Origin of the sequence: Citreicella sp. C3M06 (assembly GCF_018860705.1) — a bacterium.
Taxonomy (GTDB): Bacteria; Pseudomonadota; Alphaproteobacteria; order Rhodobacterales; family Rhodobacteraceae; genus Salipiger.
Genome location: NZ_JAHKQA010000041.1, coordinates 109967 through 164888, shown reverse-complemented (window position 1 = coordinate 164888; position 54922 = coordinate 109967). Strand labels below are relative to the sequence as shown.

Here is a 54922-nt window from a genome sequence, read left to right as displayed (position 1 = left end):
AGGGCGCGACAGCGCGCCGCCCTCAAGCAGCCGCGGAATCAGGCTGAGCGGGATATTGTCGATCGCCTCGAAGCCGAAATCCTCTAGCGCGTTGATCGCGGTGGACCGTCCGGCGCCTGACGGGCCGGTGACAAGGACCACTCTCTGGGTCCGCGCCTGTTGGTCCGTCTGCAAGAGGTCTTCCCTTCGTCCGCCGCGGAGATACTGTATGAGCGCTGCCGGGAAAGTGGGGGTGAGCGCGCGGCTTAGCAAGGGGATTCTGCGCCCGTGCAGCATGATTTCGCGGCGGTGCGGCAAGCGTGCAGTTTCGGTTTCATCCAGATCGAGAACCGCCGCCAGCCGCACCCGCCCGGCCATTGCAGCGCCAAGCAGCCCCAGCCCGCGCGCCTCGATCAGCCCGTTCAGCGCCTCGGGGCAGGACAGCCAGAGCGCCTCGCCCTCAGGCGTGACAATCACCTGATCATCCGCCACCAGCACCGCGCCGCGCGCCAGCAATTCCAAGGCAAGGCCGGATTTTCCACGCCCGGATGCGCCGCGGATCAGCAGCCCCATCCCGTCCACCGCGACGGCGGTGGCATGGATCACAGAGGCACCTTCGGGGATCATGCCCTAGATCGGGAGGCCCACGACGAAGCGCGCGCCAAGCGGTTCAGAGGTGACGTCGGCCTCGGTGGGGCGGATGTTTTCGGCCCAGATCACGCCGCCATGCGCCTCGACGATCTGCTTGGAAATCGCAAGGCCAAGACCCGAGTTGTTGCCAAAATCGTTCTCGGGGCGTTGCGAGTAAAAGCGTTTGAAGATCTTTTGCAGCGCCTCTTCGGGGATGCCGGGGCCGGTATCCTCGACCACCACAAGCACGCGATTGTCGCGGCGTCTGGCCCAGACGCGGATGGCGTCGCCATCTTCGCAAAAGCTGACGGCGTTGCTGATCAGGTTGACGAACACCTGCGCCAACCGGGGTTCAAGCCCGTTGATCATGATCGGACGGGGAGGCAGGTCGGTGATGAATTCCACCCCTTTGCGGCGCGCATCTTCACCCAGAAACTGGGCGAGATTTCCGAGCATCTCCAGCAGGTTGAATTCCTGCTCTTCTTCCTTGACCAGTTCGGAATCCAGCCGCGAAGCATTGGAAATGTCGCTGACCAGCCGGTCGAGGCGACGCACGTCATGTTCGATGACGTCCAGCAGCTTGGCACGATGTTCGTCTTTCTTGACGATGCGCAGGCTGCCGATGGCAGAGCGCAGGCTTGCCAGCGGGTTCTTGATTTCATGTGCAACATCAGCGGCGAACTGCTCGTTGCTGTCGATGCGGTCATAGAGCGCCGAGACCATGCCGCGCAGCGAACCGGACAGGCGGCCGATTTCGTCGGGGCGGGCGGTCAGGTCGGGAATGCGGATGCGGCGCGAAGTGCCCCCCTTGCCCTTGTGGTTGCGCTCGCGCCCGATTTCGGCGGCATCGGCCAGATCGGAGATCGGGTTGGCAATGGTCGAGGCGAGCACAAGGCTCAGCCCGATCGACACCAGCGTGGCGATGACGAACATCTGAAGCACCCGCTCGCGTTCGGCGCTGACGGTGGCGTCGATTTCGGCCGCGGTCGAGACCAGCGCCACGGTGCCAACGATGGCATCGCCCTGCCGGATCGGCGAGAAGGCGGTGAATAGCGTCTTGCCGGTGGCATCCTTGCCCGGAAGAACCCGTGTCAGCGTCAGATCGCCGCTTTCAATCATCCGCCGCAGCTTGTCCTCGGTGGCAAGATTCGGCGCATCCTCGAAATAGGCGAACATGCCCGCGATGCCGCGCCAGACCGTATCGAGGAAATCCGAAATCAGCGTCGGGCGATTATCGCCGCGCGGGTCCGATGGCATCAGCTCGGGCAGGGTGCCGATGGTTTCGCCGACAAGGAAGTTGCCAGCGTCGAAGACGAGCAGATCGACCCCCCGGCGCAGGTCGAGCCCGGCGAGAATGCCGGGCACGTCGACCTCGGGAGCGGTGCCGATCGATAGCGGCGCTCCGTCCGGCAGCCGGGTTTCGATGACGTCGGCGATCAGCTCGACCTCGGAGCCAAGCGCATTGCCACGTTGCAGGACCAGCGTATCGCGTGACGAGTTCAGCCAGAGAATCCCGGCCACCAGCACGTTCAGCGCGATCAGGTTGAACGTGATGATCTTGCGGGTCAGCGGCGAACGGTTGAGCGAAAACAGACTTCTGCGCGCACGGCTGGCGCGAAGTTCCTTTTCGATGGTGTTGTCGGGGACAACCCAGTCATCCCCCAGCACCACATCTGCGTCAGTCCGATCGCCCGAGCCTTCGTCGCGCATCAATATTCCTTCGGCCAGCGCCATGCCTCACTCTTCGTTGTAGCGGTAACCGATTCCGTAAAGGGTTTCGATTGCGGAAAACTCGGCATCCACGGTGCGCATCTTCTTGCGCAGGCGCTTGATGTGGCTGTCGATGGTGCGGTCGTCGACATAGACCTGATCGTCATAGGCTACGTCCATCAGCTGATCGCGGGATTTCACGAAGCCGGGGCGCTGCGCCAGCGCCTGAAGCAGCAGGAATTCCGTCACGGTCAGCGACACGTCGCCGCCTTTCCAACTGACCGCATGGCGCAGCGGATCCATGGTCAGCGAGCCGCGTGTCATCAGCTTGGTCTCCTCGGTGTCGCCCACGACGTCACCGGCCACCGCTTCCTGACGGCGCAGCAGCGCACGAATGCGTTCGACCAGAAGCCGCTGGCTGAACGGTTTCTTGACGTAATCATCCGCGCCCATGCGCAGGCCGAGCACCTCGTCGATCTCGTCATCCTTCGAGGTCAGGAAGATCACCGGCATCTTGGATTTCTGTCGCACCCGCTGAAGCAGGTCCATGCCATCCATGCGGGGCATCTTGATGTCGAAGACCGCCATGTCCGGCATCTGCTTGCTGAATGCGTCGAGCGCGGCCTGCCCGTCATTGTAGGTTTCGACTTCGAATCCCTCGGCTTCCAGAGTCATCGACACGGATGTCAGGATATTCCTGTCATCGTCCACGAGCGCAATTTTTGACATTGGCTACTTCCTTTAACTGCTCATCACGCCTGATTTTTCTCGCACTATGCGGTGCTTGCGGGCCTTCGACAATATTTAACAGCGAATCAGGCAGGGGTCGGTCTGTATCTCAGCCGAAATTCCCCAATAAATGACTAAAATGTCTCAGAGCGGCTGTCTCTGGTAGCGAAGGCGCGAAATTGCTAACGCTAAACGAAACTTGATTGCGCTAACTTTGACCTGTGTCCTATTCCCTGCCGTTTTCAGCGTGCTAAAGCGGTCTGGCCGGTGGTGGAGGCCGCTGGTGGACGGTGGCTCATTGCCGTTCTGAACAACAGACTGCGGCGCTCGCCGCAGCTACAGGAGCTTGGCAGATGACATTTGGACGGGTGAACCCGGCATTCCGGCTGGAAGATCAAGGGATCGAAGGGCTGGGCAATGTCTACTACAACCTTACCGAGCCGGCGCTGATCGAGGCCGCCCTCAAGAAGGGCGAGGGGACTCTCGGCAAGGGCGGCGCGTTCTACGTCACCACCGGCAAGTACACCGGCCGGTCGCCGCAGGACAAACACGTGGTCAAAAGCCCGTCGACGGTCGACAACATCTGGTGGGAAAACAATCGGGAAATGTCGGAAGAGGGGTTCGACAACCTGTACGCCGATATGCTCGAGCACATGAAGGGCAAGGACTACTACGTTCAGGATCTGGTCGGCGGCGCCGATCCGGCCTATTCGATCAAGGTCCGCATGGTGACCGAACTGGCATGGCACGGGCTGTTCATCCGCCACATGCTGCGCCGCCCCGACCGGGACGCGCTGGATGATTTCCTTGCCGAATACACCATCGTCAACTGCCCGACGTTCAAGGCGGATCCCGAAAAGCACAATTGCCGCACCGATACGGTGATCGCGCTGAACCTCGACAAGAAGATGGTTCTGATCGGCGGCACCGAATACGCTGGCGAGAACAAGAAATCCGTGTTCACGCTGCTGAATTACATCCTGCCGCTCAAGGGCATCATGGCGATGCATTGCTCGGCCAACCACGCGCCCAACAACCCGGTCGACACTGCCGTGTTCTTTGGCCTGTCGGGCACTGGCAAGACCACTCTGTCGGCCGATCCCGAGCGCGTGCTGATCGGCGATGACGAACATGGCTGGTCGGATCGCGGCACCTTCAATTTCGAAGGCGGCTGCTATGCCAAGACCATCAGCCTGTCGCCCAAGGCCGAGCCGGAAATCTATGCCACCACGTCGAAATTCGGCACCGTGATCGAGAACATGATCTTCGATCCGGAGACCTTCGAGCTCGATTTCGAGGACGACAGCCTGACGGCCAACATGCGCTGCGCCTATCCGCTGGAGTATATCTCCAACGCGTCCGCTACGGCACTTGGCGGGCATCCCAAGAACATCATCATGCTGACCTGCGATGCCTTCGGCGTGCTGCCGCCCATCGCGCGGCTGACCCCGGCGCAGGCGATGTACCACTTCCTGTCGGGCTTCACCTCCAAGGTGGCGGGCACCGAGCGCGGCGTCACCGAGCCTCAGCCGACCTTCTCGACCTGCTTCGGCGCTCCCTTCATGCCGCTGCGCCCCGAGGTCTATGGCAACCTGCTGCGCGACAAGATCGCCAAGCATGGCGCGACCTGCTGGCTGGTGAACACCGGCTGGACCGGCGGCGCCTATGGCACCGGCCACCGCATGCCGATCAAGGCCACCCGTGCGCTGCTGCATTCGGCGCTGAACGGCTCGCTGTCGAAGGCAGAGTTCCGCAAGGACCCGAACTTTGGCTTCGAAGTGCCGGTCGACGTGGAAGGCGTGCCCGAGCTGCTGCTCGATCCGCGCCGCACCTGGTCCGACAAGGGTGCCTTCGATGCGCAGGCCGCGAAGCTGGTGAAGATGTTCGCTGACAACTTCGAGCAATACGTGCCCTACATCGACGAAGACGTGAAGGCCGCCGCAATCGGCTGAACCTCCCCGGCTTGAAAACGATCGGAAACGCCCGCCCGACAAGGCGGGCGTTTTCCTTTTTGGCCCGGGTGCGCTAAGGCTGCAGCGTAGCCCGTGCCCCGGAGGTGCCCATGTTCGCCCGTGCTTGTTTGCTCATGTTTGTTGCCGCGCCCGCATTGGCCGCCCCGGCCGGCTCTTATGCCAATGATCCCGTGGTGTTGATCGACTATGGGGTAATCTGTCAGGTCACCTCGAACGGCAGCCGCCCCGCGCCCGAGACCCTGATGGGCGAAATCAACCTGATCGACCAGACCCGCGATATGGATCTGACCACGCGCGTTGTGCCCGCCAAGGCTGGCATCAGCTTTGGCGTCAAGTTCGCTGGCGCGCCGGGGGTAGGGGGGCAGCCCGTGACCGTGGTGGTCGAGCACCCGCCGATGGGCGAGGCTGGCATCACCCGCGAAAGCTGGGCGGCCGAGCTGACCGAGGGCAGCAGCCTCAACCTCTTCACCTTCGAATTTCCCTACGAGATGGTCCCCGGCGACTGGTCGATGTCGCTCGAGGCGGATGGCACCCGCCTGATGGAGCAGCATTTCGAAGTGGTGAGCGAGCTTGCAGCGCCTGCGGTGCTGTCGGTCTGTTACGGTCAGGATTTTCTGTCCTAGTTGCGTTCACCTCCTGTTCCCTATATGTTTTCCACATATCCACAGGCGGCTCTTGCGTAGAATCACGAGGCATCCACAACTTATTGCGTTGTCCACAAATATTTCGCTTTACAGCAATAGGGCCACACAGGCACGATATGTGGTAAGGAGTTGGTAACCAATCCCAGCCCCTAGAGCAGCAAGCAAGCCATGGGGCGCTGCCACGTCCATGGCTGCAAGAGAACAAAAGAGGTGGCGCATGGCACTGTCCGAAGACTACCTGGGTGATGAACTTCATCCCATCGACATCGTCGAGACCCTCGCCGAATACCATGACTGGGATTTCGACCGCGTGGCCGAAGACCAGATCGCCATGGCGGTCGAAGGTCAGTGGCGCACCTATTCCATCACCCTCGCATGGTCGCCCTTTGACGAGACGCTGCGGATGATCTGTTCTTTCGAAATGGAACCGCCGCAGCAGGCGATGCCGGTTCTGTACGAAGGGCTGAACCTTGCCAATGATCAATGCTGGGCCGGGGCATTCAGCTATTGGGCCGAGCCAAAGCTGATGGTCTACCGCTACGGCCTCGTGCTGTCGGGCGGGCAGGTCGCCAGCCCCGATCAGATCGACACGATGATCAGCACGGCTGTGACAGCATCGGAACGCTATTACCCGGCGTTCCAGCTGATCTGCTGGGCTGGCAAATCCGCCCCTGAGGCGATCAAGATCGCCATTGCTGAAGCCTACGGGCGGGCCTGATCTGCGGGCTGGACCGCTCGCCTGAATGGTGAAAAGCTCCTCTCTGAGGCAACTCTGGGAGGAGACCATGAACTATCTGACATCCGCTGTGGCGCTGGTGCTGGTGCTGGCAAGTGCAGCCCCGGCGCTGGCGCAGCAAGGCGATAGCGCTTGCACCGCGCTGCGCGATACGGTGATCGACGGCGCGCAGATTGGCTCGGCGCGGGTGATGCCCGCGCAGGGCGCTGCGCCCGCCTATTGCGAGATCCGCGCCACCGCCCGCCCAGCCATTTCCATCGAGATCCGCCTGCCGATGACCGGCTGGAACGGCGGCTATTACCAAGCCGGCTGCGGTGGCTTCTGCGGCATTCTGGGGCGTGCCGATGCGGGCGCGTCCTGGGTCAATGCCATGCGCCCGGGGCTGGAGCGCGGCTACGCCACCGCCACCTCTGACAGCGGTCACCTTGGCCTGTCGGTCACCGATGGCAGCTGGGCGATGGGCAACCCGGGGGCCGAACGCGACTGGGGCTGGCGTTCGATCGGCGAGACGCACCGCGTCGCGCAGGCGCTGATCGGCGCCTTCTACGACGGCGCAGCCGAGCGCGCGATCTTTCAGGGCTGTTCCACCGGCGGACGCATGGCGCAGGTCGCGGCGCAGCGTTATCCCGAGATGTTCGACGGCATCATCTCGGGCGCGCCCGCGATGGATTACACCGGGCTTGTCGGCGTCAAGATGCCGATGTTGATACAGGCCAACACCGACGCGGATGGCAATCAGATCCTCGGGCCGGGCGAGGCCACGCTGATCGGCGATGCGGTGTTGGCACAATGCGACGGCGTCGACGGCGCGACGGATGGGCTGATCGCCGACCCGCGCGCCTGCAAGATCGACCTCTCGGCGCTCGCCTGTACCGGCGATGACAGCGCGGAATGCCTGTCGGGCGACGAAATGGCCACCTTGGCGAAATGGCGCGAGGGACCGCGTAGCGCCGACGGCACCCAGCTTTACCCCGGCGGCATCCCCGAAGGATCGGAGCCGTTCTGGTGGCTTTGGCTCACCGGCAACGGGCAGGGCGGGGGCCAGCTGGTCAACGCCTTCGCAGGCGATTTCGGGCGCTACATGGCCTATCCGCTCGACCCCGGCCCGGACTGGACGCCGCTTGATTTCGATCCCGAAACCGATCCGGCGCGGATGGCGGCGCTGGCCGAGGTCTATAACGGCGACAATCCAGACCTGTCGGCGTTTCGCGATGCGGGCGGCAAGATGATCGTCTGGCACGGCTGGGCGGACAGCATCGTCACGCCTTACAAGACGGTGGACTGGTACGAAAAGGCCGCTGCGCAGGCGGGCGGCGAGGCGGCGCTGAAAGACACGGTTGCGCTGTTCATGCTGCCGGGGCTTGATCATTGCGGCATCCTGCCGGGGCCGGGCGGCATCAATGCCGATGCGCTCGATCCGATGACCCCGCTCGAGGCGTGGCTTGACGGCGGCGCGGCCCCGATGTCGATCATGGCCGAGTGATCCGCCGGCGAGGCCGCGCCCATGCATGGCCTCGCCGCTTGCAACCCGGCGCCCTCCGCGACAGATTGGCCGCGAACATCAGGAGACGTGACGACATGAAAGACGGAGAGATCGCACGCAGGGGGCTCGTGCTTCTCGGATGCGGCAAGATGGGCTCGGCGATGCTTGAGGGCTGGCTGGCGCGCGGGCTTCCCGCGTCTTCTGTGTTCGTGAACGAGCCGTACCCGTCGGACTGGCTCAAGGCACAGCGCGTGGTGCTGAACAAGGATCTGCCGCAGGATCCCGCCATCGTGTTGATCGCGGTCAAGCCGCAGATGATGGCCGAGGCGCTGCCCTCGCTGATCCCCTATGGCAACGGCACGACGCTGTTCCTGTCGGTGGCTGCCGGGGTGACCATCGCCAATTACGAAAAATCGCTGGGCGAGGAAACGCCGGTGATCCGCGCCATGCCCAACACCCCTGCTGCCGTGGGGCAGGGCATCACCGCGATCATCGGCAATGCCAGCGCCAGCGCCGCCCAGATGGATCAGGCCGAAGAGCTGCTCAGCGCCGTCGGCGAGGTTGTGCGGCTAGAGGACGAGGCGCAGATGGACGCGGTGACCGGGGTCAGCGGCTCTGGCCCGGCCTATGTGTTCCACATGATCGAATGCCTCGCCGCGGCTGGCGAGGCCGAAGGGCTGGCCCCCGAGCTGGCCTTGCAACTGGCGCGGGCAACCGTTGCCGGGGCTGGGGCGCTTGCCATGCAATCGGGCATCGCACCGGGCGAGCTGCGCAGAAACGTAACGTCGCCCAACGGCACGACGCAGGCCGGGCTCGAGGTCTTGATGAACGACGACAGCGGCCTGCCGCCGCTGGTCCGGGCCACGGTGGCGGCTGCGGCAAACCGCTCGCGGGAGCTTGCGAATGGCTGAGATCACCTACGACGATTTTGCCAAGGTCGATATTCGCGTCGGCCGGGTGATCCGGGCCGAACCCTTCCCCGAGGCGCGCAAACCTGCGATCAAGCTCTGGATCGATTTCGGCCCCGAGATTGGCGAAAAGAAATCCTCGGCGCAGATCACCGCGCATTACACGCCCGAAGCGTTGGCCGGGCGGCAGGTCATGGCGGTGACCAATTTCCCAGCTCGTCAGATCGGGCCGTTCATGTCGGAATGCCTTGTGCTGGGGGTCATGGATGACGCGGGCGCCGTGGTGCTGGCTGGCCCCGAACAGGAGGTCCCGCTTGGGGCGCGGCTGCATTGAGCCCGCGCATCTTGATCGGGCGCAACCTGCCGCCAAGCGTCGTGGCGCAGGCGCGCAGCCTGTTCGATGTCGAGTATCGCGATCGCCCCGATCCGCTTGATGCGGGTGAACTTCGCGCCGCGCTGACCGACTACGACGGCGCGCTGGTGACGCTGGGGGACAGGTTCGATGCCAAGGTCTTTGCCGATGCCGGCGTGCCACGGGCAAAGATCCTTGCGAATTTCGGCATGGGGTTCAACCATATCGACACAGAGATCGCCCGCAGCGTCGGCATCACCGTGACAAACACCCCCGGCGCGGTGACCGACGCCACCGCCGACATCGCCCTGACGCTGATGCTGATGAGCTGCCGACGCGCCGCCGAGGGCGAGCGCCTCGTGCGTTCCGGGCAATGGCAGGGCTGGCACCCGGTGCAAATGCTGGGTCTGCACATGTCGGGCAAGACCGTCGGCATTCTCGGGATGGGTCGCATCGGTCAGGCCATCGCGAAACGCTGCCATTTCGGCTTCGGGATGCAGGTCTTTTACACCTCGCGCAGCGAAAAGACGCTAGATTTTCCGGCGGACTATTGCGCCGATGCGGTGGCGCTTGCGGCAGAGGTCGATGTGCTGGTGGTGTCGCTGGCGGCCAGCCCCGCGACCCATCACGCCGTCAGTGCCGAGGTCATCGGGGCGATGAAACCCACCGCCTATCTGGTGAACGTCGCGCGGGGCGACATCGTTGACGAGGCGGCGCTGACCGGGGCGCTAAAATCGCAGCGCATCGCTGGGGCGGGGTTGGATGTGTATGAAAACGAACCCGAGGTGCCCGAGGCGCTGCGCGCCTTGGACAACGTGACCCTGCTGCCGCACCTTGGCACCTCGGCGCTGGAAGTGCGCGAAGACATGGGCCGCATGGCGGTGGAAAACCTGCGCGCCTTCTTTGCGGGCGAGCCGGTGCCGAACCCGGTCTAGTCTTCGATCCGGCGGGCCTCGTCGATCAGCATCAGGGGGATCCCGCCCTGAATCGGATAGGCAAGGCCCGCACCCCGGCTGATCAGCTCGGAGCGCGCGGCACTGTATTCCAGCGTGTCCTGAGTCACCGGGCAGACCAGAATTTCAAGCATCCGGCGGTCGAATTCCACTGGGCGCTCGGGGCGCTCGGTCGGCTGGGTGTCGGTCATTGCAGCTTGTCCTCTGTGCCACCGCCCCGCAGGGCGAATTCGATCAATGTAACCAGCGTCTCGCGGCGTGTGCTGAGTGAGGGCGCCTCCAGCAGCGCCTGCTTGTCTTCGGGGGCAAGGTCGAGCAGCATCGACAGCGAATTCACCAGAAGCTCGTCATCGGCATCCTTGAGCGAGCCCCAGTCGGCATCCAGCCCGCGCAGGTGAAAGAAACGATCCAGCGTCGCAAGAAACGCATCCCGGTCGAACCCGGCATCATGTTCGGTGCCGGCCTTGTCCCGCTCGAACCCATCCCAGTTGACCTTGCAGCGGCGATAGGGGCTGAAGCCGTCGATCTCTTCAAGAATGCGGAACCGCGACAGTCCGAAAAGCGTGACCATGTAGCGCCCGTCTTCGGTTTCCGAAAACTGGGTGACCCGCCCGGCGCAGCCAATGCGGTGCAGCCCGGTGCCGCCGTCTTTCTCGGCCATCTTGTCCGGCTGGATCATGCCGATCAGCCGGGTATCGGTCTTGAGCGCATCGTCGAGCATCGCGAGGTACCGCGGCTCGAAGATATGCAGGGGCAGCCGGGCGCGCGGCAGCAGCAGCGCACCGGGCAGGGGGAAAACCGGGATGATATCCGGCAGATCAAATCGTCTGGACATGAGATGCCAGCTAGCTCGCGCCGCGCGTCAGGCAAATATCATCGAGCTGAGTTTGCGCCGACCGTTCAGTACCACCGGATCGTTCGGTTTCAGCGCATCGAAAATGGTGAAGAGCTGGGTCTTGGCAGCGCCGTCGTTCCACTCGCGCTCGCGGCGGAAGATTTCGAGCAGCTGGTCCACCGCGCCCTGTGCATCGCCCTTGGCATACAGCGCCTGAGCAAGGTCGAACCGGGCCTGATGGTTGGCCGGGTCGGCCTCGACCGCGGCGCTCAGCTCGGCGACGGGGCCGGCGTTTGCGGCCTGCTTTGCCAGTTCAAGCATGGCATGTGCGGCGTCAAGTTCGGGCGCCTTGCTGATCTCGACAGGGGCGCCGTTGAGGATCGCCTCGGCCTGGTCGAGATCCCCCATCTCGATATGCGCCCGCACGAAACCGGCATAGGCGCGCGCGTTCACCGGATCTTCTTCGAGGATCGCGGCAAAGGTCTGCGCCGCATCGGTTGCCGCGCCCTGCTCGAGCATTTCCTCGGCGGCCTCGACGGCAGCATCAAGCCCGCCAGAGGCATCGCCGCCCGACGCTTCGATCACCCGCGCGACAAAGGCCTTCAGTTCGCTTTCGGGAACCGCGCCCTGAAATGCGTCGATCGGCTGGCCTTTGTAAAAGGCATAGACCGTGGGAATCGACTGGATGCGCAGCTGCGAGGCGATCATCTGGCTTTCGTCGACATTGACCTTGGCCATGACGACGGCGCCCTTGGCTTCGGTCACGGCCTTTTCCAGCGCCGGTCCCAGCGTCTTGCACGGGCCGCACCACGGTGCCCAGAAATCGACGATGACCGGCACCTGCTGGCTGCGGTCGACGACCTCGGCCATGAAATCGGCCTCGGTCACGTCCTTGATCAGGTCCTGTGCAGGCGCTGCTGCCTGTCCACCAAGTTCGAGCATATCACATTCCTCCGCTGCTGGCGGTCATATCCGAATGACAGATGGCGCATGAACGGCTGGGTTGCAAGGGTGCTAGGCGGCGTCGCGGCGCCGTATCTGGGCCCAGATCGGCAGGTGATCCGACGCAAGACGGGCGAGATGCCCGGTTTCGACCCCCATCGCTTCGACGGTTAACCCCGCGCCATGGGCAAGCCCGTCCAGCGCGGCGACGGGGCGGCGGGCGTGATAGCTGCGCCCCGGCAGGCACAGGGTGAACACGTTTTCCCACGGCTCGTAGCCGCGCACGTCGGACCATTCGTTGAAATCCCCGGCGATCAGCGCGTTGGGCTCGCACCCCCGGAGATAGTCGCGGATCTTGGTCATCTGAAGCAACCGATAGCGCCGCATCAGCCCCAGATGGGTGCCGACAAGGGTCATGCCGCCGACCTCGACCAGCACCGCGCCGCGCGGCTCCAGCCCCGGAAGGGCAAGCCGCTTGCTGCGCTTGCAGACCAGCCCCTTGCGCAGCAGCACCGCGTTGCCATGCCAGCCGATGCTGACGTCATTCACCGCAAGATCGGCGATCTGATAATCGGTCTCTTGCGAAATCAGGAACCGTGGCAGCGCGGTGGGGCGGGGGCCGAGCCGCAGATCGGCCTCCTGCAGCAGTGCCACATCTGCGTCGATGCCGTTCAGAACCGACAGAATGCGTGCCGGATCGCGCCGCCGGTCGGTGCCAAGCGCCTTGCGGATATTGTAACTTACGATCTTCACGCGCCCTCCTAGAGCACCGGTGCCAGCAGTCGCGCCAGCCGCGCCCCGGCCCGCAGCCACAGCGGCTGCCCATCGATCGGGGTTGTCAGTTCTGTTGCGTGGGTGAAATCCGTTTCAAGCATTTGCGCCATCGCGCCCGCGAAGGGCATGTCGAACACCGTCACCATCGTTTCGAAATTCAGCCGGAACGAGCGGTTGTCGAGGTTCGCCGTCCCGACCCCGGCCAGATGATCATCTACCAGAAACAGTTTCTGATGCATGAATCCGGGCTGATAGCGCAGGATCTTGACCCCGGCCAGCCGCAGCTCGTCGAAATAGGAAAAAGCCGCCAGCCATGTCAGCCAGTGATCGCGCCCCTCGGGCAGCAGGATGCGCACATCGCACCCCCGCAGCGCCGCCGATTTCAGCGTGGCCAGCACCTCGCCATCGGGCACGAGATAAGGCGTGGCGATCCAGACCCGGTCCTGCGCCAATGTGATCGCGGTGACGAAATACAGCGACCCGGTGTCCAGCTCGTCAACCGGCCCCATCGGCACCACCACTACATCGGCGCCGTGCGCTTCGGGTTCGGGCATCCAGAACAGCCGCGTTCCCAGCGCCTCGTTGGTCGCCCAGTGCCAGTCTTCGACGTAAGACAGCTGCAGCTGCGCCACGGCGGGGCCTCGCAGATGCAGGTGGGTATCGCGCCACAGCCCGAATTTTTCGTTCAGCCCGCGATAGGTGTCGGACATGTTGAGCCCGCCGGTGAAGCCTTCGATGCCATCCACGATCACCGTCTTGCGGTGGTTGCGAAAGTTCAGTTGCAGCCGCGAGGTCGGCCCGGTGGCGCCCTTGGGGTCGACCACCACGATCCCGGCCTCCTTGAGTCGCTTGATGTAGCCTTTGTCCAGTCCGTAGCTGCCGACCCCGTCATAGATCAGCCGCACATCGACGCCGCGCGCCGCGGCGGCGATCAGCCGTTCGGCCAGCGCCGCGCCGGTGCTATCGGCGACCAGCGTGTAATATTGCACGAGCACATAGCTTTGCGCCCGGTCAATGGCGTCGTGGATGGCGGCAAAGGTCTCGTCGCCATCGACCAGCAGGCGCAGCTTGTTGCAACCGGTCACCGGCATCTCGGCCAGCCGTTCAAAGGCCTCCTGACCGGGGTGGCGCTCGGCTGGCGCGACCTCGCAGGCGTAGCCGGCGAATTTCTTCATGACCTGATGGCTGATGCGGCGACGTTTCTTGTAGCCGTGCAGCTTGTCATGGCCAAAGAACAGATAGGCCGGGATGGCAAACCATGGCGCGGCCAGCAGAAAGGTCACCCATGCGGCAGAGCCTTGCGGCGTGCGCGCATTGGCCAGCACGCGCCAGATGGCGACGGCCACCGCAAGCGGCAACAGGATGGCCGCGGCAAGAGACCAGAGAATATCCAGATTGGCGAACATGCACAGAGCTTTCCTTGGGGCATCTCTCAACGAGAGGCGGGCGCGTGGGGTTCCGGGTCACGATCTGCGTCTGGGCAGTGTGACAGCCTGAGCGCCGAAGGCCAGTGCTTGCGCAATGCCCTTTGGTCCCTGCAAATGTGCGGCCCTGTGCGCGCTACAGATCGAAGGTCGCGAACACCGGTGCGTGGTCGGACGGTTTCTCCCAGCCCCGCGCCGCGCGCAGGACGCGGCTGCCATGCGCCGCTGCGGAAATATCCGGCGTTGCCCAGACGTGATCGAGCCGCCGCCCCTTGTCGGCCGCGTCCCAGTCGCGGGCACGATAGGACCACCACGAATACAGCTGCCCCGAGGGGATATCCTGCCGGGTGATGTCGACCCACGCCCCGGCGTTCTGGGTTTCGCCCAGTGCCTCGACCTCGATGGTGGTGTGCGACACCACCTTCAACAGCGCCTTGTGCGACCAGACGTCATCCTCGCGCGGGGCGATGTTCAGATCGCCGACAAGGATCGCCTTGCGCGGCGCTTCGGCGTGGAACCAGTCGCGCATCTCCGACAGGTAATCCAGCTTCTGCCCGAATTTCTCGTTGACCTCGCGGTCGGCCACGTCGCCCCCGGCGGGCACGTAGAAGTTATGCACCGTCACGCCGTTTTCCAGTTCGGCGGCGACATGGCGGGCATGGCCAAGCCCCGCGAAATCCCGGCTGCCAGCATCGCGCAGGGGCAGTTTCGACAGGATCGCCACGCCGTTGTAGCCCTTTTGCCCCCGCGCCACGATATGGGCATAGCCAAGCGCCCGGAACGTCTCGAGCGGGATCTTGTCGACCGGGCTTTTGCATTCCTGCAGGCACAGCACATCCGGCGCCTCTTGTTCGAGCAACTGGCAAACCAGCGGTTCGCGCAGGCGGACAGAGTTGATGTTCCATGTGGCGAGGGTGAAGGGCATGGCGGTCTCCTGTGTGGGGGCCGTGATCGCACCCGGAGGGCTGGGGTGCAAGCCTCAGAGCGCCAGTACCAGCATCAGGATCGACAGCGTCAGCACCCCGATGCCCGCCAGTTCGCGCCGCGTCACCCGCTCGTGGAAGAACAGCACCGAGGCGGCGAGCGAAAAGATCAGCTCGACCTGACCAAGCGCCTGCACATAGGCGGCGGTCTGCAAGGTGAAGGCGGTGAACCACGAGATACTGCCCAGCATCGAGCTTAGCCCCAGCCATACCGCCACCCGGCGCGCCGACCAGACGGCGGCGATCTGCCCCGGCTCGCGCCAACGCAGCCATAGCGCCATGGCGATGACCTGAGACAGCACGACGCAGACATAGGTCACGGCGGCGCGCATCACCGGGTCTTCGGAGCCGATCTGCAACGAGGCCGCACGATAGCCCACCGCCGAGAAGGCAAAGAACAACCCCGAGGCCAGCCCCAGCGCCACCGCCCGACTGGCCATGCGGCGCAGCAGCGATCCCGGCCCCGGCGTATCCGACAGCAGCAGCACGCCGAGCAAGCCGATCAGGATTGCGCCCCAGCCTGCCAGCGAAATCGTCTCGTGCAGCAGCACAAGGCCCAGCAGGGCGGTCTGGATCACCTCGGTCTTCTTGAAAGTGATGCCAACCGCGAAATTGCGCTGCTGAAACAGCGCCACGACGCAGATCGTTGCAAGGATCTGCCCCAGCGCGCCAACCCAAGCATAGGCCCAGAACGCCGGGGGCAACTGTGGCCACGGCTGCCCGCTATGCAGCATCCACGCGCCAAGGAATAGCAGCGCGGGCGGCAGCGCATAGGCAAAGCGCGCAAAGGTCGAGCCGGTCGCGCTGAGCGCACCCATGCTGAGCACCTTGTGCAGCATGAAGCGCAAGGTCTGGAAGAAGGCGGCAAAGAGGGTGACGGTGATCCACAGCTCCATATGCGCAGCCTTAGAATCCTTTGCGGGGAAATGACCAGTGCGAATGCAGGCAAAAGAAAAGCCGACGCCAAATGGGGATACGTGGCGCCGGCTTCGGTACAAAATGAACTGCTATAGGCGCCCACTCACTTGCGCCGGTAAATAACTCGCTAAAACAACAGAGATCCGGGGGAGATTATGACGGGACATCGCGACCTCCCTCGGATGACGTTCTATAATCTCGCACAAGTTCGCCGACAGGGAAATTCGCAGGATTACCTGCGTAGATTTGCCTATGCCGCCGGTTATATGCGCCGAAGCGGCGCCAGCGCGACCACCGGGCCGGTTGCGCGCCCCTGCGGAGAGCCGCCCGCGGGCTCGTCGGTGATCGCCAGCGTGGCGCCCGCCATCAGCGCGCGCAGATCGTCGGGGATCGGCATGGCCGCGGCGCCAGAGCGCGGCATCACGCCCAGCGACACCGGCGCGGCCTCGCCCGCGATCAGCCACAGTTCGAAATCGCGCCCCTGCTGCGGGGCGTCGCCGCCGACCGAGACACGCATTTCGCCGCGCTGCTCATCATAAAGCGCCGCAAGACGCACCTGCCCGTCGCTCGACACAAGATCCGAGATCCACAGCGGCCCTTGCTGGCGTTGCATCGGCGCGCCAAACCACAGCACCGCGCCAAGCAGCAGCGTCGAGAGCCCGCCGGCAAAGCCGAACCACGCCCATGCTGGGCGCTTTGGCGGGGCGAACAGGCGGTCTTCCAGCGCCTCCCACGCAAGGGCAGGGGGCGCTTCGGGGGGGATCTCGGCCAGCATCGGATCGAGCCGCAGCTCCCAGCGGGCGATTTCGGCGGCAAAGGCGCTGTCGCTGCGCATCCGTGCCTCGATGGCGCTGCGTTCGGCGCGATCCATCGCGCCCAGCACGTATTCGCCCGCAAGCGCGATATCGTCGTCAGACAGCATCATGCGACCGGCGCGAGGCAATCGCGCAATTGCAAGAGGCCCCGGCGCAGCCATGTGCGCATGGTGTTCAGCGGCACATCATAGCGCTGCGACAGATCAAGATAGGTTTCGCCCTCGACATAGGCGAGGCGGATCGCCTCGGCGCGTTCGGGCACCAGCCGGCCAAGGCAGTCGTCTATGCGCCGCCCGTCGTCGCTGGTGATCGCCTGCGCTTCGGGGCCGGGCGCCGGATCGGCCAGTTCGCGTGCAGAGTCCAGCCCGTCATAGCGCGCCTTGCGCTGGCGCAGCCGGTCGATGGCGTGATTGCGCGCCACCGCGTTCAGCCATGCCGACGGGTTGCCGACCGTCGTAGCGAAGCGGTCCGCCCCGTGCCAGATCTTGACGAAGATTTCCTGAAGCGCGTCCTCGGCCTCGCGCCGGTCGCGCAGCAGGCGCAGGCAGATGCCGAACAGCTTCGGCGCGCAGGCATCATGGAGCGCACGAAACGCCGCGCGGTCGCGCAGGGCGATGCGCGCCAGCAAATGCGACAGCTCTTCGGAGGGGAGGTTGGGCAAGGCTCTCTGGCTGTTAACAGGGCGCGAAGAAAGCTGAAACTATTTCCGCGCGAATGTCGTCTCTATGACCGTGACCATGGCAGAGCGAGGCAGACGTGACAACCGGGCGTATCAGAACAGCGATCATTGGCAGCGGCATTTCGGGACTGACAAGCGCGTGGTTGCTTGCCCCACATCAGGACGTGACAATCTTTGAGGCTTCCTCTCGCCCTGGCGGCCATGCCCGCACCCGGCAGGTGGATGGCATCGCCGTCGACACCGGTTTTATCGTGTGCAACCGGCGCACCTATCCGCTGTTCATCCCGCTGCTGGAACATCTGGGCGTCGAGCTGGCGGACAGTGACATGAGCTTTGCCGCCAGCTTTCAGGGCGGCAAGCTGGAATATGGCACCACGAAAGCGCTGGATATGTTCGCGCAAAAGCGCCGCCTGCTTGACCCGGCGCATTGGCGGATGATCCGCGACACGCTGCGGTTCTTCAAGCAGGCGCACGGCTCGGTGCGCAGCGGCGAAAGCATCGGCGCGCTGCTGGAGCGGCTGGGGCTGGGGGACACGTTTCGCGACCGCTTCCTGATGCCGATCTCGGGCGCGATCTGGTCGACCCCCACGCGCGAGATGGCGGATTTCCCCGCCGCCGCCTTCATCGACTTCTTCGAGAACCACGGCCTGCTGAGCGTTGACGATCAGCCGCAATGGCTGACGGTGCGCGGCGGCTCGGCCCGCTATGTCGAGGCTTTGCTGGCCGCCACCGATGCAAGGCTGCGATTGTCCTGCCCGGTGGGGTCTGTCCTGCGCGAGGCGGGGGCCATCACCGTCGCCAGCGCCGCCGGCAAGGAGCGCTTTGACCGGGTGGTGTTTGCGACCCACGCCCCGCAGGCGCTGGCCATTCTGGAGGGCACCGATGCGCAGGAACGCGACATCCTGTCGGGTTTCCGCACCGAGCCGAACCGCATGGTGCTGCATTCCGACATATCTTTTTTGCCGAAGACCCGTAAAATATGGTCATCTTGGAATTACGTCACCGATGCCGCGCCGGGCCCGTCGGACCGGCCCATCAGTCTGAGCTACTGGATGAACCGCTTGCAGCCGCTGGGAGCCGATAAGCCTCTGATCGTGACACTGAACCCGGAGCGCGAGCCGGCGCAGATTCATGACGAGGCGATCCTGTATCACCCGCAGTTCGATGCCGTCAGCGCACAGGCGCAGGCACGCCTGCCGCAGATCCAGGGCCGCGGGGGCGTGCATTTCGCCGGCGCATGGACCCGTTACGGCTTTCACGAAGACGGCGTGCTGTCGGCGCTGCGCGTGGCGCAGGACATGGGGCTCGACTGGCCGCTCGGCCCCGACCCTTGGGCCGAAGAGCGCATCGCGCCCGCCCCGATCCTGGAGGCGGCGGAATGACCGACCTGTGGAACGGCGCGCTGATCGACGGGCGGATCTGGCATGCCCGCTCTGGCGACATCCGCCGCGAATTCCGCTACAAGGCCCAGTATCTTGCGCTGCCTTTGCAGGCCTTCGAAGACCAGCGCCTGCCGATCCAGCCCGACAGGCGCGGCTTGTGGACGGTGCGTCGGCGCGATCATGGTGCGCGCGATGGCTCTTCGCTGGTGGCGTTCATCCGCGCCCAGCTGGCCCCCATCGGGCTGGCGCAGTGCGACGTCACTCTTGTGACCCTGCCGCGCAGTCCGTGTTACGGCTTCAACCCGGTCAGCTTCTGGCTGGCCCGCGACGCGGCCGGGCTGCGCGCGGTTCTGGCCGAAGTGTCCAACACCTTTGGCGAGCATCATTTCTATTTGTGCCATCACGATGACAACCGCCCCATCGCCCGATCCGACCGGATCACCGGGCGCAAGGTCTTTCATGTCTCGCCGTTTCTGCCGCGCGAGGGGGCCTATGTGTTCCGCTTCGATCCCGGCCCTGACAGGTTCGGGGCCTGGGTCGACTGGATCGGCGAGAACGGCGAGATTCGCCTGAAAACCGCGCTGTCCGGTTCCGCCCGCCCGCTGACGGCCCCGCGCCTGTCGCGCGCCGCATGGCGGCACGCCTTTCAATCGCAAAGAGTGATGGCGCTGATCCTCTGGCAGGCGGCAAAGCTTGTCCTGCGCGGGGTCCAAATTAGATCAAAACCTGCGCAGCTGACAGAGCGTCGCTCGGAGGCCACGGAGGAGGTGGAACGCAATGTTTGAACGCAAGATGAAAAGCAAGCTTCTGGGCTGTCTCGAAAAGGTCCGCTACGGGCGGCTTGCCCTGACCTTGCCGGACGGCATCACCCATGTCTTCGAAGGCCCCGAGCCGGGTCCGCAGGCTGAAATGATCGTCAATGACTGGCGCGCGGTGATCGCCACCGCCGCCAAGGGCGATATCGGCCTGACCGAAGCCTACCGTGACGGCTGGTGCGACAGCCCCGACCTTGCGGCCTTCCTTGCCTTCGGGCTGCGCAACGAAGACACCGTCGAGCCGTACCTCTATGGGAACCCGTTGCAATCGCTGGTGATCCGGGCGCTGTACCTGTTCGACGCCAACACCCGGCGCGGATCAAAGCGCAACATTCAGGCGCATTACGATCTTGGCAATGATTTCTACAAGCTGTGGCTTGACGAGACGATGACCTATTCCTCGGCGCTCTACGCTCCCGAGGATGCGCAGGCCGCCGATCCGCTGATTTCCGCGCAGCATCGCAAGTATGATCGCATCATCGACGGGCTTGGCGCGCGATCGGGCCGGGTGCTGGAGATCGGCTGCGGCTGGGGCGGTTTTGCCGAGCGCGCGCTGGGGCGCGGCGATTTCGCTCCCAAGGGGCTGACGCTGAGCCATGAACAGGCGGCCTTTGCCAAAGCCCGCCTCGGGCAGGGGGCCGAGATTGCGCTTCAGGATTACCGCGACGAGCGGGGCCGCTACGATCACGTGGTGTCGATCGAGATGTTCGAGGCGGTGGGCGAGCGTTACTGGCCGACCTATTTCGGCAAGCTGCGCGAGGTGTTGTCGGACAAGGGTCACGCGATGATCCAGACCATCACCGTAGGCGACAATTATTTCGATCGCTACCGTCAGGGCGGCGACATGATCCGCAGCTTTGTGTTTCCGGGCGGGATGCTGCCGTCCCCGACGGCGTTCGAGGCGCAGGCGCAGCGCTCTGGCCTGCGGGTCGAGGATGCGCATGCCTTTGGCGCCGATTACGCCACCACCCTGCGCGACTGGCTGCGACGGTTCGAATCGCGGCTGAGCGAGGTCCGGGCGCTGGGCTTTGACGAGGGCTTCATCCGGGTCTGGCGCTTTTATCTTGCGGCCTGCATCGCCGCCTTCGATGCCGGGCGCACCAATGTCTATCAATACCGGCTGTCCCATGCCTGAGGCAGAACGCATCTGGATCGTCGGCGCATCGACCGGCATCGGTGCGCAGCTGGCGCGGGCCTATGCCCGGCGCGGGGCACGGCTGGTGCTGTCGGCGCGTTCCGAGGAACCACTGCAACAGCTCGCTGCGGAAATCGGCGGCGCCGAGGTGGTGACGGTGGATACCGCCGATCAGACCAGCCTTGATGCCGCTTCGGCGCAGATCGCGGCGGTGGGCAAGCTGGATCGCGCCATCAGCCTCGCCGCGCTTTACGATCCGGGCAAGGTGCTGGACATCGACCCCGACGCCGCCGCCAAGCTGGTCACGGTGAACCTGACCGGCGCGTTCCTGTTCGCCCGCGCCGCCGAGCCGCTGTTGCGCGATGGCGGCCAGCTGGCGATCACCGGGTCGGTCGCGGGCTATGTCGGGCTGCCGCAGGGGCAGATGTATTCCGCATCGAAAGCGGGCGTCATCAATCTGTGTGAGACGCTGCGCAACGAGCTAGCGCCGAGGGTCGATGTGCGGATGGTCTCTCCGGGGTTTGTTGATACGCGGCTAACGCAAAAGAACAGCTTCCAGATGCCCGGCCTGATGCAGCCCGAAGACGCCGCCGCGTGCATCGTCAAGGGGTTGGACAGGCGCGGATTCGAGGTGCATTTCCCGCGCCGCCTGACCTTGCCGCTGAAACTGCTGCGCCGGCTGCCCTATGCGCTGTCCTTGCCTCTGATGAAACGGCTGGTGTCGTGACCCGCCTGCTGGCGCCGCTGACCTTGCTGCTGAGCGCAAGCTTTGCCCTGTCGCCGATGATGAGCGGTGGGTTTGCCGGGTTCCGCTCGACCCAGTTTCCCGTGGTGCAGGCCCATGCCGCCGTGCAGCCGGTGGGCTGGGCGTTTGCGATCTGGGGGCCGGTGTTCCTTGGGCTGCTGCTCAGCGCTGGCTGGGGGCTTCTGAGGCATCGGCGCGACCCACACTGGCAGGCGATGCGCGCGCCGCTGATCGCCAGTCTCGGGATTGGAACGGTGTGGATCTGGGCGGCGAATTTCCAGCCGCTGCTGGCATCGGTGCTGATCCTGTTCATGGCGGCCTCGGCAATCGAGGCCTTGCTGCGCGCGCCCCGGTCCCGCGTCGCGCTGTGGCCGGTGGGGCTTTATGCCGGATGGGTGACATCGGTGGCCTGCGTCGCGGTGGGCGTGGTGTTGGGCGGCTACGGCGTGCTGGGCTCGCAAGGCGCGGCGCTGCTGTTGCTGTCGGCGCTGGGCGGGCTTGCGGCCGTGGTGCTCTGGCAGCGGCCGGGCGGGCTTGCCTTTGCGGGCGGGGTGGCTTGGGCCTACGCCGGGGTGATTGTCGCCAATCTTGATCCGCTCAACCCGGCGGTTCTGATGGTCTGCACCGCCGCGCTGTTGCTGCTGGCGGCGGTGCCGGTGCTGCGGCGGGTTCAGCCGTGAATCCAGCGCGTGATCGACACCCCGGCCCAGGCCGACACGCCGGTCAGCGCCGCGCCCCAGAGGCAATCGGTGATCACCTGAGACCAGCTCCAGCCCTTGAGCGTGGCGAGGTTGGTGAATTCGTAGGTGCCATAGCACATCAGCCCCAGCAACGCGCCGCCAAGCAGTGCTTGCACCGGGCGGCTTTCGGCCAGTGCCGGAACCGACACGAACCACAGCAGACCGACGATGTAGAACAGGTAGAACGCCGCCGCCGGACCAAGCCGCAGCGGATCGGCCATCATCTCGCCGACGTGGCGTTCGAAAATCGGCTTGATGATGGTGCTGATGCCGACCACGTCGATCGCCAGAAAGATCACCAGTGTACTGCCGTAAAGGGTAAGAAGTTGCATGTCGTGCCTCCGTTATCTGGAAAAGAGACGGGCGAGGCGCCGGTAAAGTTGCACCCTGCCGATGATTATTCCCATAGCGTAAGGCGCGCGCCATGAAGATGCGCCGTAAATCCGACCTGCCGACCAAGATCTGCGCCTGTTGCAACCGCCCCTTTGCATGGCGGCGCAAATGGGCACGCGACTGGGACAGCGTGCGCTTTTGCTCTGAACGCTGCCGCCGCGAGGCGCGGACATGAGCTGCCTGCGCCTTGTTCTTGGCGATCAGCTGACGCGCGAGCTGTCCAGCCTGCGCGGCTATGAGGACGGCGACGTGGTGCTGATGGTCGAGGTCGCGGACGAGACCACCTATGTCCGGCACCACCCGCAGAAGATCGCGCTGATCCTGTCGGCGATGCGGCATTTCGCCGAAGACCTGCGGGAGCGCGGGCTGACGGTGGATTACGTGCGGCTGAACGATGCGGGCAACACCGGCAGTTTTTCCGGGGAACTGGCGCGGGCGGTCAAACGCCATGGCGCAAGCTCGGTTGCCGTGACGGAGCCGGGCGAGTGGCGCATCTGGGAGATGATGGGCGATTGGGAAAGCGATCTTGATCTGCCGGTCGATATTCTCGAGGACGACCGTTTCTTTTGCTCACGGACCGAATTTGCCGGGCTGGTGGACCAGGGCAAGACCGGGCGGATGGAGTATTTCTACCGCGAAATGCGCAAACGCACTGGCCTATTGATGACCGATGGCGGCCCGGAGGGCGGCGCGTGGAATTTCGACAAGGACAACCGCAAGGCGCTGCCAACGGATCTTGCGCCGCCGCACCGGATGCGCTTTCGCCCCGATGCGATCACGCAAGAGGTGCTGGAACTGGTGGCGGATCGGTTCTCGGACCATTTTGGCGATCTGGATGGCTTTGGCTGGGCGGTCAGCCGCAAAGAGGCGCTGCGGGCCCTGCGCCATTTCATCGCCGAGGCGCTGCCCCGGTTTGGCGATTATCAGGATGCGATGAAAACCGGCGAGGATTTCCTGTTTCACGGGCTGATCTCTCCGTATCTGAACATCGGGCTGCTGACCGCGTCCGAGGTCTGCGACAAGGCCGTCGCGGCGTGGGAAAATGGCGATGCGCCGCTGAACGCGGTCGAGGGATTCGTGCGCCAGATCCTTGGCTGGCGCGAATTCGTGCGCGGCATCTACTGGACGGAAATGCCCGGCTATGCCCAAAGCAACCATCTGAACGCCAAACGCGATCTGCCCGCGATGTATTGGGGTGCCAAGACCCGGATGCACTGCATGTCGGAGTGTATCCGCAGCACGCGGCAGAATGCTTATGCGCATCATATCCAGCGCCTGATGGTGACCGGCAATTTCGCGCTGCTGGCAGGCGTTGCACCAGAGCAGATCGAACGCTGGTATCTCGAAGTCTATGCCGACGCCTTCGAATGGGTCGAATTGCCCAATGTGCATGGCATGGCGATGCACGCCGATGGCGGGCGGCTGGGATCGAAACCTTATGCGGCCTCGGGGGCCTATATCGACCGCATGTCGGATTACTGCGGCGCGTGCAGCTATTCGCTGAAGCTCAAGACCGGCGAGGATGCCTGCCCGTTCAACTATCTCTACTGGAACTTCCTGATCGAAAATGAGGACAAGCTGGGCAACAACCAGCGCATGAGCCTGATCTATGGCAACCTGCGCCGCAAAAGCGACGAGGCCCGCGCCGAGATCGTCCGCTCGGCGCGGGCCTTTCTTGACGGCTAGCCGCGATCAGCCCGCCTTGGCCAGTAGGGCGCGGAAGGCGGCAAAGATCCGGCGCATGTGACGCCCCTTGTAGGGGAAGGTCTCGGGGCATTCGAGATCATGCACGATGAGCGAATTGTCGGCCTCGAACACCACGAGGTTGCCATTCCGGTCCTCGGCGCAATCGATGCCGAAATATTCCAGCCCGATGCTTTGGCTCAGCGCCGACAGCGCCGCCGCATGTCGCTGCGCGAAATCGCTGTCGAACGTATCGAGAAAGGCGGATTCCTCGGCGCGCCGGCCCGGGTGGTCCTTCATGCCGGCATTGGCGTACCAGACATCCCAGCGATCGGCGATGGCAAGGTGGCAGGGGTAGGGCACGCCGTCGATGAATACGATCCGGCATTTGCGAAAGCGCCCGTCCTGCGCCGACGAGCAGTCGACATAGGGGCAAAGATGGAAATCTTGCCCCTCGTGCCGGTCAAGGTAGGATTCCAGCCCCTCGGCGCTGTCGAGTTTTTCCAGACCATGGCCCGCGTGCGATCCGACCGGGCGGATGATAACAGGATAGCCGCCAAGCTGCGCGATGGCGCTTTCGCGCTGCGCACCTTGCAGCGCCTTGCGGCTGGTCTCGATGACCCTTGGCAGCACCAGCCCGGCAGTCTGTGGCACCTGATGCTGAAGCGAGATGCGGTCGATTCGCACCGAGGCATCGAGGAGGTTCAGAACACGCGGCTCTGCCGCGCCAAATGCCCGCCGGATCGCCGCCGAAAACCGCACCGCATCGCGCGAATCCGCCGGGGCGGCGCAGAAAGCGACATCGTGATCGGGCAGCAAAAACGCCTGATCTGCATCCGGGTCGAGATAGCAGGTGATGATCTCGTAATCGGCGCTGGGCACGAGGAATTCGATCGGAGTGTTGCTGCCGATATCGACCGGCAGCGCAAAGACCAGCAGGGTCTTCTTGCCCTTGCGCCCGCGATCGGTGCGATACAGCTGACAGGCGCTGATGGCGCGGGCCTGCCATGCAAGGCCCTGTTCAAGATCGCCGTACAACTGGTCGATCACCGACAGGTCCATCAGCGCCCCGGCCTGATCCTGATCTTCGGCGCATTTGCGAAGCAGGTGCGAGCGCAGCGGGTGAAGATCGACCCCTTGCAGCGCAAGCGTGGTCAGCTGGGCAATGCCCACTCTGTTCTGAAGTTCCATTCTGGTTCCCTTTCTGGAATGAGAAAGAGGTGCCACAACGCTCTTAAGAACAGGTTGAGCATGCCCGGCGCAAAGGCTTGACGTCGCGCGGCGGCGCGATCAGGCCGCCAGACCCTTTTCGCCCATGCCCAGAAATTTGTCGCGCCGCGCCTTGATGAGGGCCCTGGGCTTCATGTCGTCCATTTCGGCCAACATGGCGGAAATGGCCTTGCCGACCGCCTCGATGGTCGTGGCCCGGTCGCGATGCGCGCCGCCAAGCGGTTCGGGAATCACCCGGTCGGTCACGCCCAGCTTCAGCAGATCCTGCGCCGTCATGCGCAGCGCCTCGGCGGCCTCGCGCATCTTGTCGGAATCCTTCCACAGGATCGACGCGCAGCCTTCAGGCGAAATCACCGAGTAGACGGAATGTTCCAGCATCGCCAGACGGTTCGCCGTGGCAAAGGCAACCGCGCCACCCGATCCGCCTTCGCCGATGATGACCGAAATCAACGGCACACCGATCTGAAGGCATTTTTCGGTCGATCGCGCGATGGCCTCGGATTGGCCGCGCTCTTCGGCGCCCTTGCCGGGATAGGCCCCGGGCGTGTCGACCAGCGTGATGACCGGCAGGCCGAACCGGTCGGCCATGTCCATCAGACGGATCGCCTTGCGATAGCCCTCGGGGCGGGCCATGCCGAAGTTGCGCGCGATGCGCGACTGGGTGTCGTTGCCCTTTTCATGGCCGATCACCATGACGGGACGGTCGTTGAACCGGGCGAGGCCGCCCATCACCGCGTGATCGTCGGAAAAACCGCGATCCCCGGCCAGCGGCGTGTATTCGGTAAACAGCGCCTCGATGTAGTCCTTGCAATGCGGCCGGTCGGGGTGGCGCGCGACCTGGCATTTGCGCCAGGGGGTCAGCTTTTTATACAGATCCTTGAGCAGGTCGCGGGCCTTGCGGTCAAGTGCCGCGGCCTCGTCTTCGACGTGCATCTCTTCGTTGGCGCGCGCCATGTTGCGCAACTCTTCCGCCTTGCCTTCGATTTCGGCCAGCGGTTTTTCGAAGTCGAGATAATGCGTCATGCCTCGGGAACCCTTGTTTTGCGAGGCCTATATGGCGACAAGCCTCGCGGGATGCAACATGGCTCAGGCCATGAGAACCGGCAACAGCGAGGCGATCAGCAGCGCCGCCATGGTCCAGTTGAACAGCCTCAGCCGCGTTGGAGACGACACCAGCCGCCGTATTTCGCGCCCCAGCACTGCCCAGGTGGTGGTCGAGATCAGGCCGTTGACGACATAGGCGCCGACCACCCAGAGAATCGCGCCGATCTCTCGGCTTGCAGCGTAAATCGCAATCGAGGCAACCGCCATCGACCACGCCTTGGGGTTGACCCATTGGAAGGCAGCGGCCTGCAGAAAGCTCAGCGGGCGCGCTTCGCAGGTGCCTTGCGCAGGCGGCGCGGCATGGGCGATCTTCCACGCGTGCCAGAGCATGTACAGCACCGACACCGCCAGCAGCACATCGTGCAGGACCGGGTAAAGATCGAACAGGCGGGAAACGCCAAGCCCGACCAGCAGCACCATGCCCGGAAAGCCAAAGGCGATGCCCGCCATATGGGGCAAGGTGCGCCGGACACCGAAATTGGCGCCTGAGGCAAGCAGCATGAGATTGTTCGGCCCCGGCGTGATGACGGTGACGAGCGTGAAGGCACTCAGCGCAAGAAAAAGATCCATTGTCATGGCACAACTTGTGACGTGTATGAGGCGGAGAATGGTTGCAAAGTCAGGCGTTCTGGCAAAGGAATAGCAATATATGGCGATGATTGATGAAATGGATCGCAGGATATTGCGCGTTCTGCGGCGCGATGGGCGGATCAGCAACCTCGCGCTGGCCGAGCGTGTCGGGCTGTCGGCCTCTGCCTGCCTGCGGCGTGTGGCTGCGTTGGAAAAGTCAGGCGTGATCCGAGGCTACCGTGCAGTGCTCTCGCCAGAGAAGACCGGGGTCGGGTTTGTCGCCTATATCACGGTCGGGCTCTCGTCGCATACAAAGGCCGCGCAGGAGGCGTTCGAGCGGGCCATTTCACAAGCGCCCGAAGTGCGCGAGTGTCACAACATCACCGGCAACGTCGAATACCTGTTGCGCATCGAGGCCGCCGACCTTGTGGCCTACAAGCATTTCCATACCGAGGTGCTGGGCACGCTGCCGCAGGTGAATGCGGTCACGTCCTATGTGGTGATGGGCTCGCCCAAGGATGAGAGGGCGTAAGGGGGCGCGGCCCCCTCGGCCTTGCGGCCTCACCCCCGGAGTTTATCGGGCAAGATGAAGATGGGGCGCGGCGCGTGACTTCATCTTGCCCGATAAACTCCCGCCGGAGGCAGGCCGGACCTTGAAGAAAGCGCGGCGCTCGGGTCAGAGCGCGCGCCACGTGCCGGGGGCAATGCCCTCGACGTTCCACTCGCCGATGGACCAGCGCACAAGGCGCAGGCAAGGCAAGCCGACATGAGCGGTCATGCGGCGAACCTGCCGGTTGCGACCTTCGGTGAGGGTGATTTCCAGCCAGCAATCGGGCACCGATTTGCGAAAGCGCACCGGCGGCACGCGCTCCCAAAGTTCAGGGGTGGGGATGCGGCGGACCTCGGCGGGGCGGGTCGGGCCGTCCTTGAGCGTGACGCCCTTGCGCAGCGGTGACAGGTCGGCATCGGTCGGATCGCCTTCGACCTGAACGAGATAGGTCTTGGGCTTGCGAAACTTCGGATGGGCGATTCGTGCCTGAAGGCGGCCATCGTCGGTGAGCAGCAACAGTCCTTCGCTGTCGCGGTCGAGCCTGCCCGCAGGGTAGACTCCGGGAACGTCCACGTAATCGGACAGCGTGGCGCGCGGGCTGCCCTGCGTGCCCTTGTCGGTGAATTGCGACAGCGCGCCGAAGGGTTTGTTCAACAGGATCAGCATTGGCGTCTTTCGCGGAAGAAATCGCGCAGCAGCGCCTCGGAGGGGGCGGCGTCGATGCCGTCATAGACCTCGGGGACGTGATGGCATTGCGGGTGGCTGTAGCTGCGCGGCCCTTGGGCGATGCCGCCCGACTTGGGGTCGGACGCGCCATAATACAGCCGCGCGATTCGGGCGAACGAGATCGCGGCGGCGCACATCGGGCAGGGCTCCAGCGTTACGTAGAGCGCGTGGCCGGGCAGGCGTTCGGACCCGGCGGCGGCGCAGGCGGCGCGCAGGGCCAGAATTTCGGCATGGGCGGTGGGATCGTTCAGCTCGCGCGTGCGATTGCCCGCCGCGGCGACGATCGCGCCCGACGGCGCGACGATCACCGCGCCCACCGGCACCTCGCCACGGGCGGCGGCGGCGCGCCCTTCGCGCAGCGCGATGTCCATATGACTGCGAAAACTCATGGCCCCGGCATAGCCGAGCGCCGCGCCCTTGGCGAGACGCTTCCCAGCGCGCGGCGCTTGCTGTATGGGGCAGGCATGACAGACAAGCCCTCTCGTGGCGGCCGCCCTTCTGGCGCCCGACCCCAGCCCAGACCCAGACCGAAGCCGCGCAAGCCGGCGCAGCAGGCTGCGCCCGCCGAAGGCACGCCCCCCGGTGAGCGCATCGCCAAGGTGTTGTCGCGCGCGGGTGTCGCCAGCCGCCGCGACGCCGAGAAGATGATCGCGGAGGGCCGCGTGTCGGTCAATGGCGCCATCGTCGAGCGCGCCGCGCTGAACGTGCTGCCCAGCGACAAGGTCACCGTCGATGGCAACCCGCTGGCCGAAGCCGAAGATGCGCGCCTGTGGCTCTATCACAAGCCTGCGGGCCTTGTGACCACGACCCGCGACGAGCAGGGCCGCGCCACGATCTTCGACAAGCTGCCCGAGGATATGCCGCGGGTGATGAGCGTCGGACGACTCGATCTGAACTCCGAGGGGCTTTTGCTGCTGACCAATGATGGCGGCATCAAGCGCAAGCTCGAGCTGCCGTCGACCGGCTGGCTGCGCAAATACCGCGTGCGGGTGAACGGCAGGCCATCGGAGAATACGCTGGCACCGTTGCGCGAGGGCATCACCGTCGAGGGGCAGCGCTATCAACCTATGCAGGTGACGCTTGACCGCCAGCAGGGGGCCAACGCCTGGCTGACCGTCGGCCTGCGCGAGGGCAAGAACCGCGAAATTCGTCGCGCCATGACCGACATCGGTCTGACGGTGAACCGGCTGATCCGGGTGTCTTACGGGCCGTTCCAGCTGGGCCAGCTCAAGGAAGGCGAGGTACAGGAGATCCGCGGCAAGGTGCTGCGCGATCAGCTGGGCATGGAGGGCGCCAAGCCCGACCGCCCGGTTCCGGTGCGCCGCCGCAACCCCGGCCCGAAGGCTGGTCCGAAGACTGGCCCAAAACCCGGGCGCAACTAGGCCGTGTGCGCGCGGCGTTGCAGAGGGCAGTAATCGCGCCGCGCGTCCCGTAACTATCCGTTAACCTTAGTGAAGATTTCGTGGTTTTTCCCGGACGGCGCCGCTTTTTCGCCCGGTTTCGCCGACAGTTTCGCGGCCATGATGACTACGATCCTGGCCTTCGCGATTCTGACAGCCACCACGGTATTCGTGCTGTGCAGCCTGCGGACAGTTGCGCGCGACACCTTCGTCGCGCTGACCGATGCGGCGCACCGCCTGCGCTACGGTGGCAACCCGGCGGCAAAGCTGTGCTTTGCCGTGCTCTGGGTGATGATTTTCGCGTTGAGCTATTTCCTGTGATCCCATGCCCGAAGGCAACGGCTTCGGTGCGGCAAGAGGGGTTCGAGATGTCTGAAAGCTCGGCTGAACGTATGACCAAGGCTCAGATGTCGCGGGCGAGCCGCGGCGAAGTGCCGATCGGGCCGCTCGACTCCGCGCTTGGCGTGCTGTTTCTTGCGTCCTTTCCGATATTTCGCCTGCTGTTCGAGGGCAGCGGCGTCGCCGCCTTCAGCGCAATCCTTCTGCTTGTGCTGCTGCTCGCTGCACTGCGGCTGATCCACGTCGGGCAGCAGGTCAGCAACGCGTTCAACCGGGCGCAGGCCGCACGCGCACCAAAGCTGCCGCGCAAGGCCATAGGCTACGCGCTCATCGGCCTCATTGTCATGATTCTGGCCGGGCATCATTTCGAGACGCTGGTCCTGCCCGTCGTGCTGGGGGCGCTGGCCACGGTGCTGGGGTTTGTCGCCTTCGGGATGGACCCGCTCAAGGACAAGGCGGATAACGAGGCCGTCGGCCAATCGGACCGCCCGATCGATCTGCACCGGCTTCAGCCCAGCACCTCCGAAACGCTGATCCTCATCGACGCCAAGCTCGAAGAGCTGGCCTGCGAGATTGCCAACCTTGGCGATACAGAGATCACCCGCCAGTTCGAGGCGCTGCGCACCGGGGTCATGGCGCTGAGCCGGGCGCTGGGCGATAGCGGCGGCGGCATGCGTCGGCTGCGCAAGCCGATCACCATGCTGGTCGACATGCTGCACCGCGAAAATACCGCGCTTCTGGGCGCGTGGGACAGCGGTGATCGCTTTCGGGCCCGGCGCCGCTACATCGCCCATCTGGTCGCAATCGGCGAGGCATACGAGGGGTGCGCGCGCAAGTCCGGCGCCCGAACCGGACGCGATGCGTACGAATTGCAGGCCGACGTTCTGTGGCACCGGATGCCGCGCGATCAGGTGGCCTGATACCGCTTTGCTGCGAACGCGAAATGGCGGGGTTTCCCCCTAGCAACTTGCCCGGATTGATCTTAGATTTGCTTTGAACGGCGGTCACTCAGGAGGTCACATGTCCGGCGCTGCGTTGCAGAAAACGGCTTACGTGCTGCTGATCGTCCTGCTTTTCGGGGTCACTTCGGGCTGGCTCGGAGGGCTCTGAGCATGGCAAAGCGCTATGGCGGCAAATTCAGCCCCGACGGCGACGACTCCGCGCCCGATCTGCCCGCGGGGCATTATACCGGCGCAACGGTCGATCCGGTGGGCGCGCGCACCAACGTGATGTTTGCGCCGCCGATCGTTCTGGCGGCGACCTCGCTCAATGATGGGGCTATCGGCCTTGCGGTCGGTCTTGCCGGGGCGGGGGCGCTGCTGCTTGGCGCATGGCTGCTGCGCGACGGGGTTCGCGCGCAGGCCGCCTATGATGCCCGCCGCGTCGCACGTCGCCCGGCGATCCCGCGCAAGATCCTTGCCGCGGCGGCAACGGGCATCGGCGTCGGCCTTGCCGTGGCGCGGGGGGAGGGAAACCTGCTGGCCGCGCCGCTTTATGGGATTTGCGCCGGGGCGCTGCATCTGGCCGCCTTTGGCATCGACCCGCTGAAAAGCAAGGGAATGGACGGCGTCGATACCTTCCAGCAGGATCGCGTTGCCAAGGTGGTGGACGAGGCCGAAACCTACCTGTCCGAGATGGAGGGCGCGGTGCGCCGCGCGGGCGATCGCGAGGTCGAGGCGCGAGTCGAGCGCTTTCACACCAAGGTCAGCCAGCTGATCCGCACGGTCGAGGAAGACCCGCGCGATCTGACCGCCGCGCGCAAGTATCTGGGCGTCTATCTGATGGGCGCGCGCGATGCGGCGGTGAAATTCGCCGATATCTTCAGCCGCAGCCGGGATCAGGGCGCGCGCAGCGATTTCATGATGCTCCTCACCGATCTTGAGGACAGCTTCAGCCAGAAGAACCAGAAACTCCTGCTCGACAGCAACGCCGATCTTACGGTCGAAATCGAGGTTTTGCGGGATCGTTTGCAACGGGACGGGCTGCGCGCGCGTTAAGCACGGTAGCCTGAACGGGAAAATTTAGTCGGGAGACGTATGGATGTCCGAGAGCGTAAGAGTCGAGGCTGCAAAGTCCGTGGCAATGGTCGATGAACTGAACGCGGTCGTTCTGCCCGAGCCGGGAGAGGCGCAGGCCATCGTACCGCTGGCAGAGGCCTCGCCCGAAATCTCCGAAGAGATCCGCTCGCGCATGAGCGAAATCGACATGGAGGACAGCAATTCCATCGTCTCTTTCGGGTCGAACGCGCAGGCCGAGCTTCAGGAAATCTCGAAAGAGATGCTCGACGGGGTGCGCAACAAGGATGTCGGCCCGGCCGGTGACAGCCTGCGCGACATCGTCACCACGCTGAAGGGCTTTGCGGTGTCGGAACTCGACGTGCGCCGCAAGCAGAGCTGGTGGGAAAAGCTGATGGGCAAAGCCGCGCCCTTTGCCAAGTTCACCGCGAAATACGAACAGGTGCAGGGCCAGATCGACCGCATCACCGACAATCTGCTCAAGCATGAACATGTCCTGCTCAAGGACATCAAATCGCTTGATATGCTGTATGACAAGACGCTGTCCTTCTACGACGAACTGGCGCTGTATATCGCCGCGGGCGAGGCCAAGCTGGCCGAGATCGACAGCGTGGACATTCCCGCGCACGAGGCGGCGGTGCAGGCCGCGCCCGAGGCCGAGCAGGTGATGAAGGCGCAGGAGTTGCGCGATCTGCGCGCCGCGCGCGACGATCTGGAACGCCGGGTGCATGATCTGAAGCTGACGCGGCAGGTGACGATGCAGTCGCTGCCCAGCATCCGGCTGGTGCAGGAGAACGACAAGTCGCTGGTGACCAAGATCAATTCGACCCTCGTCAACACCGTACCGCTGTGGGAAACCCAGCTGGCGCAGGCGGTCACCATCCAGCGCAGCACCGAAGCTGCCAAGGCGGTGCGCGAGGCCAATGACCTGACCAACGAGCTGCTGACCGCCAACGCCGCCAACCTGCGCGACAGCAACAAGGCGATCCGCACCGAGATGGAGCGCGGCGTCTTCGACATCGAGGCCGTCAAGCAGGCCAATGCCGATCTGATCGCCACCATCCAGGAAAGCCTGCAAATCGCCGATGAGGGCAAGGCGCGCCGTGCCAAGGCCGAGGATGAGCTGAAAAAGATGGAACACGATCTGCGCGACACGCTGGCCTCGGCCAAGGCGCGCAAGGATGGCGTGGGCGACAACGCTGGCACCGCCGTGCCCGGGCGCGGCTGAGCCATGCGCGCGGGGCTGCGTCATATCGGGCCGTGCCTGATGCTGCTCGGGGCGCTTGCCGCCTGCGACAGCTCGACACTTGCTCCGCGCCAGACCGACGTTGCGCCGCAGGCGCGGCCCGGTCCGCTCAAGCCTGAGCCACCGGAGCGCGAACCGCAGGCGCCCAGCCAGTCGCTGACCAGCCGCGATCTTCAGACCTATTACGCGAAGGTCCAGCAGGATCTGCTGGCGCAGGGGCTGCTGCGCACCGATGGCGGCGGGCCGGACACGCCGTTCACCGACACCATGCTTCTGCGCAATTTCGAACGCATCGCATTGGCCGAGGAATACGAGCGCGGCGCAGGGCTGCGCCCGTCGAACGGTGCGCTTGGCAATATCAAGAAATGGGAAATGCCGGTGCGCGTGGCCATCGAATACGGCGACCACGTTCCACAGGATCAGCGCGTGACCGACACCAACATGGTGACCGGCTACGTCAACCGGCTGGCGCGGATCACCGGGCATTCGATCACGATGACCGACGGGCCGGCGAATTTCCACGTGCTGTTCATGTCCGAGGATGACAAGGCTACGCTGGCGCCGCGCATCCGGGAGCTGGTGCCCGACATGAACCCGTCGGCGCTGGCGATCTTCGACAATCTGCCACGCTCGATCCATTGCCTTGTGATCGCGTTTTCGGCGCAGCGCGGCGGCTATGCCTACGGCGATGCCATCGCGGTGATCCGCTCCGAACATCCGGACCTGCTGCGCCGGTCGTGCATTCACGAGGAAATCGCGCAGGGGCTTGGTCTTGGCAATGACAGCCCGGCGGCGCGCCCGTCGATCTTCAACGATGACGACGAGTTCGCGCTGTTGACCACGCATGACGAGCTGTTGCTGAAATTGCTCTACGATCCTGCCGTCAAGGCCGGGATGGTCGCTGAAGAGGTGCGCCCCATTGTGCGACAGCGCGCCGCCGCATTGCTTGGCGGCAGCTAACACGCCGCCCCCTTTTTGCCACCGCTGTTCGCTGGGGTGTTCACAGCCTGCCTGTCAAATGATCCCCGCTTTGCGGGCGCAATTCTGTCGCGCCGCGCTTGTGCGCGGGCGAAGGGTGGTTAAGTTGACTGTGACACAGCATTTCTGATCGGGGGCCGACATGGGCATTCTTGATTTCCTTTCGGGCCAGTTCATCGACGTCATCCACTGGGTGGACGACAGCCGTGACACGATGGTCTGGCGCTTCGAACGTTACGGCCACGAGATAAAATACGGCGCCAAGCTGACCGTCCGCGAAGGGCAGGCGGCGGTGTTCGTGCACGAAGGCCAGCTGGCCGATGTGTTCACGCCGGGGCTGTATATGCTTGAAACCAACAACATGCCGGTGATGACTTCGCTTCAGCACTGGGATCATGGTTTTCGCTCGCCGTTCAAATCCGAGATCTATTTCGTCAACACCACCCGGATGACCGGGCTGAAATGGGGCACCAAGAACCCGATCATGTGCCGCGATCCCGAATTCGGGCCGGTGCGGCTGCGGGCTTTTGGCACCTATTCGGTGCGTGTCGCCGATCCGGCGCGCTTCCTGTCGGAAATCGTCGGTACCGACGGCGAATTCACCTCGGACGAGATCAGCTTTCAGATCCGCAATATCATCGTGCAGGAATTCTCGCGCCTGATCGCAGGGTCGGGCATTCCGGTGCTGGATATGGCGGCGAACACGCAGGATCTGGGGCGGATGCTGGCCGATGGCATTTCCGCGACCATCGCGGATTACGGCCTGTCGCTGCCCGAGCTTTACATCGAAAACATCTCGCTGCCCGCCGCGGTGGAAAAGGCGATGGACAAGCGCACCTCGATGGGGGTGCTGGGCAATCTCGACGCTTACACGAAATTTCAGGCCGCCGAGGCGCTGGGGGCCGAAGGTTCTGCCGCCGGGCAGGCCATGGGCACCGGCTTTGGCGCCGGGCTTGGCATGTCGATGGGCGCGCAGATGAGCGGTCAGGCGCAGGCCGGGCCTTGGGGCGCGCGGCCCTCGGCGCCGCCTCCACCGCCGCCGCCTCCGGTTGAACATGTGTGGCATCTGGCCGAGAACGGCCAGACCTCCGGCCCGTTCAGCAAGGCCCGGCTGGGCCGCATGGTGACCGAAGGCGGGCTGACCCGTCAAACCCATGTCTGGACGCAGGGGCAGGATGGCTGGAAGCGCGCCGAAGACGTGGCCGAACTGGCGCAGCTGTTCACCGTCATGCCGCCGCCGCCGCCGGGGAGCTAGCGCGGCAGCTCCAGCGCGCTCAGCAGGTTTGGCCCGAGGCAAGCATCGGGCGGGAACTGCATGTCGGGGGCCAATGTCGCCGGAAAGGGCCGATCGGGCGGCACTTGCGAGGCCAGCAACAGCTGCCCGTCAAGGCACAGATCCTGCGCCGCGTTGCCGATGTTAAAGCCAAAGCCGCCTTTGCCGCAATCGACGCCGTCACCGTCCATGTTCCACGCCTGCGGCATCGGGTGCTGCGCGCTGTAGACGGCGAAGGCCTCGCGCGCGGGCAGGTAGGTCAGTGTCCATGTGGTGGTCTCGCTCAGCATCCCCAGCGCCCAGCGGCCAATCGGCGCGCCGTCCTTGCGGCCTTCGATGAAAAAGCAGCTCAGGTCGCGGGCGTTGACCTCGGGCTGGCTCAGAAAAGCCTCGTCGAAGGCCATGCCGCCGTGCAGTTCATAGCCATTCGCGCCGTCCCAATGGAAGCTGTAGGCGATGTCTTCTGCTGCGGCGCCCGTCGCGGCCAGCGCCGCGAAAACCAGTCCTGCCAATGCGTTCACGTCATCCTCGCCTGCTGTTCGCGTTGCCATCGTAACGCGGCGGGGCGTGCAGGAAAACCGGGTTTCCCTTGCGCCGCTTCGCGCCTAGGGTCTCTCCCGAGACAGGCTTCAGAGGGCACTGATGAACGAGGAACACCGCTTTCCCTGCGAACAATGCGGGGCGGATTATCGCTATGATCCGGTCAAGGGCGAGCTGCATTGCGATCACTGCGGCCATATCAAGCCGGTCGAGGATGCGGGCCCTTGGGGTGGCGCGATCCGCGAGATGGATTTCAAGGCGGCCATCGCCAACCTGCTGCCCTTGCAAGAGATGGAAGACCTGCAGGTCACCCAGTGCCCCAATTGCGGCGCCGAGGTGGAATTCGACGCCGATGTGCATGCCGCCGAATGTCCGTTCTGCGCCACGCCGGTGGTCACCGGCACCGGCACCCATCGCCAGATCAAGCCGCGCGGCCTGCTGCCCTTTGCGCTGGACGAGACCGAGGCGCGCCGGGCGATGACCGACTGGCTGGGCGGGCTGTGGTTCGCGCCCGGCGGTTTGCAGGATTACGCCCGCAAGGGGCGCAAGATGCAGGGCATCTATGTGCCGTTCTGGACCTTCGACGCGCAGACGCAGACCGATTATCGCGGCCAGCGCGGCACGGTCTATCACGAAACCCGGCAGGTCATGCGCGATGGCAAGATGCAGCGCGTCACTGTCGCCAAGGTGCGCTGGCGCGCCGCGTCGGGGCGGGTGTCGCGGTTTTTCGACGATGTGCTGGTGCTGGCCTCGCGCAGCCTGCCCAAGAAATACACCGACGCGCTTCAGCCGTGGGATCTGACGCGGATGGAACCTTATCGCCCTGAATTTCTGGCCGGTTTCCGCGCCGAAGGCTATCAGGTCGATCTTGACGAAGGCTTTGCCGAAGCGCGCGGCATCATGGACCGGCAGATCGAACGGGACGTGAAATTCGACATCGGCGGCGACCGCCAGCGCATCCATGCGCTGGATACGCAGGTTGCGGATGTGACCTTCAAACATGTGCTGCTGCCGGTCTGGCTGGCCGCCTACAAATACAAGGGCCAGACCTATCGCTTTGTGGTCAACGGCACCACGGGCCGGGTACAGGGCGAACGGCCATGGTCGGCCTGGAAGATCGCGCTTGCGGTCATTGCCGGGCTGATCGTTGCGGGCGTGGTGGGCTATGTGGTCGCGATGAACGGCTGACACAGGCAGGGGTGGGCATTGCTGCCCACCCCCTCCACAGCGACGGCGCCAAAGGTTTCGGTCAAGGCAGGACGGGGATCGCCGCCTCGGTTTTCGCCTCTCGCACAGCCTCCGTGGACTCTGCGAACCCTCCCAAGGCGTCTGATCGACGCCCCTCGACCTGAGTTCCACTGGTACACGAAGGACCATCACCATGCTCCTCCTCGTGGCAGGGTAAAGATTGCAGTCCGACCCGACAGGGTGTTGACGCTTGCCGCAACCGTCTGTCGCGTTTCACGCGATGCAACGGGCAGACCCGCAGCGCGGCGCGGGGGCGTTCGCCCCAAACGTCTCGCCGGGCCCCAAAGCGCGGTGCGTCCGGCCCTTTGCCGGGGATCGGGGTAGGCCATGCGGCCCATGCAACCCCGTCCTTTCCACATCTTCAGAGTATCGCGCAAAAACCCGCCCGACCATGATCCCGGTCAAGTTCCTGCGATTATCCGCACTTGATTTCAGGGGGCGGTCCGGGGCAGGTTGCGGCGCTAACAGGAATGGGAGGGCGGGGCATGATCCTCTGCTGCGGAGAATCGCTGATCGACATGTTGCCGCGTACGGCAACCACCGGAGAAGCGTCGTTTGCGCCGGTTGCGGGCGGCTCGGTGTTCAACACCGCCATCGCGCTGGGGCGGCTTGGCGCGCCTGCGGGCTATTTCGGCGGGCTGTCGAATGATCTGTTCGGACAGGTGCTGTCGAAGGCGCTGAGCGAGTCGCGCGTCGATGCCTCGCTGGCGCCGCGCAGCGAGCGGCCGACAACGCTGGCCTTTGTGACGCTGACCAATGGGCAGGCGCAATACGCCTTTTACGACGAGATGACCGCCGGGCGTATGCTGACCCCCGCTGATTTGCCGACGCTGACGGATGGCGTCGAGGCGCTGTTCTTTGGCGGCATTTCTCTGGTGTCCGAGCCTGCCGCCGACAGCTATGCCGCGCTTTGCGCCGGTGCGGGCGAGCGGCTGGTGATGATGGATCCCAACATTCGCCCCGGTTTCGTCACCGACGAGGCGGGCTATCGCGCGCGGCTGGCGGCGATGCTGTCGCGCGCCGACATCGTCAAGATCTCGGACGAGGACATGTTCTGGCTTGGCACCACCCCTGAGCAACTGCTGGAAGGCGGCGTGGCGCTGGTGCTGGAAACCCGCGGTGCCGTCGGGGTCAGTGCAAGAACGGCAGCGGGCGAGATGCTGGTGCCCGCGCGCAAGGCCGAGGTGGTCGATACGGTCGGCGCGGGCGATACTTTCAACGCCGGGCTGTTGGCCGGGCTGTGGCGGGCGGGGCTGCTGTCACGCGAAGGCGTGCGCGATGCATCGCTCGAGGCGCTGCGCCCGGCGGTGGCGCTTGGCGCGGCGGCGGCGGCGGTGACCGTCTCGCGCGCGGGGGCCAACCCGCCGTGGGCCAACGAATTGTGAGAGCCATCGTTCAGCGCGTCACGCAGGCGCAGGTCAGCGTTGGTGGCGCGGTGATCGGCGAGGTCGGGCCGGGACTGATGATCCTTGTCTGCGCCATGCAGGGTGACACCGAGGCCGAATCGAAAAAACTGGCGGCCAAGATCGCCAAGCTGCGGATTTTTGCCGACGAGGCGGGCAAGATGAACCGCTCGGTGCTGGATGTGCATGGGGCGGCGCTGGTGGTCAGCCAGTTCACGCTTTCGGCGGATACCCGCAGCGGCAACCGGCCCGGCTTTTCCAGCGCCGCCGCGCCAGACACGGGGCGGCGGCTTTACGAGCATTTCGCGGCCCAGCTGCAAGCGCAGGGCGTGCCCGTCGGCACGGGGCGTTTCGCGGCCGAGATGCAGGTGAGCCTGATCAATGACGGGCCGGTGACGATCCCTCTCGACACCGACACCTGGGCCAAGAGCTAGAGCGTTTCCAGCGCGCGGGCAAAGATCGCCGGATCGACGTTGCCGCCGGACACGGTGCAGATCACCGCATCGCCTTCGATGTCCGCGCCCCGGAACAGCGCCGCCGCCAAGGCCACCGCGCCGCCGGGCTCTGCCACGATCTTGAGATGCCGGAACGCCAGCGCCATCGCCCGCAGCGCCTCGTCCTCGCTGACCGCAAGGCCCGGCCCGCACAGGCGCTTCATGATCGGAAAGGTCAGGTTCCCCGGCTGCGGCGTGATGATCGCATCACAGATATTGCCCGACAGCCGTACGTTACGCTCGATCTTGCCAGAGGCGAGCGAGCGGGCGGCATCGTCGAAGCCTTCGGGTTCTGCCGGGCGCACCCGCATCCCCGGCGCGCGGGCTTCCAGCGCCAGCGCGATGCCCGAGGTCAGCCCGCCGCCGCCGCAACACACCAGCACGTCAGCCTGTGAAACCCCCGCTTCGGCGGCCTGCTCGGCGATTTCCAGCCCGCAAGAGGCTTGCCCGGCGATCACCTCGGGCTCGTCAAAGGGCTTGACCAGCACGAGGCCGCGTTCCTGCGACAGCTTTTCCCCAAGCGCGTCGCGGTCTTCGCTGGCCCGATCATAGGGCACCACCTCGGCCCCAAGTCCGCGCGTGCCGGCGACCTTGGCGGCGGGCGCATCGGACGGCATGATGATCACCGCCGGCACCCCGTGCAGCTTGGCCGCCAGCGCCACGCCCTGCGCGTGGTTGCCCGAGGAAAACGCGATGATGCCGCGCGCCCGCGTTTCGGGGGGCATCGCCGAAATCGCCGACCACGCGCCGCGAAACTTGAAGCTGCCGGTGTGTTGCAGGCATTCGGCCTTTACCAGCACGCGCCTTCCGGCGATCTCGTCCAGAAAGGGCGAGCTGAGCAGAGGGGTGCGGCGGGCGTGACCGGCCAGCCGCGCGGCGGCGGCGTCGATGCGGGCGATGTCCATAGGGATGTCCTTGCGCTGTTCTTGCGCGGAACCTGCGTCCGCGGCGCGGGCATGTCAATCGCTTGCACTGCGCGCGGGGCGAGGGCTATCTGCGCACCATGATCGAACGGCAGCATATCGAGGCGGGCGTTGTCTCGCGTGCGCTTTATTCGCCTTGCGAGACGTACCGCTACGGGCTCGAACGGCGCTGGGGCGAGGGCGGCTGCCTGCTGTTCATCATGCTCAACCCCTCGACCGCCGACGAGCGGCGCAACGATCCCACCATCGAGCGCTGTCAGCGCCGGGCCGTGGCGCTGGGTTTTGGCGCGTTGCGCATCGCCAATCTCTTTGCCTTTCGTGCCACGCGGCCTGCCGATCTGCGCCGCGCGCCGGTGCCGGTCGGGCCGGAAAACGACGCGCTCTTGTTGCGCTGGCACCGCGCGGCAGAGATGACCCTTGCCGCATGGGGCACGCATGGCAGCTATCTGGGGCGGGCTGCGCAAGTGGCGGGGCTTTGCGGCGAGCTGCATCACCTCGGGCTGACCCGCGACGGGCACCCGAGGCATCCGCTTTATGTCCCTTACGCGGTTGCGCCCTTGCCATGGGTGCGCCCCGCGTAAGGCGCTCCGCCGTTCGGGCCATGTTTACCTTTGTCTGTCTTGCAGGGGCCGAGCGCGTTTCGAGGGATGGCAGATGCTTTGGCTCGCTGGGCTGATGGGAATGATGGTGCTGGGATCGGTGGCGGTTTTTGGCACGCAGGACAGCGGGATGAGCCGGGTGACGGCGCCTTGCCTGACGATGACGGCAGGACGGACCCTGTCGTCGCTCTGCGCGCGGAATGGCCGCCGGGCGGCGATCTGCCGTCGCCGGGGCCGCAAACCGGCGCTGAGCTGGCCGAACACCTGCCCGGCGATGCCACCGACCATCCGGCCGCGCCGGCGGATGTCGTCGCAACGCGCTGGCCGGGTGCTGACCCCAAGGCGGACCCAGACGAGACGACCGACGAGGCGCTGGACGAGGGCGCGCCGCCGTACTGGGACGATGGCCGGGGCGACGCGGGGCCGGCGCCCGCAGACCCAGATGCGCCGGATGCACACATGGTCATCGTCTGGGACCACAGCGATGGCGGCGCGCCGCCGCTGCTGGGTCTGCGCGTTTCCAAGACGCCGGGCATGACCGATATCCTGCTGGATGGCGCGCCAGTCGCCACGCTGCCCGCGGCGGATGTGCCCCCGCCGGACAGCATCGTTCTGATCAGCGAAAGCGCCGCGGCAGGGCTGCCTGTCTGACCACATGGCCTTTTCCTTTGCCAAACGCGTGGAATCGCCCTATAGGCGCACATCCCCCGGCCTGCCGGGTGGATATCTCCACGGGCCTTGCTGGACGACATCCCGGCCTGCGCCATTCACACAAACCCAAAGGAGACCCCGATGTCGATCACCGTCGAAGAAAAGAACCGCCTGCTGAAAGAATTCGCAACCAAGGAAGGCGACACCGGTTCGCCCGAAGTTCAGGTTGCCATCCTCACCAGCCGCATCACCACGCTGACCGAGCACTTCAAGACCCACAAGAAGGACAACCACTCGCGTCGTGGCCTTCTGATGATGGTGGCTCAGCGCCGCAAGCTGCTGGATTACCTCAAGAAGAAAGAAGAGGCTCGGTACACCGACCTCATCAAGCGCCTCGGCATCCGCCGCTAAGCGCTTCGGCATCCGCCGTTAAGCATACGGGCATCGCGCCCCATCGGTTTTGTAGACGCCCGCTTCCACCGAAGCGGGCGTTTCGCGTTTTCGGCCCCTGCGCAAGGCCGTGGGCAAGTCATGGCAGGGGTCGCGGGCAGCGCGGACAGGATGGCCGCGCCAGGCCCGGTGGCAGGGGCAGGGGGCCTTGGCTGGCCCGCTCCGTCGCTATGGGGGCGCGGCAGCAGGATCTCGGGTTTTTCTTTCAATCTGTGGCAAAACACTATATGGGCGGCCCCATCTGAGACGTGACGCCGATAGCCCCCGGGCGCGTGCAAGAGGATGAAGGGGGCGGCGGCAATGGGGCCGCCACGCAAAATGGGAGACGCGGGAGGGCCCGCGAGGCTCCCCTACAGGATATGCATACGCAAATGTTCAACATCTCCAAGAAATCCATGCAGTGGGGCGAAGAGACCCTCACCCTGGAAACGGGCAAGGTTGCCCGCCAGGCTGACGGCACCGTCATCGCCACGCTGGGCGAGACCTCGGTCATGGCCAACGTGACCTTCGCGAAAGAGCCGAAGCCGGGTCAGGACTTCTTTCCGCTGACCGTCCACTATCAGGAAAAATACTACGCTGCGGGCAAGGTTCCCGGCGGGTTCTTCAAGCGCGAGGCGCGGCCGACCGAAAAGGAAACGCTGACCGCCCGCCTGATCGACCGTCCGATCCGCCCGCTGTTCGTGTCCGGCTTCAAGCACGAAGTGCTGGTGATGTGCACCGTGCTGTCGCACGATCTGGTCAACGACCCCGATATCGTCGCAATGATCGCCGCTTCCGCCGCGCTGACCATCTCCGGCGTGCCCTTCATGGGCCCGATCGCTGGCGCTCGCGTCGGTTTTGAGGATGGCGAATACGTGCTGAACCCGACCGTCGATGATATGCAGGGGCTGCGCAACAACCCCGAGCAGCGTCTCGATCTGGTTGTCGCCGGCACCAAAGAAGCCGTGATGATGGTCGAATCGGAAGCTTACGAGCTGACCGAAGACGAGATGCTCGGCGCCGTGGTCTTTGCTCACGAGCAGATCCAGCCGGTCATCGACCTGATCATCTCGCTGGCAGAAGACGCCGCGAAAGAGCCGTTCGACTTCCAGGCACCGGATTATTCCGAGCTGTTCGGCGTTGTGAAGGGCCTTGGCGAAGACAAGATGCGCGCCGCCTATGCGATCTCCGACAAGCAGGCACGTGTTGCCGCCGTGTCGGCCGCCAAGGAAGACATCAAGGCGCAGCTCTCCGAAGAGCAGCTTGAGGATGCCAACCTCGGCTCCGCCCTGAAGAAGCTAGAATCGACCGTTCTGCGCGCCGATGTGGTGAAGAACAAGCGCCGCATCGATGGTCGTGCGCTTGACGAGATCCGCTCGATCGTGTCGGAAACCAAGGTTCTGCCGCGCACCCACGGTTCTGCGCTGTTCACCCGCGGTGAAACCCAGGCGCTGGTCGTGACCACGCTGGGCACCGGCGATGACGAACAGTTCATCGACGCGCTGCACGGCAACTTCAAATCCAACTTCATGCTGCACTACAACTTCCCGCCCTATTCGGTCGGCGAAGTGGGTCGTGTGTCCGGTCCGGGCCGCCGCGAAATCGGCCACGGCAAGCTGGCATGGCGCGCGCTGCAGGCGGTTCTGCCGGCGGCGACGGATTTCCCCTACACCATCCGCATCGTGTCCGAGATCACCGAATCCAACGGCTCGTCGTCGATGGCGTCGGTCTGCGGCGGTTCGCTGTCGATGATGGACGCGGGCGTTCCGCTCAAGGCGCCGGTGGCCGGTGTGGCCATGGGTCTCGTGCTTGAGGACGATGGCGAATGGGCGGTCCTGTCGGATATCCTTGGCGACGAGGATCACCTCGGCGACATGGATTTCAAGGTTGCGGGCACCGAAAACGGCATCACCTCGCTGCAGATGGACATCAAGGTCGCGGGCATCACCCCCGAGATCATGAAGCAGGCGCTGGCGCAGGCCAAGGCCGGCCGTCTGCACATTCTGGGCGAGATGTCCAAGGCGCTGACCGAGGCGGGCGAGTTCTCTGAACATGCGCCGCGCATCGAGACCATGAACATCCCCACCGACAAGATCCGTGAAGTGATCGGCTCGGGCGGTAAGGTCATCCGCGAGATCGTCGAAGTGTCGGGCGCCAAGGTCGACATCAACGACGATGGCGTGATCAAGATCGCCTCGCCGAACGGTGAAGCCATCCAGAAGGCCTATGACATGATCTATTCGATCGTGGCCGAGCCCGAGGAAAACAAGGTCTACAAGGGTAAGGTCGTGAAGATCGTCGATTTCGGCGCCTTCGTGAACTTCTTTGGCAAGCGTGACGGCCTCGTGCATGTCAGCCAGATCGAAAACCGCCGCCTGAACCATCCTTCGGACGTTCTGAAGGAAGGCCAGGAAGTCTATGTCAAGCTTCTGGGCTTTGACGATCGCGGCAAGGTGCGCCTCGCGATGAAGATGGTGGATCAGGCGACCGGCGAAGAGCTGGCCCCCGAAAAGAACAAGGAAGACGCCGAATAAGGCATCGCCATTCGACCGTCATGTCAGCACCCCGACCGAAAGGTCGGGGTGTTTTCATTTTGCCGGGTCCGTTTGAATAAAGGTGCGATGGAAATGCTGGCGTCGACCTTGTCATCAAGGAAATTACCAATTTGTTAATGTCTGCATGATTGGATGCTAGCAAATGCAAATACGGCGGCGCCACTCACGGACCTAACGCCAGCCAATGGGTCCCGGGGCGGGATATCCCGGGGCCCAGTCTATTCTTGAAAAGCGCTGATCTCATGGCGGGATGCAAGTTCCCGGCGCTGCGCTTGCGATGCAATGTGATGTCCGGACCCGAATTGCAGGCATTACGTTGCAAAACCAGCTCTTGCTGGCGCGGGTTCGGCGCGGCCCGACAACAGCCTTGGCGTTGCTGGCGGCAGCAAAAAAAAGGGCCGGGCAATGACGCCCGGCCAAGTCCAACAGGGAGGTGCATGTGAGAACCCGCACATGCAACGGGACAGCCCTTATCTAATACTCAAAGGTATTTGTACAATGCCCGTTTGCACTGTCAAAAGGCGGAATTCCGCCTGTCGTCAATCTGACCGCCGCCGCCGCGTTGCAGCAAAGGTTTCCACCCGTTCTCAGGAACCGGGGCAGGGCACCTACGTTTCCATCCAAAGATAAGGTGCGCTGCGTCTTGCAACCATCTTCACTCTGCCAGCTTTGTCGCACAAATCGGGTGACGGGCGTTCTTTTTCTTACCCCATAAGGGTTTACCCTAAGCGCACGCTGACAGCTATGCCATGCGCGCAATAGCGGTCGAGCGCGGCGATACGGAGTTGGATTTCTGCGAATTGGCGGTCGAACCTCCGTGCCATGAGAGATTGCTCCATCCGTTTCAGGCAGAGCCTCCACTGACCGACCGGGATGAAGGGCGCGCGTTGCAAAGAAATCTCACGAGAACCGTGGGATGAGTCCGGCGAAAGGGGGGATTTGGCCGATTCCGTGGAAAAACACGCGCTCGCTGATGCAGGATTCTACCCGGTGACGAGACCGCAAGTGCCTCTCTTATCAGGCTTTTCGCGAATGCTGCGGTGCAGGAAAGATCTTGGCCAGTTTCCGGAAGTTTTGGGCGACTGCGGCGAGGAGGAATTCGTCATTCGCACCGCAGGGTCCACGTGATCGGAGCCGGTTCAGGCCAAGGATCCGTTTGAGGTGAGTAAAGAGCATCTCGACCTTCTTTCGCAGCTTCATCGAGATGACCTATTGCTCGGTTTTGGCGATATCGCGGACGACCTGCCGGGCGTCCTCATGTTCCTCGCGGGTGACCGAGCGGAAATTCATATTCGGGCAGCAGCGTGCCTTCAAGGGACAGGCCTGACAGGTGTGCTTCAGACACCGGTATTTGGCGACGCCCTTGCCGGTCGGACCGCGATTGGGATCGGAGTAGTTGCGACGGAATTGCATCAGCTCGTGCCTCTCAGGGCAGATGTACTGGTTGTTCTCGGCGTCCCATTCGAAGTCGGCGCGGGTCCCAGTGCCGTCGCTGCGCCCAGACTCGTCCAAGACCGGATGTGAGGAGCAATCTGTTGGTCGACCAACCAGCCGAGCATCGGGGCCGTGCCATAGGCGGTGCCGGCAATCAGGCGCTCGGGGTGGAGGTCGAACCTGGCCTTCACGCGCTTGAGCATGGTCTTCGTCGAGCCCACTTCAGCCTGCCGGATGGACCGCGTCGCTTCCACGTCCACGATGACGCCATGGTCCGTATCGATCAGGTAGTTGTCGGAATAGCTGAAGAATGCCGGACCCTTGCGCGCCGCCGTCCACTGGCTGGCCGGGTCGGAATGAGAGTGTCAGATCTTCTGTGTATGAGCGATCCGGTGCATGCTTCTTCGAAAGGAAGCATGCATGACGATCTCCAGGGAACTACTGGATGAACTGCTGAAGTGCGTGGAGCGTCCTGAGGACCTGCTCGGCGAGGCCGGGTTGATGAAAGAGCTGAAGATCGAGCTCATGGAGCGGATGCTGGGCGCCGAGCTGACCGCGCATCCACTGCCCGGCAGGGTATTGCATAGCAATATCCCGAAAAGGGTGGGCTATGAAGAGGGCCAGGAGGTTCCACCGGGCCAGGGCAACCGCCGGAACGGCACCTCGACCAAGGTGCTGAAAGGGCAGGACGGAGAGATGCCGGTGGCGGTGCCCCGCGACCGCGACAGCAGCTTCGAGCCCGAACTGGTGAAGAAGGGCCAGACCCGGATCGACGGGATGGATGACAAGATCATCGGGCTTTATGCCGCCGGGCTGACGGTGCGGGATATCCAAGCTCATCTGCTCGAGATCTACGGCCTGAAGGTCTCGCCCGACCTGATCAGCCGCGTGACCGACGCCGTTCTGGACGAGGTCCGGGAATGGCAGAGCCGGGCGCTGGAGCGGATGTATCCGATTGTGATCTTCGACGCGCTACGGGTGAAGATCCGCGATGCCGACAGCCGGACGGTGAAGAACAAGGCTGTGTATGTCGCCTTGGGCGTTACCCGCGATGGCCAGCGCGAGGTTCTTGGCCTCTGGATCGCCGAAAATGAAGGCGCCAAATTCTGGCTGGCAGTGATGAACGAGCTGAAGAACCGCGGTACCCAGGACATCCTGATCGCGGTCGTGGACGGCCTGAAGGGCTTCCCCGAGGCCATCACCGCCGCCTTCCCGGAGGCCATGGTCCAGACATGCATCGTGCATCTGCTGCGCCACAGCCTGAACTTCTGCTCCTGGAAGGACCGGAAGATGGTGGCGGCCGACCTGCGCCGGGTTTACAGCGCCCCGACCGCCGATATGGCCGAGGCCGAGCTCGATGCCTTCGAGGAGAAATGGGCCGGGAAATACGCCTCCATCGCCCCGGCCTGGCGCCGGGCATGGCAGGAGGCGATCCCGTTCTTTGGTTTCGATCCCGCGATCCGCAAGATCATCTACACCACGAATGCCATAGAAAGTCTGAACCGCGTCATCCGGAAATCCATCAAGACACGGGGCTCGTTCCCAACCGACGAGGCCGCGACCAAGCTGATCTACCTCGCCATCCGCAACTTCGAGAGGGATGGCCGAAACGTCAGGGAATGGTTTGCAGCCCGCAATCAGTTCGCCATAATGTTCGGTGAGCGCTTCGACGCTTGAGTATCCAAAACCGCATGGATCGGCACGGATACACAAAGTTCAGGAAACTCCCCAAGGAATGGGACGTAAACTTGGGCTGGACCTCGCTGGCGGCACCGAAGGCTGCCTCATCCAGGGTGGCGAGATACTCGCGAACGGCCCTTGGCGCGTCGGAGAGATCAATCTGCTTCGCGTCCCACTCCTCCTTGGGCGTCGAGTTCTGCTTGTTGACATCAGCCTCGATCAGACTGGCATCCACCGCCATGCGCTGTCCGCTGACCAGGCCTACTTCGATACAGCGGGCTACTGTGGTCTCGAAGAGGTGGCGGAGCAACTCGCTGTCGCGTAAATGCCCATGTCGGTTCTTAGAAAACGTGGAATGGTCGGGCACCCGGTCGCTGAGGTCCATGCGGCCGAACCAGCGATAAGCCAGGTTCAGATGCACCTCTTCGCAGAGCCTCCGCTCTGCCCGGATACCGAAGCAATAGCCCACCAGCAGCATCCGTATGAGGAGTTCAGGATCGACCGAAGGCCGCCCGGTATGGCTGTAGAAATCGGCAAGGTAGGTGCGGATCCCGGACAGGTCGACGAACCGATCGATTGAGCGCAGTAGGTGGTTCTGCGGGACATAATCCTCAAGCGAAAACTCGTAGAACAGCGCCGGTTGCGCCTCCCGCCCCGGTCCCATCATCGCCAATCCTCCTACCCAATGTAGGAATTGAATCAGCCGACGGTCCTTCAATCAAGCGAGAGTTTTTCAACGAAATAGGCCACCACCCGATCTGTGCAACAAAGCCAGTTCGATGGGGTTCAGGTTTGGCGGGTATGGCGGCAGGTAAAGGAACCAGCAGCCATGGTCGCGCAAGGCCTCGGCGGCTTCCGTGTTCCGGTGCGTGGCCAGGTTGCCACGGGCGACGACCGTGCCGGGGGGGATCTCAGGCACCAGCACTTTGCGGAGGCAGGCGGCAAACACGGAGCCATCCAGTCTCCCTTTGATGACCCACGGGGGGCAGCGCGTCTTGGGGCAGGCCCGTGATCAATGTCTTCGCTCCCTAGCAGCCAAAGGGGGCGTCCATGGTCAGCCACTCCCTCGCTTGGCCCTGCTGCGCAGGCGGGCCAGGCTCATCTTAACTAAATTTTTAAAAGTAAAAACAAAGTGTTATATCTAGGCCGTGACGGCTGGACCTCGATGCCTGAACCAATCGGCGCGCTGCTGTCTTACCTTGGCTCGATGGCGCTCGGTTGCGACCATCGACTTTTTTGAACGTGTAGCCAAGCCGGATCAGCAACTTGGCGATGGAAGAGGGATGAGCCCACCCGCCCCCTGCCTCTGGCATCGCATCGGGCGGTTCGAAGAGCGCTATGCGGTGTCCCGGCCGATGAAATTTTCAAGGAAAGCCTGATGCGGGGCCAGTTTCTCCCTGCGGCGTGGTAGGATCTGAGGGGCGGGTTCCGCATTGCCCTTGGTCCGAACCCAACGTGCCCACCGCGCACCCGTGCCGCAGACAACTTCAGACGAAAAGCCGCCGCCCGCCCGCTTAACCCTTCTTCAATGTATCTCTGAAACCGCGCTCGCAGGGCAGATGGCGAAGGTTCTGACATGATCCGCCCTTCCAAGATGGATGAATCACATCTGTCGTATCAAAAGAATTCCCCGTGTCTCAGGTTCAAAGCGAAACGCTTTAAAAACAGGGCACCCTGTCTCAGGGGCAGAGGGGGGCCAGCCCCCCCGCGCTACGCGCTCCCCCCGGAGTTTATCCGGCAAGATGAAGGTAAGGCGCAGCGCCCTGCTTCATCTTGCCGGATAAACTCCCGCCGGAGGCAGGCCGGGCATTGCGGCCAGGCCTGCCTTTGCATCAGGAGACTAGACGATAGCCGCCGGATTCAGTCACAAGGATGCGCGCGTTCGAAGGATCGGGCTCGATCTTTTGACGCAGGCGGTAGATGTGGGTTTCCAGCGTGTGGGTCGTGACGCCCGCATTATACCCCCAGACCTCGTGCAGCAGGACATCGCGAGGCACCACGCCTTCGGTCGAGCGATAGAGGTACTTCAGGATGCTGGTCTCTTTTTCGGTGAGGCGGATCTTGCGATCCTCCTCGGTCACCAGCAGCTTCATTGCGGGTTTGAATGTATACGGGCCGACGGTGAACACGGCATCCTCGGATTGCTCATGCTGGCGCAGCTGGGCGCGGATGCGGGCCAGCAGTACCGGAAATTTGAAGGGCTTGGTGACGTAGTCGTTCGCCCCGGCGTCGAGACCGAGAATGGTGTCTGCGTCGGTATCGTGGCCGGTCAGCATGATGATCGGCGCCTTGACTCCCTGCTTGCGCATCAGCTTGCACAGCTCGCGACCGTCGGTGTCGGGCAGGCCGACGTCGAGAATGATCAGCTCGTAATTTTGTTCCTTGACCCGGCCCATGGCCCCGGTGCCGTTGTCGGCTTCGAACACCTCGAAGTCTTCGGTCATCACCAGCTGTTCGGCCAGCGCCTCGCGCAGGTCGTCGTCGTCGTCCACCAGCAGGATGTTCTTGATCTGGGGCATGTCTCGGTCTTCCTTGTCTCGTTTCCCCTCACATGGAAACACCGTTGCGTGTGGGCAAGTTTTACTGCAACTGTCTCACGCCCTCGTGTTGCGCTAGGGCTTTTGTTACAGGATCCGGGCTGATTTGTTGCAGTGCCGCCTCTGATCTGGAAGACTCGCATGCCCCTTGCTCCAAGCCTTATGGAACTTCTTGCCCGCGCGCGGGCCGATCTGCGCATGGGGGTGCCGGTGGTGCTGACCGGCGGCGAGGGTGGGGTTCTGATGCTGGCGGCCGAGACTGGCGCGCCAGAGCGGCTGGCAGAGATGCTGGCGCGGGGCGCGCCCGATCTGGTGCTGACCGCGCGCCGGGCCGAGACGCTCAAGGCGCGGGCCTATGATGGCGATGTCGCGCGGGTGGTGCTGCCCAAGGGCGCCGATATCGGCTGGGTTCTGGCCATCGCCGATCCCAAGGACGATCTGTCGGCGCCGATGAAGGGCCCGCTTGCCACGCGGCGCGAGGGCAACGCGGCGCTGCATCGGCTGGCGATCACGCTGGCGAAATCGGCGCGTCTGTTACCGGCGGCGCTAGTGATGCCTCTGGAATCGCCCGAGGCGCTGGCCCGCGACGAACGCCTGACCCTGATCGACGGCAACGAGGCCGCGCCGTGGCTGCTGGCGCTGGCGAATCTCGATCACGTGGTGTCGGCGCGCGTACCGCTACGCGCCGCCGAGAACGCCCGTCTGCATATCTTCCGCCCCGAGGATGGATCGGATGAGCATTACGCCATCGAGATCGGCCGCCCCGACCGCGCTGCCCCGGTGCTTGCGCGGCTGCATTCGGCCTGTTTCACGGGCGATCTTCTGGGCTCGTTGAAATGCGATTGCGGCCCGCAGCTGAACGCGGCGCTGGCAAAGATGGGGCAGGAGGGCAGCGGCGTCTTGCTGTATCTCAATCAGGAGGGGCGCGGCATTGGCCTTGCCAACAAGATGCGCGCCTATGCCTTGCAGGATCAGGGCTTTGATACCGTCGAGGCCAACCATCGGCTGGGGTTCGAGGATGACGAACGCGATTTCCGCCTTGGGGCCGAGATCCTGCGCAAGATGGGCTTTGGCGCGGTGCGGCTGCTGACCAACAACCCCGCCAAGATCGCCATGATGGAACGTTGCGGCATCGCGGTGAGCGAGCGTGTGCCGCTGAAAGTGGGCGAGAACCCGTTCAACGAGGCCTATCTGGCTACCAAGGCTGCCAAGTCGGGGCATCTGCTATGAGCATGGTGCTGACGCCGATGGGGCTGCGCTTTGCCGGGAGGGTCTGGCCCTGTTCGATCGGCAAGGGCGGAATCCGGGCGGACAAGCGAGAAGGCGATGGCGCAACGCCCAAGGGCGCGCATCGCATCGTCGGCACGCTCTACCGGCCCGACCGCGTCGCGCCGCCCGCGCCTTGGGCGCAGCCGATCCTGCCCGGAGATCTGTGGTCTGATGCCGAAGGCGATGCCGATTACAACCACGCCGTCCGGGCACCCTATGCCCATAGCCACGAGCGGATGCGCCGCGCTGATCCGCTGTATGACATCGTGCTGCTGACCGACTGGAACTGGCCGGATGCGGTGCCGGGGCGCGGCTCGGCGATCTTTTTGCACCAGTGGCGCCGGCCCGGCTATCCGACCGAAGGCTGCATCGCCTTTCGCCGCGATCATCTGAGAGCAATTGCGGCGCTGGCGGCCCCCGGAACGCGGCTGATCGTTCCGGGCTAAAGCACGCTAGGCGCTGACGCTGCGTGCCACGCCTTCCAGCATCCCGATACATTCGGCCAGCTGGGTGCGGGCGATGAATTCATCCGGCTTGTGCGCCTGCGCGATCGAACCCGGCCCGCAGACCACCACCGACAGGCCCATTTCCTGAAACAGCCCCGCCTCGGTGCCAAAGGGCACTACGTCGCAGGCGTTGCTGCCGGTCAGATGCGCCACCAGATCGCGGGCGGCGTTGTCGCTCATCGGCTCAAGCCCGGCGACCTCGCCGATCACCTGCGTGTCGATGCGTGCCTCGGGATGGATCCGGCGCATTTCGGGCAGCAGTTCGGTTTCGACAAAAGCGTTCAGCGCATCCTTGACGAAACCGGCGTCGCCGGCCTGAACCGGGCGCATTTCCCATTCCAGTTCGGCGAGGCCGGGAATGACATTATGCGCCACGCCGCCGTGCAGACGCCCGACGCTCACCGTCGTCCATGGCGGATCGAAGCGCGAGTCGAGCGGCGCGCGGCCCTTCAGCGCCTCGGCCAGTTGCATCAGCCGGGTGACATAGCGCACCGCGTAGCCCACGGCGTTGACTCCGCGCTCGGGCGCCGAGCCGTGGCCTTCCAGCCCGTGGAAGCGGCAGGTGTATTCGCAGCAGCCCTTGTGGCCCTCGATGATGCGCATTTCCGTCGGCTCACCGATGATGGCCATGCTGGGCGCATAACCGCGCCGTTTGAGTTCGGGCACCAGCGCGCGGGCACCCATACAGCCGACCTCTTCGTCATGGGTGAAGCACAGGTGCACCGGGCGCGTCAGGGTGCGGCGCGACAGCGATCCGGCCAGCGCCAGCGTCGCCGCGATGAAGCCCTTCATGTCGCAGGTGCCGCGCCCGTACAGCAGCCCGTCGCGGGCCACCATCTCGAAGGGATCGCTGCTCCATGCCTGATCGGTTACCGGCACCACGTCGGTATGGCCTGACAGCACGATGCCGCCGGGGATGTCCGGCCCGAGGGTGGCGAACATGTTGGCCTTGGTGCCGCTGGCGTCCTCGAAAAGCTCGACCTTGGCGCCCAGCGGATCGAGCAAATCGGCGATCCAGCGCATCATCTCGAGATTGCTTTCGCTCGACACGGTGGGAAAGGCGATCAGCCGCGCGAGGATGTCTTCGGTGGTCTCAAGCATGTCGGCTGCGGCTCCTGTGGCATGGCGGGCGAGTCGGATCGGTGCCCCTGCCCATGGGCTAGCCGCTTGCGCGCCCGTTGGAAGGGCCAGCCGCGCCCGGATAGCTCGCAACGGGCAAGCTGGTTTGGGGGTGGTGAATTTCGGTGCATCTGCCAGAGAAAACGGCACTTGTCATGCCGGTTTTGCCCGGTTTGCGCGATTCTGAGCCTGAAAAACATCTGTGTACATCCAGTTCAGGGCGCAGGAGCCCCCAGATGGCGCGGTGAAATATCCTGCATACCGGATAATATTGGCCGTTTCGCCTGTAGTTCCGGCATATCACAAGGAAATATCCCGTGTTTAGGCTTGTGATCATTTCAAGCCGTGTATCCGGTTGCAACATGGGGCAGGGCGCGGTTTAGTTTGCCTACAATACAGCGAAGACAAATTCGCGATCTATCAACGGGGAGCCGGATTTGCCAGATACCGGAGCAAGCGACGCATTTGTCGCGTTCGAACGCGTACAGAAAAGCTATGACGGCGAGACGCTCGTCGTGAAGGATCTGAACCTGAGCCTGCCCAAGGGCGAGTTCCTGACCATGCTTGGCCCGTCCGGGTCGGGCAAGACCACCTGCCTGATGATGCTTGCGGGTTTCGAAACCGCGACCCATGGCGAGATCAAGCTCGACGGGGTCAGCATCAACAACATCCCGCCGCACAAGCGCGGCATCGGCATGGTGTTCCAGAACTACGCGCTGTTTCCGCATATGACGGTGGCCGAGAATCTCGCCTTCCCGCTCGAAGTGCGCAAGATCGGCAAATCGGACCGCGAGGCCAAGGTCAAGCGCGCGCTCGACATGGTCGAGATGGGCGATTTCGGCAGCCGCCGCCCGGCGCAGCTGTCGGGCGGTCAGCAACAGCGGATCGCACTGGCCCGCGCGCTGGTGTTCGAACCCGAGCTGGTGTTGATGGACGAACCGCTCGGCGCGCTCGACAAGCAGCTGCGCGAGAAGATGCAGTTCGAGATCACCAATCTCGCGCACAGCCTTGGCATCACCACGGTTTACGTCACCCACGATCAGACCGAAGCGCTGACCATGTCCGACCGCGTCGCGGTTTTCAACGACGGGCGCATTCAGCAGCTGGCCCCGCCGGACGAGCTGTATGAGGCGCCCAGCAACAGCTTCGTGGCCCAGTTCATCGGCGAGAACAACACGCTCGAAGGCACCGTGACCCAGTTGAAGGGCGATCACTGCACCGTGCAGCTTGAAAACGGTGCGATGATCGACGCCAAGCCGGTCAACGTCACCGAGGTTGGCCAGAAGACCCGCGTTTCGATCCGCCCCGAGCGGGTCGAGGTCAACCCCGAGCTTGGCCCCGATGCGCATACGCTGAAGGCCAAGGTGCTGGAATTCGTCTATATGGGCGATATTTTCCGCACCCGGCTCGAGGTGGCGGGGAACCGAGAATTCGTCATCAAGACGCGCAACCGTGCGGATCAGGAACGCCTGAAGCCGGGGCAGGAAGTCAACATCGGCTGGCTGCCCGAGGATTGCCGCGCGCTTGATGCAGATTAAGACCGGGGCGGGCGGCGACAGGCTGCCTGCTTCTTTACAGGGCCCGGACCCGAACCCGTGGACGCGCCCTTTCGACAAAACGGGTACAACACCAGGGAGCAATCAATGAAACTGACCAAGACCCTCCTGGCCTCGACGGCGCTCACCGTCGCTGCTGGCTCGGCATTCGCGCAGGACATGGCGGACAGCATGACGCTCGTCTCCTG

56 protein-coding genes and 5 pseudogenes (2 of these 61 cut by a window edge) are annotated in these 54922 nt (G+C 64.2%); 34 read left to right on the top strand and 27 right to left on the bottom strand.

The features are described from left to right. From rapZ to KO516_RS09130, 4 genes and pseudogenes are all read right to left on the bottom strand, one after another. A protein-coding gene (rapZ, locus tag KO516_RS09140; protein ID WP_252737501.1) for an RNase adapter RapZ crosses the window boundary here: on the bottom strand, positions 1-174 show its 5' end (the start). It extends 753 nt beyond the left edge of the window; 174 of the gene's 927 nt are visible here — the first part of the coding sequence; it begins with the start codon at positions 172-174; the stop codon falls past the left edge of the window. 201 nt (positions 175-375) lie between these two features. Beyond that, positions 376-606 (bottom strand): annotated as a pseudogene (locus KO516_RS24535) (HPr kinase/phosphorylase); the annotation flags it as partial. 3 nt (positions 607-609) lie between these two features. Further along, positions 610-2343 carry a sensor histidine kinase gene (locus KO516_RS09135; protein WP_216003477.1) on the bottom strand — a complete coding sequence of 578 codons (1734 nt, stop codon included), beginning with the start codon at positions 2341-2343 and terminating at the stop codon, positions 610-612. Positions 2344-2346: 3 nt separating this feature from the next. Further along, positions 2347-3048, bottom strand: a complete 702-nt coding sequence (locus tag KO516_RS09130) for a response regulator transcription factor (RefSeq protein WP_216003476.1) — start codon at positions 3046-3048, stop codon at positions 2347-2349. Between the two features lie 353 nt (positions 3049-3401). Between KO516_RS09130 and KO516_RS09125 the strand changes: the two genes are divergently transcribed. From KO516_RS09125 to KO516_RS09095, 7 genes are all read left to right on the top strand, one after another. Next, positions 3402-5000, top strand: coding sequence for a phosphoenolpyruvate carboxykinase (locus KO516_RS09125; protein ID WP_216003475.1), 1599 nt, complete (start codon positions 3402-3404; stop codon positions 4998-5000). Between the two features lie 110 nt (positions 5001-5110). After that, a complete protein-coding gene (locus KO516_RS09120; RefSeq protein WP_216003474.1) occupies positions 5111-5644 on the top strand; it encodes a DUF3859 domain-containing protein in 534 nt (177 codons plus the stop codon). 238 nt (positions 5645-5882) lie between these two features. Continuing rightward, positions 5883-6383: a YbjN domain-containing protein gene (locus KO516_RS09115; protein ID WP_216003473.1), complete on the top strand. Its 501-nt coding sequence runs from the start codon at positions 5883-5885 to the stop codon at positions 6381-6383. 67 nt (positions 6384-6450) lie between these two features. Then, positions 6451-7884: a tannase/feruloyl esterase family alpha/beta hydrolase gene (locus KO516_RS09110; RefSeq protein ID WP_216003472.1), complete on the top strand. Its 1434-nt coding sequence runs from the start codon at positions 6451-6453 to the stop codon at positions 7882-7884. 95 nt (positions 7885-7979) lie between these two features. Then, positions 7980-8795, top strand: coding sequence for a pyrroline-5-carboxylate reductase (gene proC, locus KO516_RS09105; protein WP_216003471.1), 816 nt, complete (start codon positions 7980-7982; stop codon positions 8793-8795). After that, positions 8788-9126, top strand: coding sequence for a tRNA-binding protein (locus tag KO516_RS09100; protein ID WP_216003470.1), 339 nt, complete (start codon positions 8788-8790; stop codon positions 9124-9126). Before proC ends, KO516_RS09100 begins: the two co-directional genes overlap by 8 nt. After that, positions 9123-10079 (top strand): D-glycerate dehydrogenase, encoded by a 957-nt coding sequence (locus KO516_RS09095; protein ID WP_216003469.1) that lies wholly within the window; start codon positions 9123-9125, stop codon positions 10077-10079. Before KO516_RS09100 ends, KO516_RS09095 begins: the two co-directional genes overlap by 4 nt. Here KO516_RS09095 and KO516_RS09090 read toward each other — a convergent pair. The 9 genes from KO516_RS09090 to KO516_RS09050 form a co-directional block, all read right to left on the bottom strand. Then, the gene (locus KO516_RS09090; protein ID WP_216003468.1) at positions 10076-10288 is read right to left on the bottom strand and encodes a Trm112 family protein; all 213 of its coding nucleotides are present in this window, start codon (positions 10286-10288) and stop codon (positions 10076-10078) included. The genes KO516_RS09095 and KO516_RS09090 overlap by 4 nt on opposite strands. Next, positions 10285-10932 carry an LON peptidase substrate-binding domain-containing protein gene (locus tag KO516_RS09085; RefSeq protein WP_216003467.1) on the bottom strand — a complete coding sequence of 216 codons (648 nt, stop codon included), beginning with the start codon at positions 10930-10932 and terminating at the stop codon, positions 10285-10287. The genes KO516_RS09090 and KO516_RS09085 overlap by 4 nt, the downstream gene beginning before the upstream one ends. Before the next feature lie 27 nt (positions 10933-10959). Then, positions 10960-11874 carry a thioredoxin gene (gene trxA, locus KO516_RS09080; RefSeq protein WP_216003466.1) on the bottom strand — a complete coding sequence of 305 codons (915 nt, stop codon included), beginning with the start codon at positions 11872-11874 and terminating at the stop codon, positions 10960-10962. A 72-nt stretch (positions 11875-11946) separates the two neighbouring features. Next, the gene (locus KO516_RS09075; RefSeq protein WP_216003465.1) at positions 11947-12627 is read right to left on the bottom strand and encodes an endonuclease/exonuclease/phosphatase family protein; all 681 of its coding nucleotides are present in this window, start codon (positions 12625-12627) and stop codon (positions 11947-11949) included. Between the two features lie 8 nt (positions 12628-12635). Continuing rightward, positions 12636-14054 (bottom strand): cardiolipin synthase, encoded by a 1419-nt coding sequence (gene cls, locus KO516_RS09070; protein WP_216003464.1) that lies wholly within the window; start codon positions 14052-14054, stop codon positions 12636-12638. Positions 14055-14208: 154 nt separating this feature from the next. Then, the gene (locus KO516_RS09065; RefSeq protein ID WP_216003463.1) at positions 14209-14997 is read right to left on the bottom strand and encodes an exodeoxyribonuclease III; all 789 of its coding nucleotides are present in this window, start codon (positions 14995-14997) and stop codon (positions 14209-14211) included. A gap of 54 nt (positions 14998-15051) precedes the next feature. After that, positions 15052-15951 (bottom strand): DMT family transporter, encoded by a 900-nt coding sequence (locus KO516_RS09060; protein WP_216003462.1) that lies wholly within the window; start codon positions 15949-15951, stop codon positions 15052-15054. Positions 15952-16235: 284 nt separating this feature from the next. Next, a complete protein-coding gene (locus tag KO516_RS09055) occupies positions 16236-16898 on the bottom strand; it encodes an anti-sigma factor domain-containing protein (protein ID WP_216003461.1) in 663 nt (220 codons plus the stop codon). Next, entirely contained in the window at positions 16895-17449 is a 555-nt protein-coding gene (locus KO516_RS09050; RefSeq protein WP_216003460.1) for a sigma-70 family RNA polymerase sigma factor, read from the bottom strand. Before KO516_RS09050 ends, KO516_RS09055 begins: the two co-directional genes overlap by 4 nt. A 95-nt stretch (positions 17450-17544) precedes the next feature. On the opposite strand from KO516_RS09050, the gene KO516_RS09045 reads away from it, so the two are divergent. From KO516_RS09045 to KO516_RS09025, 5 genes are read left to right on the top strand one after another with little or no spacing between them, the layout of a single operon-like run. Further along, positions 17545-18849, top strand: a complete 1305-nt coding sequence (locus KO516_RS09045; protein ID WP_371742056.1) for an NAD(P)/FAD-dependent oxidoreductase — start codon at positions 17545-17547, stop codon at positions 18847-18849. Then, positions 18846-19634, top strand: coding sequence for a DUF1365 domain-containing protein (locus KO516_RS09040; protein ID WP_216003459.1), 789 nt, complete (start codon positions 18846-18848; stop codon positions 19632-19634). Before KO516_RS09045 ends, KO516_RS09040 begins: the two co-directional genes overlap by 4 nt. Beyond that, a complete protein-coding gene (locus KO516_RS09035; RefSeq protein ID WP_216003458.1) occupies positions 19627-20799 on the top strand; it encodes a cyclopropane-fatty-acyl-phospholipid synthase family protein in 1173 nt (390 codons plus the stop codon). The genes KO516_RS09040 and KO516_RS09035 overlap by 8 nt, the downstream gene beginning before the upstream one ends. After that, positions 20792-21526: an SDR family oxidoreductase gene (locus KO516_RS09030; RefSeq protein ID WP_216003457.1), complete on the top strand. Its 735-nt coding sequence runs from the start codon at positions 20792-20794 to the stop codon at positions 21524-21526. Before KO516_RS09035 ends, KO516_RS09030 begins: the two co-directional genes overlap by 8 nt. Then, on the top strand, positions 21523-22224 hold the full coding sequence (locus tag KO516_RS09025) for a hypothetical protein (protein WP_216003456.1): 702 nt from the start codon (positions 21523-21525) through the stop codon (positions 22222-22224). Before KO516_RS09030 ends, KO516_RS09025 begins: the two co-directional genes overlap by 4 nt. Here the strand turns inward: KO516_RS09025 and KO516_RS09020 are convergent. Continuing rightward, positions 22215-22616, bottom strand: coding sequence for a DUF2177 family protein (locus tag KO516_RS09020; protein ID WP_216003455.1), 402 nt, complete (start codon positions 22614-22616; stop codon positions 22215-22217). The two genes, KO516_RS09025 and KO516_RS09020, sit on opposite strands and share 10 nt — an antisense overlap. A gap of 92 nt (positions 22617-22708) precedes the next feature. Here KO516_RS09020 and KO516_RS09015 point away from each other — a divergent pair, with 92 nt between their 5' ends. After that, entirely contained in the window at positions 22709-22852 is a 144-nt protein-coding gene (locus KO516_RS09015) for a DUF2256 domain-containing protein (protein ID WP_252737491.1), read from the top strand. Next, a complete protein-coding gene (locus KO516_RS09010; RefSeq protein WP_216003454.1) occupies positions 22849-24363 on the top strand; it encodes a cryptochrome/photolyase family protein in 1515 nt (504 codons plus the stop codon). Before KO516_RS09015 ends, KO516_RS09010 begins: the two co-directional genes overlap by 4 nt. Before the next feature lie 6 nt (positions 24364-24369). On the opposite strand, the gene KO516_RS09005 is transcribed toward KO516_RS09010, so the two are convergent. From KO516_RS09005 to KO516_RS08995, 3 genes are all read right to left on the bottom strand, one after another. Next, entirely contained in the window at positions 24370-25551 is a 1182-nt protein-coding gene (locus KO516_RS09005; protein WP_216003453.1) for a RimK family alpha-L-glutamate ligase, read from the bottom strand. Between the two features lie 99 nt (positions 25552-25650). Further along, a complete protein-coding gene (locus KO516_RS09000; RefSeq protein ID WP_216003452.1) occupies positions 25651-26613 on the bottom strand; it encodes an acetyl-CoA carboxylase carboxyltransferase subunit alpha in 963 nt (320 codons plus the stop codon). Positions 26614-26676: 63 nt separating this feature from the next. Further along, entirely contained in the window at positions 26677-27270 is a 594-nt protein-coding gene (locus KO516_RS08995; RefSeq protein ID WP_216003451.1) for a LysE family translocator, read from the bottom strand. A 73-nt stretch (positions 27271-27343) separates the two neighbouring features. Here KO516_RS08995 and KO516_RS08990 point away from each other — a divergent pair, with 73 nt between their 5' ends. Then, entirely contained in the window at positions 27344-27796 is a 453-nt protein-coding gene (locus KO516_RS08990) for an Lrp/AsnC family transcriptional regulator (RefSeq protein ID WP_216003450.1), read from the top strand. Positions 27797-27940: 144 nt separating this feature from the next. On the opposite strand, the gene KO516_RS08985 is transcribed toward KO516_RS08990, so the two are convergent. Both KO516_RS08985 and KO516_RS08980 read right to left on the bottom strand, forming a co-directional pair. Then, a complete protein-coding gene (locus KO516_RS08985) occupies positions 27941-28480 on the bottom strand; it encodes a pseudouridine synthase (RefSeq protein ID WP_216003449.1) in 540 nt (179 codons plus the stop codon). Continuing rightward, entirely contained in the window at positions 28474-28929 is a 456-nt protein-coding gene (locus KO516_RS08980) for a nucleoside deaminase (protein WP_216003448.1), read from the bottom strand. The genes KO516_RS08985 and KO516_RS08980 overlap by 7 nt, the downstream gene beginning before the upstream one ends. A 75-nt stretch (positions 28930-29004) precedes the next feature. Between KO516_RS08980 and KO516_RS08975 the strand changes: the two genes are divergently transcribed. The 7 genes from KO516_RS08975 (at position 29005) to KO516_RS08945 (ending at position 35773) form a co-directional block, all read left to right on the top strand. After that, complete coding sequence (locus KO516_RS08975) at positions 29005-29922, top strand: pseudouridine synthase (protein WP_216003447.1); 918 nt, start codon at positions 29005-29007, stop codon at positions 29920-29922. 138 nt (positions 29923-30060) lie between these two features. Beyond that, positions 30061-30261, top strand: a complete 201-nt coding sequence (locus KO516_RS08970) for a hypothetical protein (RefSeq protein ID WP_216003446.1) — start codon at positions 30061-30063, stop codon at positions 30259-30261. 47 nt (positions 30262-30308) lie between these two features. Continuing rightward, the gene (locus KO516_RS08965) at positions 30309-31199 is read left to right on the top strand and encodes a hypothetical protein (protein WP_216003445.1); all 891 of its coding nucleotides are present in this window, start codon (positions 30309-30311) and stop codon (positions 31197-31199) included. A 192-nt stretch (positions 31200-31391) separates the two neighbouring features. Beyond that, positions 31392-32276: a 5-bromo-4-chloroindolyl phosphate hydrolysis family protein gene (locus KO516_RS08960; RefSeq protein WP_216003444.1), complete on the top strand. Its 885-nt coding sequence runs from the start codon at positions 31392-31394 to the stop codon at positions 32274-32276. A 43-nt stretch (positions 32277-32319) separates the two neighbouring features. After that, entirely contained in the window at positions 32320-33522 is a 1203-nt protein-coding gene (locus tag KO516_RS08955; protein ID WP_216003443.1) for a toxic anion resistance protein, read from the top strand. 3 nt (positions 33523-33525) lie between these two features. Continuing rightward, positions 33526-34500: a DUF2927 domain-containing protein gene (locus KO516_RS08950; RefSeq protein WP_216003442.1), complete on the top strand. Its 975-nt coding sequence runs from the start codon at positions 33526-33528 to the stop codon at positions 34498-34500. Between the two features lie 160 nt (positions 34501-34660). Continuing rightward, positions 34661-35773, top strand: a complete 1113-nt coding sequence (locus KO516_RS08945) for an SPFH domain-containing protein (RefSeq protein WP_216003441.1) — start codon at positions 34661-34663, stop codon at positions 35771-35773. On the opposite strand, the gene KO516_RS08940 is transcribed toward KO516_RS08945, so the two are convergent. After that, a complete protein-coding gene (locus KO516_RS08940; protein WP_371742054.1) occupies positions 35770-36312 on the bottom strand; it encodes a hypothetical protein in 543 nt (180 codons plus the stop codon). The genes KO516_RS08945 and KO516_RS08940 overlap by 4 nt on opposite strands. Before the next feature lie 121 nt (positions 36313-36433). On the opposite strand from KO516_RS08940, the gene KO516_RS08935 reads away from it, so the two are divergent. From KO516_RS08935 to dtd, 3 genes are all read left to right on the top strand, one after another. After that, a complete protein-coding gene (locus KO516_RS08935; RefSeq protein ID WP_216003439.1) occupies positions 36434-37519 on the top strand; it encodes a TFIIB-type zinc finger domain-containing protein in 1086 nt (361 codons plus the stop codon). A gap of 545 nt (positions 37520-38064) precedes the next feature. Next, positions 38065-38964 carry a carbohydrate kinase gene (locus KO516_RS08930; protein ID WP_216003438.1) on the top strand — a complete coding sequence of 300 codons (900 nt, stop codon included), beginning with the start codon at positions 38065-38067 and terminating at the stop codon, positions 38962-38964. After that, entirely contained in the window at positions 38961-39416 is a 456-nt protein-coding gene (gene dtd / locus KO516_RS08925; protein ID WP_216003437.1) for a D-aminoacyl-tRNA deacylase, read from the top strand. Before KO516_RS08930 ends, dtd begins: the two co-directional genes overlap by 4 nt. Here dtd and KO516_RS08920 read toward each other — a convergent pair. Then, positions 39413-40381, bottom strand: a complete 969-nt coding sequence (locus KO516_RS08920) for a threonine/serine dehydratase (protein ID WP_216003436.1) — start codon at positions 40379-40381, stop codon at positions 39413-39415. The two genes, dtd and KO516_RS08920, sit on opposite strands and share 4 nt — an antisense overlap. Before the next feature lie 98 nt (positions 40382-40479). Here KO516_RS08920 and KO516_RS08915 point away from each other — a divergent pair, with 98 nt between their 5' ends. The 4 genes from KO516_RS08915 (at position 40480) to pnp (ending at position 44612) form a co-directional block, all read left to right on the top strand. Continuing rightward, complete coding sequence (locus KO516_RS08915; RefSeq protein WP_216003435.1) at positions 40480-40980, top strand: DUF1643 domain-containing protein; 501 nt, start codon at positions 40480-40482, stop codon at positions 40978-40980. A 168-nt stretch (positions 40981-41148) separates the two neighbouring features. Then, positions 41149-41649: a hypothetical protein gene (locus tag KO516_RS08905; RefSeq protein WP_216003519.1), complete on the top strand. Its 501-nt coding sequence runs from the start codon at positions 41149-41151 to the stop codon at positions 41647-41649. A gap of 141 nt (positions 41650-41790) precedes the next feature. Further along, positions 41791-42060 (top strand): 30S ribosomal protein S15, encoded by a 270-nt coding sequence (gene rpsO, locus KO516_RS08900; protein WP_216003434.1) that lies wholly within the window; start codon positions 41791-41793, stop codon positions 42058-42060. A 410-nt stretch (positions 42061-42470) separates the two neighbouring features. Beyond that, positions 42471-44612: a polyribonucleotide nucleotidyltransferase gene (gene pnp / locus KO516_RS08895; RefSeq protein ID WP_216003433.1), complete on the top strand. Its 2142-nt coding sequence runs from the start codon at positions 42471-42473 to the stop codon at positions 44610-44612. Between the two features lie 740 nt (positions 44613-45352). On the opposite strand, the pseudogene KO516_RS24165 reads toward pnp, so the two are convergent. Both KO516_RS24165 and KO516_RS08890 read right to left on the bottom strand, forming a co-directional pair. Further along, positions 45353-45484 (bottom strand): annotated as a pseudogene (locus KO516_RS24165) (IS5/IS1182 family transposase); the annotation flags it as partial. 166 nt (positions 45485-45650) lie between these two features. Beyond that, a pseudogene (locus KO516_RS08890) lies at positions 45651-46429 on the bottom strand (transposase); the annotation flags it as partial. Between the two features lie 58 nt (positions 46430-46487). Here KO516_RS08890 and KO516_RS08885 point away from each other — a divergent pair. Next, positions 46488-47744: an IS256 family transposase gene (locus tag KO516_RS08885; RefSeq protein ID WP_216003432.1), complete on the top strand. Its 1257-nt coding sequence runs from the start codon at positions 46488-46490 to the stop codon at positions 47742-47744. A gap of 55 nt (positions 47745-47799) precedes the next feature. On the opposite strand, the pseudogene KO516_RS08880 reads toward KO516_RS08885, so the two are convergent. The 3 genes and pseudogenes from KO516_RS08880 to KO516_RS08870 all read right to left on the bottom strand — a co-directional run. After that, a pseudogene (locus tag KO516_RS08880) lies at positions 47800-48414 on the bottom strand (transposase); the annotation flags it as partial. 66 nt (positions 48415-48480) lie between these two features. Then, positions 48481-48735, bottom strand: a pseudogene (locus tag KO516_RS24730) (transposase); the annotation flags it as partial. An 844-nt stretch (positions 48736-49579) separates the two neighbouring features. After that, positions 49580-50266, bottom strand: coding sequence for a response regulator transcription factor (locus KO516_RS08870; protein ID WP_216003431.1), 687 nt, complete (start codon positions 50264-50266; stop codon positions 49580-49582). A gap of 159 nt (positions 50267-50425) precedes the next feature. Between KO516_RS08870 and ribA the strand changes: the two genes are divergently transcribed. Further along, entirely contained in the window at positions 50426-51514 is a 1089-nt protein-coding gene (gene ribA / locus KO516_RS08865; RefSeq protein WP_216003430.1) for a GTP cyclohydrolase II, read from the top strand. Continuing rightward, positions 51511-51999 carry a L,D-transpeptidase gene (locus tag KO516_RS08860; protein ID WP_216003429.1) on the top strand — a complete coding sequence of 163 codons (489 nt, stop codon included), beginning with the start codon at positions 51511-51513 and terminating at the stop codon, positions 51997-51999. Before ribA ends, KO516_RS08860 begins: the two co-directional genes overlap by 4 nt. Before the next feature lie 6 nt (positions 52000-52005). Here KO516_RS08860 and argE read toward each other — a convergent pair whose 3' ends face one another. Next, on the bottom strand, positions 52006-53160 hold the full coding sequence (gene argE, locus KO516_RS08855) for an acetylornithine deacetylase (RefSeq protein WP_216003428.1): 1155 nt from the start codon (positions 53158-53160) through the stop codon (positions 52006-52008). Between the two features lie 455 nt (positions 53161-53615). Between argE and KO516_RS08850 the strand changes: the two genes are divergently transcribed. Together KO516_RS08850 and KO516_RS08845 are read left to right on the top strand one after the other, a co-directional pair. Beyond that, positions 53616-54716 carry an ABC transporter ATP-binding protein gene (locus KO516_RS08850; protein WP_216003427.1) on the top strand — a complete coding sequence of 367 codons (1101 nt, stop codon included), beginning with the start codon at positions 53616-53618 and terminating at the stop codon, positions 54714-54716. A gap of 105 nt (positions 54717-54821) precedes the next feature. After that, positions 54822-54922: the beginning of an extracellular solute-binding protein gene (locus KO516_RS08845; RefSeq protein WP_216003426.1), read on the top strand. It continues 1006 nt past the right edge of the window; the window shows 101 of its 1107 coding nt (coding positions 1-101); its start codon is at positions 54822-54824; its stop codon lies off the right edge, out of view.

Bases quoted from the DNA above. Each gene is read 5' to 3' on its own strand.
- KO516_RS08930 (WP_216003438.1), top strand. From the start codon at position 38,065: ATGATCCTCTGCTGCGGAGAATCGCTGATCGACATGTTGCCGCGTACG.
- cls (WP_216003464.1), bottom strand. From the start codon at position 14,054: ATGTTCGCCAATCTGGATATTCTCTGGTCTCTTGCCGCGGCCATCCTG.
- KO516_RS08990 (WP_216003450.1), top strand. From the start codon at position 27,344: ATGGCGATGATTGATGAAATGGATCGCAGGATATTGCGCGTTCTGCGG.
- KO516_RS09100 (WP_216003470.1), top strand. From the start codon at position 8,788: ATGGCTGAGATCACCTACGACGATTTTGCCAAGGTCGATATTCGCGTC.
- KO516_RS08870 (WP_216003431.1), bottom strand. From the start codon at position 50,266: ATGCCCCAGATCAAGAACATCCTGCTGGTGGACGACGACGACGACCTG.
- KO516_RS09135 (WP_216003477.1), bottom strand. From the start codon at position 2,343: ATGGCGCTGGCCGAAGGAATATTGATGCGCGACGAAGGCTCGGGCGAT.
- KO516_RS08920 (WP_216003436.1), bottom strand. From the start codon at position 40,381: ATGGACATCGCCCGCATCGACGCCGCCGCCGCGCGGCTGGCCGGTCAC.
- KO516_RS09060 (WP_216003462.1), bottom strand. From the start codon at position 15,951: ATGGAGCTGTGGATCACCGTCACCCTCTTTGCCGCCTTCTTCCAGACC.
- KO516_RS09055 (WP_216003461.1), bottom strand. From the start codon at position 16,898: ATGATGCTGTCTGACGACGATATCGCGCTTGCGGGCGAATACGTGCTG.
- KO516_RS08860 (WP_216003429.1), top strand. From the start codon at position 51,511: ATGAGCATGGTGCTGACGCCGATGGGGCTGCGCTTTGCCGGGAGGGTC.
- KO516_RS09090 (WP_216003468.1), bottom strand. From the start codon at position 10,288: ATGACCGACACCCAGCCGACCGAGCGCCCCGAGCGCCCAGTGGAATTC.
- KO516_RS09010 (WP_216003454.1), top strand. From the start codon at position 22,849: ATGAGCTGCCTGCGCCTTGTTCTTGGCGATCAGCTGACGCGCGAGCTG.
- proC (WP_216003471.1), top strand. From the start codon at position 7,980: ATGAAAGACGGAGAGATCGCACGCAGGGGGCTCGTGCTTCTCGGATGC.
- KO516_RS09065 (WP_216003463.1), bottom strand. From the start codon at position 14,997: ATGCCCTTCACCCTCGCCACATGGAACATCAACTCTGTCCGCCTGCGC.
- KO516_RS09085 (WP_216003467.1), bottom strand. From the start codon at position 10,932: ATGTCCAGACGATTTGATCTGCCGGATATCATCCCGGTTTTCCCCCTG.
- trxA (WP_216003466.1), bottom strand. From the start codon at position 11,874: ATGCTCGAACTTGGTGGACAGGCAGCAGCGCCTGCACAGGACCTGATC.
- KO516_RS08980 (WP_216003448.1), bottom strand. From the start codon at position 28,929: ATGAGTTTTCGCAGTCATATGGACATCGCGCTGCGCGAAGGGCGCGCC.
- KO516_RS08970 (WP_216003446.1), top strand. From the start codon at position 30,061: ATGATGACTACGATCCTGGCCTTCGCGATTCTGACAGCCACCACGGTA.
- KO516_RS09005 (WP_216003453.1), bottom strand. From the start codon at position 25,551: ATGGAACTTCAGAACAGAGTGGGCATTGCCCAGCTGACCACGCTTGCG.
- KO516_RS08950 (WP_216003442.1), top strand. From the start codon at position 33,526: ATGCGCGCGGGGCTGCGTCATATCGGGCCGTGCCTGATGCTGCTCGGG.
- KO516_RS09120 (WP_216003474.1), top strand. From the start codon at position 5,111: ATGTTCGCCCGTGCTTGTTTGCTCATGTTTGTTGCCGCGCCCGCATTG.
- KO516_RS09030 (WP_216003457.1), top strand. From the start codon at position 20,792: ATGCCTGAGGCAGAACGCATCTGGATCGTCGGCGCATCGACCGGCATC.
- KO516_RS09015 (WP_252737491.1), top strand. From the start codon at position 22,709: ATGAAGATGCGCCGTAAATCCGACCTGCCGACCAAGATCTGCGCCTGT.
- KO516_RS08985 (WP_216003449.1), bottom strand. From the start codon at position 28,480: ATGCTGATCCTGTTGAACAAACCCTTCGGCGCGCTGTCGCAATTCACC.
- KO516_RS09000 (WP_216003452.1), bottom strand. From the start codon at position 26,613: ATGACGCATTATCTCGACTTCGAAAAACCGCTGGCCGAAATCGAAGGC.
- KO516_RS09020 (WP_216003455.1), bottom strand. From the start codon at position 22,616: ATGCAACTTCTTACCCTTTACGGCAGTACACTGGTGATCTTTCTGGCG.
- KO516_RS08965 (WP_216003445.1), top strand. From the start codon at position 30,309: ATGTCTGAAAGCTCGGCTGAACGTATGACCAAGGCTCAGATGTCGCGG.
- KO516_RS08975 (WP_216003447.1), top strand. From the start codon at position 29,005: ATGACAGACAAGCCCTCTCGTGGCGGCCGCCCTTCTGGCGCCCGACCC.
- KO516_RS08960 (WP_216003444.1), top strand. From the start codon at position 31,392: ATGGCAAAGCGCTATGGCGGCAAATTCAGCCCCGACGGCGACGACTCC.
- rpsO (WP_216003434.1), top strand. From the start codon at position 41,791: ATGTCGATCACCGTCGAAGAAAAGAACCGCCTGCTGAAAGAATTCGCA.
- KO516_RS09040 (WP_216003459.1), top strand. From the start codon at position 18,846: ATGACCGACCTGTGGAACGGCGCGCTGATCGACGGGCGGATCTGGCAT.
- KO516_RS08955 (WP_216003443.1), top strand. From the start codon at position 32,320: ATGTCCGAGAGCGTAAGAGTCGAGGCTGCAAAGTCCGTGGCAATGGTC.
- KO516_RS09130 (WP_216003476.1), bottom strand. From the start codon at position 3,048: ATGTCAAAAATTGCGCTCGTGGACGATGACAGGAATATCCTGACATCC.
- KO516_RS08915 (WP_216003435.1), top strand. From the start codon at position 40,480: ATGATCGAACGGCAGCATATCGAGGCGGGCGTTGTCTCGCGTGCGCTT.
- pnp (WP_216003433.1), top strand. From the start codon at position 42,471: ATGTTCAACATCTCCAAGAAATCCATGCAGTGGGGCGAAGAGACCCTC.
- KO516_RS08885 (WP_216003432.1), top strand. From the start codon at position 46,488: ATGACGATCTCCAGGGAACTACTGGATGAACTGCTGAAGTGCGTGGAG.
- KO516_RS08945 (WP_216003441.1), top strand. From the start codon at position 34,661: ATGGGCATTCTTGATTTCCTTTCGGGCCAGTTCATCGACGTCATCCAC.
- KO516_RS08995 (WP_216003451.1), bottom strand. From the start codon at position 27,270: ATGACAATGGATCTTTTTCTTGCGCTGAGTGCCTTCACGCTCGTCACC.
- KO516_RS09110 (WP_216003472.1), top strand. From the start codon at position 6,451: ATGAACTATCTGACATCCGCTGTGGCGCTGGTGCTGGTGCTGGCAAGT.
- KO516_RS09115 (WP_216003473.1), top strand. From the start codon at position 5,883: ATGGCACTGTCCGAAGACTACCTGGGTGATGAACTTCATCCCATCGAC.
- ribA (WP_216003430.1), top strand. From the start codon at position 50,426: ATGCCCCTTGCTCCAAGCCTTATGGAACTTCTTGCCCGCGCGCGGGCC.
- KO516_RS09035 (WP_216003458.1), top strand. From the start codon at position 19,627: ATGTTTGAACGCAAGATGAAAAGCAAGCTTCTGGGCTGTCTCGAAAAG.
- KO516_RS09125 (WP_216003475.1), top strand. From the start codon at position 3,402: ATGACATTTGGACGGGTGAACCCGGCATTCCGGCTGGAAGATCAAGGG.
- KO516_RS08935 (WP_216003439.1), top strand. From the start codon at position 36,434: ATGAACGAGGAACACCGCTTTCCCTGCGAACAATGCGGGGCGGATTAT.
- argE (WP_216003428.1), bottom strand. From the start codon at position 53,160: ATGCTTGAGACCACCGAAGACATCCTCGCGCGGCTGATCGCCTTTCCC.